This window comes from Geofilum rhodophaeum (genome assembly GCF_002210225.1).
Classification (GTDB): Bacteria; Bacteroidota; Bacteroidia; order Bacteroidales; family Marinilabiliaceae; genus Geofilum; species Geofilum rhodophaeum.
Genome location: NZ_MWUJ01000010.1, coordinates 1 through 57,671, shown reverse-complemented (window position 1 = coordinate 57,671; position 57,671 = coordinate 1). Strand labels below are relative to the sequence as shown.

Annotated in this window: 37 protein-coding genes (1 of these 37 running past the window's edge); 12 read left to right on the top strand and 25 right to left on the bottom strand. The window is 50.7% G+C overall.

Going from position 1 to position 57,671, the window contains the following annotated elements; all coding sequences use genetic code 11:
• Nucleotides 1-1,092, top strand: the 3' portion of a protein-coding gene (locus B4W65_RS10515; protein ID WP_088655116.1) for an ATP-dependent DNA helicase. It extends 912 nt beyond the left edge of the window; only the last 1,092 of its 2,004 coding nucleotides appear in the window; the start codon falls outside the window, past its left edge; the stop codon is at nt 1,090-1,092.
• Here B4W65_RS10515 and B4W65_RS10510 read toward each other — a convergent pair.
• Nucleotides 1,089-1,706, bottom strand: coding sequence for a trimeric intracellular cation channel family protein (locus B4W65_RS10510; protein WP_088655115.1), 618 nt, complete (start codon nt 1,704-1,706; stop codon nt 1,089-1,091). The genes B4W65_RS10515 and B4W65_RS10510 overlap by 4 nt on opposite strands.
• Before the next feature lie 231 nt (nt 1,707-1,937).
• Here B4W65_RS10510 and B4W65_RS10505 point away from each other — a divergent pair, with 231 nt between their 5' ends.
• The gene (locus tag B4W65_RS10505; RefSeq protein ID WP_088655114.1) at nt 1,938-2,684 is read left to right on the top strand and encodes a hypothetical protein; all 747 of its coding nucleotides are present in this window, start codon (nt 1,938-1,940) and stop codon (nt 2,682-2,684) included.
• A gap of 125 nt (nt 2,685-2,809) precedes the next feature.
• Here the strand turns inward: B4W65_RS10505 and B4W65_RS10500 are convergent, their stop codons facing one another.
• Both B4W65_RS10500 and dinB read right to left on the bottom strand, forming a co-directional pair.
• On the bottom strand, nt 2,810-5,743 hold the full coding sequence (locus tag B4W65_RS10500; RefSeq protein ID WP_088655113.1) for a DNA polymerase III subunit alpha: 2,934 nt from the start codon (nt 5,741-5,743) through the stop codon (nt 2,810-2,812).
• 53 nt (nt 5,744-5,796) lie between these two features.
• Entirely contained in the window at nt 5,797-6,966 is a 1,170-nt protein-coding gene (dinB, locus tag B4W65_RS10495; RefSeq protein WP_088655112.1) for a DNA polymerase IV, read from the bottom strand.
• A 286-nt stretch (nt 6,967-7,252) separates the two neighbouring features.
• Between dinB and B4W65_RS10490 the strand changes: the two genes are divergently transcribed.
• Together B4W65_RS10490 and trhA are read left to right on the top strand one after the other, a co-directional pair.
• On the top strand, nt 7,253-8,827 hold the full coding sequence (locus tag B4W65_RS10490) for a SulP family inorganic anion transporter (RefSeq protein ID WP_088655111.1): 1,575 nt from the start codon (nt 7,253-7,255) through the stop codon (nt 8,825-8,827).
• Between the two features lie 136 nt (nt 8,828-8,963).
• A complete protein-coding gene (gene trhA, locus B4W65_RS10485) occupies nt 8,964-9,599 on the top strand; it encodes a PAQR family membrane homeostasis protein TrhA (protein WP_088655110.1) in 636 nt (211 codons plus the stop codon).
• Here trhA and B4W65_RS10480 read toward each other — a convergent pair.
• From B4W65_RS10480 to B4W65_RS10410, 15 genes are all read right to left on the bottom strand, one after another.
• Entirely contained in the window at nt 9,596-10,897 is a 1,302-nt protein-coding gene (locus B4W65_RS10480; RefSeq protein ID WP_088655109.1) for an O-acetylhomoserine aminocarboxypropyltransferase/cysteine synthase family protein, read from the bottom strand. The two genes, trhA and B4W65_RS10480, sit on opposite strands and share 4 nt — an antisense overlap.
• Before the next feature lie 25 nt (nt 10,898-10,922).
• Complete coding sequence (locus B4W65_RS10475; protein ID WP_088655108.1) at nt 10,923-11,378, bottom strand: OsmC family protein; 456 nt, start codon at nt 11,376-11,378, stop codon at nt 10,923-10,925.
• A gap of 182 nt (nt 11,379-11,560) precedes the next feature.
• On the bottom strand, nt 11,561-15,427 hold the full coding sequence (locus B4W65_RS10470; protein ID WP_088655107.1) for a thioredoxin-like domain-containing protein: 3,867 nt from the start codon (nt 15,425-15,427) through the stop codon (nt 11,561-11,563).
• Nucleotides 15,428-15,544: 117 nt separating this feature from the next.
• On the bottom strand, nt 15,545-17,197 hold the full coding sequence (locus B4W65_RS17450; protein ID WP_088655106.1) for a family 43 glycosylhydrolase: 1,653 nt from the start codon (nt 17,195-17,197) through the stop codon (nt 15,545-15,547).
• Nucleotides 17,198-17,207: 10 nt separating this feature from the next.
• Nucleotides 17,208-17,870 (bottom strand): LuxR C-terminal-related transcriptional regulator, encoded by a 663-nt coding sequence (locus tag B4W65_RS10460; protein WP_088655105.1) that lies wholly within the window; start codon nt 17,868-17,870, stop codon nt 17,208-17,210.
• Nucleotides 17,871-17,962: 92 nt separating this feature from the next.
• The gene (locus B4W65_RS10455; protein ID WP_088655173.1) at nt 17,963-18,421 is read right to left on the bottom strand and encodes an OsmC family protein; all 459 of its coding nucleotides are present in this window, start codon (nt 18,419-18,421) and stop codon (nt 17,963-17,965) included.
• A gap of 207 nt (nt 18,422-18,628) precedes the next feature.
• The gene (locus B4W65_RS10450) at nt 18,629-20,638 is read right to left on the bottom strand and encodes a glycoside hydrolase family 127 protein (RefSeq protein ID WP_205741256.1); all 2,010 of its coding nucleotides are present in this window, start codon (nt 20,636-20,638) and stop codon (nt 18,629-18,631) included.
• 35 nt (nt 20,639-20,673) lie between these two features.
• The gene (locus B4W65_RS10445; protein WP_088655104.1) at nt 20,674-22,293 is read right to left on the bottom strand and encodes a RagB/SusD family nutrient uptake outer membrane protein; all 1,620 of its coding nucleotides are present in this window, start codon (nt 22,291-22,293) and stop codon (nt 20,674-20,676) included.
• Between the two features lie 20 nt (nt 22,294-22,313).
• The gene (locus tag B4W65_RS10440; protein ID WP_088655103.1) at nt 22,314-25,610 is read right to left on the bottom strand and encodes a SusC/RagA family TonB-linked outer membrane protein; all 3,297 of its coding nucleotides are present in this window, start codon (nt 25,608-25,610) and stop codon (nt 22,314-22,316) included.
• A 94-nt stretch (nt 25,611-25,704) separates the two neighbouring features.
• A complete protein-coding gene (locus tag B4W65_RS10435; protein ID WP_088655102.1) occupies nt 25,705-26,676 on the bottom strand; it encodes a FecR family protein in 972 nt (323 codons plus the stop codon).
• Nucleotides 26,677-26,860: 184 nt separating this feature from the next.
• Nucleotides 26,861-27,469 carry an RNA polymerase sigma-70 factor gene (locus B4W65_RS10430; RefSeq protein ID WP_240509544.1) on the bottom strand — a complete coding sequence of 203 codons (609 nt, stop codon included), beginning with the start codon at nt 27,467-27,469 and terminating at the stop codon, nt 26,861-26,863.
• A 606-nt stretch (nt 27,470-28,075) separates the two neighbouring features.
• Nucleotides 28,076-34,756: an aminotransferase class I/II-fold pyridoxal phosphate-dependent enzyme gene (locus B4W65_RS10425; protein WP_088655101.1), complete on the bottom strand. Its 6,681-nt coding sequence runs from the start codon at nt 34,754-34,756 to the stop codon at nt 28,076-28,078.
• Nucleotides 34,757-34,940: 184 nt separating this feature from the next.
• Nucleotides 34,941-35,879, bottom strand: coding sequence for a protease modulator HflC (gene hflC / locus B4W65_RS10420; protein WP_088655170.1), 939 nt, complete (start codon nt 35,877-35,879; stop codon nt 34,941-34,943).
• A 25-nt stretch (nt 35,880-35,904) separates the two neighbouring features.
• Nucleotides 35,905-36,879, bottom strand: a complete 975-nt coding sequence (hflK, locus tag B4W65_RS10415) for an FtsH protease activity modulator HflK (protein WP_088655100.1) — start codon at nt 36,877-36,879, stop codon at nt 35,905-35,907.
• Nucleotides 36,880-36,915: 36 nt separating this feature from the next.
• Complete coding sequence (locus B4W65_RS10410; RefSeq protein ID WP_088655099.1) at nt 36,916-39,120, bottom strand: bifunctional alpha,alpha-trehalose-phosphate synthase (UDP-forming)/trehalose-phosphatase; 2,205 nt, start codon at nt 39,118-39,120, stop codon at nt 36,916-36,918.
• A gap of 175 nt (nt 39,121-39,295) precedes the next feature.
• On the opposite strand from B4W65_RS10410, the gene B4W65_RS10405 reads away from it, so the two are divergent.
• From B4W65_RS10405 to B4W65_RS10390, 4 genes are all read left to right on the top strand, one after another.
• Complete coding sequence (locus B4W65_RS10405) at nt 39,296-41,116, top strand: glycoside hydrolase family 15 protein (protein WP_088655098.1); 1,821 nt, start codon at nt 39,296-39,298, stop codon at nt 41,114-41,116.
• A gap of 274 nt (nt 41,117-41,390) precedes the next feature.
• Nucleotides 41,391-41,612, top strand: coding sequence for a helix-turn-helix transcriptional regulator (locus tag B4W65_RS10400; protein WP_088655097.1), 222 nt, complete (start codon nt 41,391-41,393; stop codon nt 41,610-41,612).
• A 32-nt stretch (nt 41,613-41,644) separates the two neighbouring features.
• Complete coding sequence (locus B4W65_RS10395; RefSeq protein WP_088655096.1) at nt 41,645-42,748, top strand: AAA family ATPase; 1,104 nt, start codon at nt 41,645-41,647, stop codon at nt 42,746-42,748.
• On the top strand, nt 42,745-42,885 hold the full coding sequence (locus B4W65_RS10390; RefSeq protein ID WP_088655095.1) for a DUF4276 family protein: 141 nt from the start codon (nt 42,745-42,747) through the stop codon (nt 42,883-42,885). Before B4W65_RS10395 ends, B4W65_RS10390 begins: the two co-directional genes overlap by 4 nt.
• A gap of 32 nt (nt 42,886-42,917) precedes the next feature.
• On the opposite strand, the gene B4W65_RS10385 is transcribed toward B4W65_RS10390, so the two are convergent.
• Both B4W65_RS10385 and B4W65_RS17705 read right to left on the bottom strand, forming a co-directional pair.
• Nucleotides 42,918-43,895 carry a tetratricopeptide repeat protein gene (locus B4W65_RS10385; RefSeq protein WP_146697773.1) on the bottom strand — a complete coding sequence of 326 codons (978 nt, stop codon included), beginning with the start codon at nt 43,893-43,895 and terminating at the stop codon, nt 42,918-42,920.
• 85 nt (nt 43,896-43,980) lie between these two features.
• On the bottom strand, nt 43,981-49,896 hold the full coding sequence (locus tag B4W65_RS17705; protein ID WP_088655093.1) for an alpha-2-macroglobulin family protein: 5,916 nt from the start codon (nt 49,894-49,896) through the stop codon (nt 43,981-43,983).
• A 268-nt stretch (nt 49,897-50,164) separates the two neighbouring features.
• Here B4W65_RS17705 and B4W65_RS10375 point away from each other — a divergent pair, with 268 nt between their 5' ends.
• From B4W65_RS10375 to B4W65_RS10365, 3 genes are read left to right on the top strand one after another with little or no spacing between them, the layout of a single operon-like run.
• Entirely contained in the window at nt 50,165-51,268 is a 1,104-nt protein-coding gene (locus B4W65_RS10375; protein WP_158522832.1) for an ABC transporter substrate-binding protein, read from the top strand.
• Nucleotides 51,268-52,311 (top strand): FecCD family ABC transporter permease, encoded by a 1,044-nt coding sequence (locus B4W65_RS10370; protein ID WP_088655091.1) that lies wholly within the window; start codon nt 51,268-51,270, stop codon nt 52,309-52,311. Before B4W65_RS10375 ends, B4W65_RS10370 begins: the two co-directional genes overlap by 1 nt.
• Before the next feature lies 1 nt (nt 52,312).
• Nucleotides 52,313-53,080, top strand: a complete 768-nt coding sequence (locus B4W65_RS10365; RefSeq protein ID WP_088655090.1) for an ABC transporter ATP-binding protein — start codon at nt 52,313-52,315, stop codon at nt 53,078-53,080.
• On the opposite strand, the gene B4W65_RS10360 is transcribed toward B4W65_RS10365, so the two are convergent.
• Nucleotides 53,059-53,436 (bottom strand): hypothetical protein, encoded by a 378-nt coding sequence (locus tag B4W65_RS10360; protein WP_088655089.1) that lies wholly within the window; start codon nt 53,434-53,436, stop codon nt 53,059-53,061. The two genes, B4W65_RS10365 and B4W65_RS10360, sit on opposite strands and share 22 nt — an antisense overlap.
• Before the next feature lie 53 nt (nt 53,437-53,489).
• Between B4W65_RS10360 and tsaA the strand changes: the two genes are divergently transcribed.
• Nucleotides 53,490-54,434, top strand: coding sequence for a tRNA (N6-threonylcarbamoyladenosine(37)-N6)-methyltransferase TrmO (tsaA, locus tag B4W65_RS10355; protein ID WP_088655088.1), 945 nt, complete (start codon nt 53,490-53,492; stop codon nt 54,432-54,434).
• Here tsaA and folK read toward each other — a convergent pair.
• From folK to B4W65_RS10335, 4 genes are read right to left on the bottom strand one after another with little or no spacing between them, the layout of a single operon-like run.
• Nucleotides 54,409-56,016, bottom strand: coding sequence for a 2-amino-4-hydroxy-6-hydroxymethyldihydropteridine diphosphokinase (folK, locus tag B4W65_RS10350; RefSeq protein WP_088655087.1), 1,608 nt, complete (start codon nt 56,014-56,016; stop codon nt 54,409-54,411). The two genes, tsaA and folK, sit on opposite strands and share 26 nt — an antisense overlap.
• Nucleotides 56,003-56,368 (bottom strand): dihydroneopterin aldolase, encoded by a 366-nt coding sequence (locus tag B4W65_RS10345; RefSeq protein ID WP_088655086.1) that lies wholly within the window; start codon nt 56,366-56,368, stop codon nt 56,003-56,005. Before B4W65_RS10345 ends, folK begins: the two co-directional genes overlap by 14 nt.
• Nucleotide 56,369: 1 nt before the next feature.
• Nucleotides 56,370-57,089 carry an SDR family oxidoreductase gene (locus B4W65_RS10340; protein ID WP_158522831.1) on the bottom strand — a complete coding sequence of 240 codons (720 nt, stop codon included), beginning with the start codon at nt 57,087-57,089 and terminating at the stop codon, nt 56,370-56,372.
• Nucleotides 57,090-57,108: 19 nt separating this feature from the next.
• Nucleotides 57,109-57,570, bottom strand: a complete 462-nt coding sequence (locus B4W65_RS10335; RefSeq protein WP_088655084.1) for a GAF domain-containing protein — start codon at nt 57,568-57,570, stop codon at nt 57,109-57,111.
• Nucleotides 57,571-57,671: the final 101 nt, after the last annotated feature.

The following is a 57,671-nucleotide window of genomic DNA, read 5'->3' as shown; positions in this document are numbered from 1 at the left end:
AAAAACGACCCCGAACGACGCTGGTACAACGGCTCCCTGGGTCGGGTCGACGAGATTGGGGAAGACGGCATTTGGGTACGTCTCGAAAACGACCAGACCTACCTGGTAACCCGCGAAAAATGGGAGAACCTGCGCTATAAATACGACGAAGCCAACAACAAAATCATTGCCGAAGAACTCGGCTCCTTTACCCAGTACCCCTTAAAACTCTCCTGGGCCATTACCGTGCACAAGAGCCAGGGACTCACCTTCGACAAGGTGCTGATCGACTTCAGCGGAGGCGCTTTTGCGGGGGGACAGCTCTACGTGGCCCTGAGTCGCTGCCGCTCGCTCGAAGGCATGGTGCTCAAAACCCCCGTACGCCCCTCCGACATCATAGTAAAACGTGAGGTAGAACAATTCTCCAGAGCCGCCAACAACAAACAGCTGATTGAGGCTGAAATTAAAAAAGCCCGGGCAGATGGAGCCTATGCCGAAGCCTTGCAGGCCTTTCGTGAGCAGGACTGGAAAAAGGCTGTAAGTCGTTTTGCCGAAGCTGTAGATGCGCGCAACGATCTTAACAACAAAGCCATTCAACGCTTTCTGGTGAGGGAAATGCGCTTTGCCGACCATTACCGCCACCAGTTGCTGCAACTGGAGGACCAGTTGCAGCAGCAACGCAAAAACACCCTCGAGTTTGCCAAAGAATACTACCTCATGGCCAACGAATGCGCCCTCAAATTCAACGACAAGGGCGCAGCAGTAGCCAACCTGAACAAGGCACTGCGACTGAACCCCGACTATCCGGAAGCCCTCCTGCGCCGGGCCGAACTGCACGAATCCGAAGGCGACCTTAAAAAAGCGGAAAAGGACTGCACCGCCCTCCTTAAAATTAAGCAACGCAATTTTGAGGCACTTTTGCTGCGGGGACGGGTACGCCTGGCCCTGCGCCACTACGAAGCGGCCCACCACGATCTGCTGGAAGCCAAAAACATCCGCAAGAAAAATGCCGACGTGTACTACCTTTTAAGTAAGGTCTGCAAAAAGCTGGGGGAGGACGAACAGGCCCACACCTATCGAAACATAGCCCGGGCGCTGGACGAGGAGGACTAGTCCTCGCGCGGCATCGACAAAATGGGCATCGACCAGTTGAAACGAATCGACAGCAACCGTATGGCTATAATGACCCCTGCCGTAAGCAACTGATTCATGGCCGGATCCAAGCCGATGTACCGCAGCAACAAATACACCAGAGCGCCGGCAATACAAGCCGTAGCATAAATCTCCCGCTGAAAAATAAGCGGCACCTCATTGGTCAGCGTATCCCTAATCACACCGCCCACCACAGCCGAAGTCACCCCCATCAGTACCGCCACACCCGGATTCACCCCAATGGCCAAGGCCTTTTCGAGTCCGATAATCGTAAACACCCCAATGCCAATGGTATCAAAAATAAAAAGGGTACGGCGCCATTTGGCCAGCACCTTCCTAAAAAGCATGGCCAGCAAAATAGCGCCCAAAATCAAATAAAGATAAATGGGCATACTCAGCCAGGTAACCGGCGTAACCCCTATGAGCAAATCGCGCGTGGTTCCCCCTCCAATGGCGGTAACCACCCCAATAAACATGGCCCCGAACAAATCGAGTCGCTTTTCGGCTGCCGTAAGCACCCCACTCATGGCAAAAACCATGGTCCCAATATAGTCGAGTAAAATCAATATGCTCATAGTCCGATTTTGTGGCCGCAAAGAAACAAGGCGCAAACGACATTTACAAGCACAAAATGCTAAAAACCTGATTTAAAACAAGGTATTACCTGGGTGGACCATTCACCTTTTATCCATTTTGACAATTCACCCACCTTTTTTAAGCATTTCACCCACCTCCACAGGGCCGCCTTCTCCCTATATTTACACTTGTTAATCATTTTTAATCAAACACAACTAAAATCTTAAATTATGAAGAAAATTTACATGCTCTTATTCGCAGTCCTGGCTTTTGCTGCAACTTCAAGTGCCCAGCTCCCCGCATGGAACATCAGTGATGCTTCTTTTCTGGAAGCAGTTGGCATAACAGGAGAGGTAACTTCGGCCAGCATCATTGAAGTCAAAGTAGTAGACGGACTGACCATCTATGGGGCAGACGGAAAAAAAGTGGACATTGACACGAACGGAAAAACCGTCACCTATAAGGACGTAGAGTATACCTACACCCACCGACTGAAATTTGGTGGTTCCGGTGCCTTTGATTCTGAAACTGGTGCGCCCCTCAATAGGGTGATTGGCTTTGACGTTGAAGGCCCTTGTGACATCACCATTATGTGTATGTCTTCCTCTGGCGATACAGACCGGCATTTAAATGTTGCTGCCGGCAGCGATGATAACCTTTTGGCTCAAGTCGATGCTCTTGGAGCAAGCCTTACTGCCACCACCGTCACCTACACCGGTGAGGAAGCCACCACCATCTATATGTGGTCGCCCAGCAGCGGAGTTAACCTTTACCACATCATTATTGAAGAGCCCTCTCCGACCGCCATCAACGCACCCAAAGCTGAAGGTCAGGTAGTTACTACCGAATATTTCAACATCAGTGGGGTAAGAATGGGCAACAATTTTGATGTATTGCCCGCCGGCATTTATCTGCAGGTTAAGCAATATGCCAATGGCGCAGTGGTTACCGACAAGATTGTTAAGAACATCCGCTAACCAGCACGTTTCATTTTTTATACCAATTACAAGGGGGTGTCTCTGATTTTAGAGACACCCCCTTTACATGCCTACTCCGCCAAAACATTCCTTTTCAAACGCGCCAATCTCCTCTGTCCCCTCACCTATCCCGCCCGCGGGTCGGGTTTCAGCGGCAGCGGCGCCATCTTTTCCACCTCCAGGGAGCAAAAGCCGAAATCGCTGACCACCTTGCCCTGCAACAGGTAGGCGCCATTGCCCTTAAAGGGCCAGGCTTTGAGCACTGGCGGAAAGTGCACCGTATCCAAAAACTGTCCCTCGGCATCGATAAAAGTGCCAAAGTGCATCAAGTCCTTACGTACCGTGCGCACATATTTTAGGGTGACCAGCTGGCCCACCATCTTTACCCGCTGTCCCACCCGCTGCGGCAAGTCCCGCGCCATTACCTCACCCCTGTAGCCGGTCTGCAACAAATCGAACCAGGTACCGCTGACCGGAAAACCCAACAACTCCAACTCATCGTAAAGATCTTCGAGCGGCTGTTGCAGCAATTGGGGCAGTCGGTACTTCTTGCCTTGTAAGGGAAACAGGCGGGGCGGCTTGACCTTCACCTGGTGGCGACTCAGATAAAGGTGGGCCTCCCACAGCAATTCGGGCTTGCTCTTAGCGGTAAAGCGGAGGGCCCCGAGCCGAATGAGCAGCACCAACTGTTCCCGGCCCACCTGGGTACGTTCTATAAAGTCGGGCAAATCGCGAAACAAACCACCCCGCTCCCGCTCGGCCACCAGGCGCTGTGCCAGGGCCTGCTCCAACGACTGCACATGTACCAGACCCAGATACAAGTCCTTCCCCTTTATGGAAGTGGCGTAAGTACTGTGGTTGACACAGGGCAGGTGCAACACGGCACCCCAGCGGCGGGCCTCGTGCACATACACCCAGGTGGCGTAAAAACCGCCAAAGTTATTGATCACCGCCACCATAAACTCCAGCGGAAAATAAGCCTTTAAATAAAGACTCTGAAAGCTTTCCACGGCGTAGGAGGCCGAGTGGGCCTTCGAAAAAGAATAACCGGCAAAGGATTCTATTTGCCGCCACACCTCCGCAGTCAGCGCCTCGGAGTAGCCTTTTTGGCGACAATTATCAAAAAAGCGCCGGGTCAGCTCCTGAAAAGCCTCCTTCGAGCGGTACTTTCCACTCATGGCCCGGCGCAACACATCGGCATCGGCCAAATCGAGTCCCGCAAAATGATGCCCCACCTTAATCACATCCTCCTGGTACACCATCACCCCGTAAGTCTCCCTCAACTGCTCCTCCATCACCGGATGCAGGTAAGTAAAACCAGTGGGATTGTGGAAGCGCTCGATGTAGGCCTTCATCATGCCCGATTTGGCTACGCCGGGCCGAATGATGGAACTGGCCGCCACCAGCGTCAGGTAGTCGCTGCAGTGCAGCTTGCGCAGCAAGCCGCGCATAGCGGGACTCTCAATGTAGAAACAGCCGTTGGTCTCCCCGCTGGCCAACAGGGCCTTGACCTTCGGGTCCTCCTTAAAGCACTTAACGGCATGCACATCAATGCGCTTTCCCTGATTTTCCAAGACCAGCCGGGCGCTGTCCTGAATGTGGCCGATGCCGCGCTGCGACAGCACGTCGAGCTTTTCAAAACCAATATCCTCCGCCACATACATATCAAACTGCGTGGTGGGCAATCCCTTCGGCGGCAAATCCAGTGCCGTATAGGCCGTTATCGGCAACTCACTCACCAAAATACCGCCGGCGTGAATGGTCCGCAGGTTGGGAAAATCTTCCAAGCGTCCCGCCAGCTCTGCAATTTTCTGGTTCAGGGCTTCATCGGGGGCACGTCCCTGCACCAGCAACTCCAGTTCGTCGGTGGGGAGACCATACACCTTGCCGAGTTCGCGGAGACCGGCTTTGCGCTGGAAGGTGGACATGGCGCCCAACAGGGCCACGTGCTCCTGACCGTAACGTTTAAACAGATAGTGCTGCACGGCATCCCGGTCGCGCCACGAATAATCGATGTCGAAATCGGGCGGGGAAGTCCGCTTGGGATTCAAGAAGCGTTCGAAGTACAAGTTGAGCTCTATGGGATCGACATCGGTAATGCGCAGACAGTAGGCCACCACGCTATTGGCCCCGCTGCCCCGCCCTACATGGTAAAAGCCGCGCGAGAGGGAGTAGCGCACCATGTCCCAGGCAATCAAAAAATAGGCGGCAAAGCCCAGCTGATTGATGATGCCCAACTCCTTGCTCACCCGCTCCCGTGCCTCCACATGCCCCTTACCGTAACGCTGCTCGAGTCCGTCCACCGCCAACTGCTCCAACAAACGGGCATCCGCGGCACGACTGCCCGTATAACTTTGTTTGTTTTTAATGCCGGAAAAATCAAAATCGAAGGAACAGCTCTTGAGCAGGGCCTCGCTGTTGGCCAGCAGAAAGGGATAGGCCGAAAAAGCAGCCTGCAGGCGCTCCGGAGGCACCAGCCAATCGTACTCCGAAGCCAGATCTTTTGCCCGCAAATGATTCAGCAAAGCATTCTTATCCACCGCCCGCAAATGCCGGTGCAAGTCCCAGTCGCCCCGCCCCCCGAAAGTCACCGGCTGCCACAAAAGGAGGCGCGACTGCCAGACCTGCAGGGGCATCCGCAGCAAACGGTTCAGCTGACGGTGACGCACACCTATGAATTCATGCTCGGCGAGCTGCTCAGGCAAGTGCCCCTCAAAGGGATAAATCACCCAAGCCTGAGCAAAGGCCGGGGCCCGCTCCGGCAGCGGACTTCCGCTCATGAGGTGCTGCGATAAAAAGCGGTTCAGCTCACCAAAGCCCTCAAAACTACGGGCAATGCCGGTATATAAGTGCCGGTTACCGTTGCGAAACTCGATGCCCACAAGGGGCGTGATGCCGGCTGCGCGACAGGCTTTCACAAAATCGTACACCCCCGAAGTGGTATTGATGTCGGTCAACACCAGCACATCAATGCCCAAGGCCCGGGCGCGGCGCACCAGCACTTCGGGCGAAAGCACACCGTAGCGGAGACTGTGGTAAGAGTGACAATTCAAGTACATGGCTTCCCTCCTCGACTTCGGACAACAAACAACAACACGACCAACACCCTGTTTTAGAAACAAGCCCGTCCCACGGCATCGCCGCCAAAGCGCTTGCGTATGCGGTCCATCGCCTGGTACAACTGCACCTGCTCGGGGCGGTCCTCAAACAAAGAAAGTTGTTGACTGCCCGATACCAGATGGGTAAAACGCACCCCCAGCAAGCGCACCAGTACCCGCCGGGTATAAAGGCGTTGCAGCAGGTCTTTGGCCTCCTGTATGAGTACGTGATCAAAAGCGGTATAGGCAATGCGCTTTTGTATGGTATGCGTATCAAAGTCCGAATACCGGATTTTAACCACCACACAGGCGGTCAACTTGTTGCGCGTACGCAATTCAAAGGCCAGCTTCTCGGTCATCCGCACCAACCACTCGTTGAGCTGGCGCAAATCGGTGGTATCGCTCTCAAAGGTCTGCTCCGAGCCGATGGACTTGCGTTCGTAGTAGCGCTCAACGGGCGAAGGGTCGATGCCGTTGGCCTTACGCCACAAGTCGATGCCGTTTTTACCCAGTACTCGCTCCATAATATCGGGAGGCAACTGACTCAGGGTTTCAATTTTGGCCACGCCCATATTCCGCAACAAATTAAAGGTCTTGGGTCCCAGCATGGGAATTTTGCGAATCGACAGCGGATTGAGAAAGGGCTTTACCTGCTCACGCTGTACGTACAGTTCCCGCTCGGGGCCCGACTTGGCTTCACCCGTGGCAATTTTCGATACGGTTTTGTTGACCGACAGACCAAAGGAAATGGGCAGACCGCTTTCCCGCATGATTTTCTGCCGCAGCTCCCGCGTAAATTGATAGGTGCCAAAGTAGCGGTCCATTCCGGTCAAATCCAGATAGTGCTCATCGATGGAAGCCTTTTCGTACACCGGCACGGCTTCGGCAATGATGTCGGTAACCACATTGGAGTAGCGACTGTAGGTATCCATATCGCCACGAATAAAAACGGCATGCGGACACAGCTGCCGCGCCATGCGTATGGGCATGGCCGAATGCACCCCAAAGTGCCGCGCCTCATAGCTGCAGGCCGACACCACCCCACGATCGGACAAGCCGCCAACAATCACCGGCTTGCCCAGCAGACTGCTGTTCTGCAAACGCTCTACCGACACAAAAAAGGTGTCCAGATCGATGTGCACAATCTGTCGCTTGTCTGCTTCCAATTCTTCCTCTGTACGCATTTTGATTACAATTTAATCTTTGCTCCGATTTCAATATAATCATTCCAAAACAATGCAGCAAGTCCCCCCGGTAAGTTTTCTGCACCCGACGAAGCGACTCCCGCCAGGCAGTCCAACAACCAGCCCACCGACTAAAACCCACAAAACATGTTAAAAAACATATAAAACAAGCAAAACCAGCGCATAAGGAGGATAAAGACCGTATTTTTGCGCCGATTTTAAGACATTAACATTCTCCTACAATCTTTTAGCCTGCAATAAAGCAGCTTGGTACAACAAGCGTTTCATGAAAGAACTCCTGAACCTTTTCGATTTCAAGCAGAAAATAAACTACAAAACAGAAATCCTGTCGGGACTCACCGTGGCCCTGGCCCTGGTACCCGAAGCGGTGGCCTTTTCACTGATTGCGGGCCTCTCGCCCCTCACGGGCCTCTATGCCGCCTTTACCATTGGTCTGATCACCTCCATTTTTGGCGGTCGCCCGGGGATGATTTCCGGTGCCACCGGCGCGGTAGCCGTGGTTATTGTGGCCCTGGCCAAATCGCACGGCGTAGAATATGTCTTCGCAGCCGTGGTGCTGGCGGGCGTGATCCAAATGCTGGCCGGGCTGCTCAAACTGGGGAAACTGATTCGCCTGGTGCCCCACCCGGTAATGTTTGGTTTTGTAAACGGACTGGCCATCATCATTTTTCTCTCGCAGCTCGATCAGTTTAAGTTTAAGACGGCCGACGGCTCGCTGGAATGGATGACCGGCACCCCCTTGTTGATTATGGTGGGACTGGTGGCACTGACGATGCTGATCATTTGGGGACTGCCCAAACTGACCAAAGCGGTACCGGCTTCGCTGGTGGCCATCCTGACTGTTTTTGCGGTGGTGGCGGGACTCAATATCGATACCACTACCGTGGGCGACATTGCTTCCATTCAGGGGGGCTTTCCGCCTTTCAACATCCCCAAAGTGCCCTTTACGCTGGAAACCCTGAAAATTATTTTCCCTTACGCAGCCATTGTGGCGGGGGTGGGACTCATCGAGAGTCTGCTTACCCTCAATCTGGTGGATGAAATTACCGGTACCCGGGGCTGGGGCAACAAAGAGGCTTTTGCCCAGGGAGCGGCCAACTTTACAACCGGGTTATTCTCGGGGATGGGCGGTTGTGCCATGATTGGCCAGAGTCTGATCAACACCTCCAACGGTGCCCGCGCCCGCCTCTCGGGCATTGTAGCAGCCATTATGCTGCTGGTCTTTATTATGTTTGGCTCCAGTCTCATCGAGAAAGTGCCCATGGCAGCACTCACGGGCCTCATGATCATGGTCTCCATAGGCACCTTTGAGTGGGCCAGTCTCAAGGTCTTTGGGCGTATGCCCAAGACCGATGTACTGGTCATGCTGGTGGTGATGGTCATCACCATCTTCCTGCACAACCTGGCGCTGGCCGTACTGGCAGGGGTGGTTATTGCAGCCCTGGTCTTTGCCTGGGAAAACGCCCTGCGCATCCGTGCCCGCAAGCATACCGACGAGCACGGCATCAAGCATTACGAAATTTACGGTCCCCTCTTCTTTGGCTCGGTTATGGCCTTTAACGAGAAATTTGAGGTAGCCGACGACCCCGAAGAAGTGATCATCGATTTTAAGGAGAGCCGCATCACCGATATGAGTGCCATTGAGGCGGTTAACAAGCTCACCGAACGCTATGCCGCCCTGGGCAAGAGGGTGCACCTGCGCCACCTGAGTCGCGATTGCCAACAGCTGCTCAAAGATGCCGACAGCATCATTGAGGTCAACATTATGGAAGACCCCACCTACAAAGTACTGGTAAACAAGAAAGATGTGAAACGCAAACAGCAGCAGGAAAAACAGTAAGGACGAAACGCGCCACCAAAAAGAGGCTGTCCCAAAAATCGGAACAGCCTCTTTTTTATTCTTACTAGATTTTAATCAGTCTGTCCTTAGAGCGAAAAAACGTTCCATACAGCCTCTTTTTTCTTAGCTTTGCCTTATGAACACCACCACGCAAACCTACTCCCCGGCCGAAGAACGACTCAATGTATGGAGTCACGCCGTCGGTATATTACTGGCTCTCATCGCCCTTGTGGCGCTGTTGCACAAAGCCTGGGAACAGGGCAGCATGTGGGACTGGATCGCTTACCCCGTTTACGGCATAAGCGTACTGGCCATTTTTACCGCCTCGACCCTCTACCACAACGCCAGGGCACCGCAGTTGCGCCGTCGACTTAAAATTTTTGACCACGCCGCCATCTACCTGGGCATTGCAGGCACCTACACCCCTTTTTGTCTGCTCACCATCCGCGGCCCCTGGGGCTGGGGCGTATTGGTGGCCGTATGGAGCATCGCGCTGGCGGGCATTATCCTGAAACTGTTCTTCACGGGTCGCTTCAAACTGGCCTCCACCATCGGCTATGTGGCCATGGGTTGGATCATCGTGTTTGCCCTCAAACCGCTGATGGAGCACCTCCCGCTGCCCAACCTGCTTTGGTTGGCAGCGGGTGGTGCCTTGTACTCCATCGGGGCCGTTCTATATCAAATCAAGCGCATCCCCTTTAACCACGCCCTTTTTCACTTCTTTGTACTCGCAGCCGCCATCTGTCATTTCATCGCGGTCTACCGGCTTTAAATCTGAGCCAGGGCCTGCTCCAAATCGAGCTTAATGTCGCTGATGTGCTCAATTCCCGCGGAAATCCGAAGTACACCGGGAGCTACGCCGGCCTTCACCTGCTCCTCCGCACTCAGCTGCTCGTGGGTGGTAGATGCCGGGTGAATAATCAGCGTTTTGGCATCGCCCACATTGGCCAGGTGACTGATTAGTTGCAGTTGATCAATAACCTTATCGGCGGCCTCTTTACCCGCTTTTACCTTAAAGGAAAGCACACCCCCAAAACCATTTTTCAGATACTTTTTAGCCAGCTGGTGGTAGGGACTCGAAGCGAGACCGGGATAGGATACGGACTCTACCTTGGGATGCTGCTCCAGCCATTTGGCCAGATCCAGGGCGTTGTCAACTGTCCGCTGCACCCGGAGCGACAGGGTTTCCAGTCCTTGAATCAACTGAAAGGCATTGAAGGGACTCAGTGCGGCACCATAGTCGCGCAAACCTTCTACCCGGGCCCGAATGGCAAAGGCAATGTTGCCAAAGGGACCGCCCTCGCCAAACACCTCCCAGAATTTGAGGCCGTGGTACCCTTCCGACGGCTCGGTAAACAGGGGAAACTTGCCGTTGCCCCAGTTGAAGTTGCCGGCATCCACAATGACCCCGCCAATGCTGGTACCGTGACCGCCAATCCACTTGGTGGCGGATTCCACAACGATGTTGGCCCCGTGCTCAATGGGCCGAAACAAGTAGCCGCCGGCGCCAAAGGTATTGTCGACAATCAAAGGAATGTTGTTGCGCCGCGCCACTTCGGCAAGGGCCTCAAAATCCGGAATGTTAAACCGGGGGTTCCCGATGGTCTCTACATACAGGGCCTTGGTATTCTCGTCGATGGCCGCCTCATAATCGGCCGGATCGTCGGTGCTGACAAACTTAACGCCGATACCCAATCGTTTAAACTGCACCTTAAACTGATTGTAGGTGCCCCCGTACAAAAAGGAGGTAGAAACAATGTTGTCGCCGGCCTGCGCCAGATTGGTAATGGCAATAAACTGCGCCGATTGTCCCGATGCGGTAGCCACCGCAGCCACCCCGCCTTCGAGGGCGGCAATGCGTTTTTCAAACACATCGGTAGTGGGATTCATAATGCGGGTATAGATGTTGCCGAATTCCTTCAGTCCAAAGAGACTGGCGGCGTGTTCGGCCGACTTAAAAACATAGGAAGTGGTTTGATGAATGGGCACCGCCCGCGATAGGGAGTGGGGATCAACTTCCTGTCCCGCATGTACCTGCAGGGTATCAAAATGTAATGATGCTTGTGACATGGTATTTTCAAGTTTAATGGTTACACTAGTAATAGACAGAAGCCAGCTTGTTTACCGCCAGCTTAACGGGGGTGGTATTGGCGAGGTTGTCGTACACGGGACAGCGGGTTTCTACCACCTCGAGCCAGCGATTGAGGGTGGCCTCATCGGAGTCGCTGTACACCTGCAGGTCCACCCGTATCTCCTGAAAACCGGAGCGCTCTTCAAAGCTCTGCCCCAAAAAGCGGGCGGGATTCAAATCGCCCGACACCTCAACCGACAGCTTGTGAATAGACATGCCCATTTCCTTTGCCACGAGGTGTCCCACCACATTCAAACAACCGGCATAACCGGCCAAAATATATTCTACGGGATTGGGTCCTGCATCGCTGCCGCCCAACTGAACCGGCTCGTCCACTACTACGCGGAACTGCCGTGCATCCACATCCAAACGTGTGGCATTTCGGTTTTCACCATTGATTGCAAAAGTCAGTTTTGTCATGGCACGTCGTTTTTTTAGTACAACAAATAATCCTTGCTTATTGTACTTACAAAGATGCACGATGCCGCACTTTCTCAAAATCCCGCATCCGCGGCATTTTGCCTACCATAAATAGGGTATAAAGCAGTTAACCCTGCTCCGGGGGAGCAGGGTTAGACCTCTAAAAATCAAACAACAAATCCTTATTCAGCCATCAGTTTTTCAAAAACAGGCAGCAATACACTTGGATCGCGCGATGCATCGTGATCCACCACATCGCCGGCTTTATTCACAATAAGGTAATGCGGAATCCCGTTCACCCCAAAACGGGATGAAAGCACACGCCACTGATCGTCCGACAAACGGTAATGTTCTCCACCTATGTCCGGTATCATATTGTTGTACGTCTGCTCAGGAGAGCTCTGATTGGTTAAGTAAACAAAAACAATATCACGATCCTTCAGCGAAGTCTTCATCGCCTTTTGTTGTTCCATAGCCGAACGACAAGGGCCGCACCAGGTGGCCCAAAAATCAACATAAACCACCTTTCCCTTATACTTATCCATCAGGGCAGCAAACAGGCGCCCGGAATCGAGACCGGCAGCCTCCAGGGTTTCAGGCACCTCGTGCAACACAAAACTGCCTTTCTCCTTATTGGCCGCAATCTTAGCTATGGTGGCTTCATTGGCTGTAGCCAGGTAGTCGCGGACAAAAGGATGTTGCAACTTTGCCTGGCAATGAGCCAATCGGGCAGGTGATAAGGGCGTAAAGTTCTCGACCACTCCTGAAAGCAGGTCCTGAGACAACAGCAAATCACCCAACAAACCGGCTTCAAAGCCCAGACTGTCCGTTAAGACCTGCATTCTTTTAGTGTGCAGAAAATCTATGCGGTAAGCACTGTAACGCCCCCAAAAATCATTGATGGCTTGCTTGTTCTCCTCATGATACCTGCTGACTGCAACAACCAATGGATGAGAAAAATAATCAACTGCATACTTACAAAAGGCAAGGTCAGCAGCAGAGAGAACATCGGGGGCGGCCATACTATCTCCCGCTGCAAGACGCTCAAAAAAGGACTGCAGTACATGTTGATCAGAGTCGGGATCACGGTTCGTAACCACATCCTCAATCAAGCGCTGATTAGCCTGAATCAAACGTAGTTCTACATTATCATTTTCCTTAACAGCCTCCTCCAGGTAAGCCTTATGCAAAGCCTTGTACTCACCGGTGTACAAAGCCGACAGCTCCTGAACCAACGGCCGGTCTTCCGCCTGCACCAGGGCGGTATCCGACAAACTCACCAGTAAATCACCAAGATCATAACGGTTTAAACGGGAATTATGCATCAAATTGCAATACTTAAAGGCATTGACAAAATTCTCAAAAGAACTGCCCAAAAGCCATTGCTCCTCATTGGCCATTTCCGCAGGGATAAAATCGTACCAGCCCGCATGGATGGGCAACTCATAAGACACAGGGAGGTTACGCTGCGTCCGGGGGACTTTGTGCACATTCCGGTAAGCGCCCTCGGATATATGGCGGTAATGCAAAATGTTGCGCAAGTAATAGCTATGTATTTGAAACTGCATCACCTGCAGGTACCGGTCCGACCTGTTACCCTGCGCGCTCATCGCCTCCAATTTCTTCAAATCCGCTGCCATTTTTTTGAGACAAAAAGCCTTGTAGCCATCAGGATCCATATCCAGGATGTACTCATCAATTTCCCTGTAAAAGCGACTCATATAAAAAGGAGACGACATCCACATTTCTTCGTTGACACGAGCATTAGCACCCATAACCATTGGAGTCTGCCCCTTTGTTAAATCAAGGAAAAGCATGGTCTCTGTGCCCGGCTCCACAAAAAAAGACCGGTTAAAAAACCGCGACCTAACGAAAACCTCCCCGGGAGAAAGCACAGGAAGTTGCACCCGAAAGAAACCCTTGTCGTTTATTTCAATCAAAACACCCACCTGATTACCCGACAAAATATTGTCTACATAAACCATTCCGGTTTTCTCGCCCAAATCCGGAGAATAGCCCAACAGGTAGCCCGAAAACCAAGCACTATCGGAACTCAGCACCGTCTCAAAAGAGGGCGGATTAATGGGATTAGGTACCTTGTCGTACGTTGCTTCACGAGAAAGTTGCAAAACCGTATCACTCCCTTCACTCAAAGACAAGACCCCCTCTTCCAAGCGGTAAATTAATAACAGATTTTGCTCAGAATCTTCCAGAGCCTGCAACTGCAAGCTGCCTTCAGTCCCCTCCGGATAGGCACCCTTCAAGAGCCAGGCCTTTTGCCTATAAAGCACCACCGAGTTGCTCAACAAAGAAAACAACCAGTTGCCATTGTCTACATCGCGCCAATGGCCATACAAGATTCCATCTTCCAACTCATCGCGTGAAACAAAACGAATGTTACTCACCAGCCAGTTGCCGTTGTCCTCTCCATAATCAAAACTTTCGCAATCTGCCGGGAGTCCAGGAAAAATGAGCTTAAAGTCAGAATAACCATCCGCCTCAGGATAAACATTTAAACCAATGGGAATACCTTCGGTATCGGTCAAATAAATCTTTTCCCCGGTTTTGCGGTCCTTCAAATAAGAATCCTGGGGAATGTTTATCCAATTGCGCAAGGGATGACGGGCCCGCAGATACAAAGCCGTTTCCTTGCTGCTTCGATCTATGCGTCGCAGCTCTAAATCGGCACTACAGAATCCATGCAGTGGAATTTCGACCACTTCTGCGCCCTGCGCTGCAACGAACTCTAAAACAGAAGCTTTAGCCCTTGAAGAGGAAGCCTCATAAGCCTGAGGATAAACACCTACTGCCCTCACCTGCGAAAAAGCTTTAACCTCCAGAGGGTCTGCCTGTATGCTGGAATTATGAATGGCACTCCAGGTGGTCAGTTTCTTCACCTCCTTTCTAAAGCGTGCGTCTTCAGCCACCAACACCGGAGCATCGGCCTCGGGCGTTTGCACATAAACGCTGTAGGTGTTTTTCTTAACATCCACACTCAACCAGCAACGATATACTTGTCCCACCTTCACCGGAATCGGAGCCGCTTCGTTTCGGCGGTGCGCCTTCCCGTCCCATACATCCACGTAACCGTGATAAAGACTAAAGCGGATACTGGGCGAGTAGTCGGACCAGTTGTGCAACGGGCCGTCGGACAAACACAAATAGGCATCAATTAAATTATTCTGATCCAACTCGGTGGGAATAACCTCTGCAAAAAACACCCCCTTGCCCTTTACGCCCTTCGCCAGCTCGCCGCTGGCATCCACCACCAAATCCGAAGGAGTACTTTTCAGGAAGGCGGCCCTTTGCTTCAAATCAAGATGAGGAATATACTTTTGGGCTGAGGCTGATATAGTGGCAGCATCCAATACGCCCTCATAAATATTGAACTCATACACCTGCCCCTGCCAGGCAGGGTCAACATTGTAGCCCCCCTTACATAAAAAAGCCAACTCGTTGCTCAGGTTGGCAATTTTATTGTCCGGTTGAAACTCCACACTCTTCGAACCAACCAAAACTCCATCAATATAAAAGCGCAATTCCTTATCGTCAAATGTTGTTACCAAATGATGCTTTTCTCCGTCCTCCAGGGTACGACTCATCAAGGAAGTTTCCGTGTCCCAGGGATTTTGCAAATTTTTTCCCACCAGGGACGTTTTACTGCCGCCCCCGTTTTTAAGGGACTGATAAATGTAGTTCACCCCATTGCCATTCTGCGAACCACCGAAATAAGACAACATGGTATGAACCGCATTGCCCTTTTGAGCGGTAACATAAGCCTCCAGACTTAAGGCTTTATAAGTATTTATTTTGATTTGTCCGGCCGGCAACTCCAGATATTGCACCGCACTGGAAGTAACCAGCGCACCATTTTCAATAACTGCGCCGCCTTGAAGCACACCATGTGCCCCGCCAATCCGGTCGTTGGCAGTACCGTCCTTAAAATTGTAAGCATGTTTCAACTGGGGGATCTGTGCAGCCGTAGGCTTCACAGCAAAAAACAGCAAGCCCGTAAGCAAGAGCATTGCTTTAACTGGAAAATTCATCATCTTGGGTTAAATTAAGTAAGTAAATCTATCCCAAGTTAATAAAAAAACTGTTGCTCCCAAGCAAAAAACACTCACTTGAGAACAACAGTTGAATCCGCATTGGCCGCAACCAAACCCTTATCTAATCGGCGCTACCCCTTTAGTTGTCATATCAATCGGCTTATAGAAACCATCTTCATCAAACTCCAACTTGTCGATACAAACACTCCTGCTGTGACCACTACCGTCGGTCTGTATGCCACCATTGTGGTAAATAAAATACCACTGCCCTTTAAATTCGATTATGGCCTGATGGTTCGTATTGCTGTTCCCGGCAATTTCATTTATAATACCCTTATAAGTATAAGGTCCTTCAGGCTGGTCGCTCACCGCATAAGCAATACGCTCCGGAAAACCAATGGCGTAAGACAGAAAGTAAAGGCCGTCCTTTTTATGCACCCAGGGCGCCTCGGTAAAGGGAAATTCCATCTCCCCTTCAATATCAACCATCTTCACCCCATACGCCTTATCGTAAGAAATCATGTCCTCATTGAGTTTAACTACCCAGCATGCTCCATTTCCCCAGTAGAGCCAGGCCTGGCCATCGTCGTCAATAAACACCGAAGGATCGATGGTCCGCCAACTGTGCTCCCTGCCAAAGCTGTCGTCGTTCGTCAATAAAGGCCGGCCCAGAGCATCCTTAAAAGGACCTTCAGGCCGATCAGAAACGGCTACGCCTATACCAGTGGTTTGCGAACTCGTATACCAATAGAACTTTCCATTCCTTTCAATCACCTGGCTGGCCCAGGCTGCATTGCTTTCGCCCCATGAAAAATCTGTAGCACGCAAGGGCACCTTGTACTCCCAAAAATTAAGCATATCGGTGGTAGCAAAAACCGTCCAGTTTTTAATATTGTATCCTCGCTGTCCTCCCTCATAATCTTCTCCGGCGTAAATAAACAAGGTGTCGTTGTACACCAATGCAGCCGGGTCGGCCGTGTACTTATGCGTTACAATCGGATTCCCTGTAGCCTGCCAACGATGCATAATGGCCGGCTCTAAGTCCACCTCCGTCGTGCTGGCCAGCTTGCGCGTGTACTTATTCAGCGTCTTGAGCTGGGCTTTTGTCAAGGCGGCGTCATAAATCTGGAAATTATCCACCAGCACATTTCGCATATTGTGGTCGGCCGCATAAGGCGAACGTCCTATATAGGCCGCCCAGGTATGCTGCAAAACCTCATCGGCCTGTCCCTCCATCTCCTTGGCACCCGCCGCTTTTCCATCAATAAAAAAAGTGATGGTCCGGCCCTGCTTAACCACGCTAAGGTTGTACCACTTATCGGCCTGTAAGCCCTGACTGGAATTCACCCTTTCAGCCTCCTTGTCTTTCACTTCAAAAAGCCAATCCTTGTTTCCCGCTGAATTTATCAAGCCCAGATACTTATCGGTACCAGAGACAAAGGCCACCAACCATTTGTATTGGTCCAAACCATTTTCGGGCCGCACTAAAAGGTCTATCGAAAGGGTGTAATCGCCCTTAAAATACTCCGCGACCTGGCGACCTCTGATGCCCAGATCCATGTACCCCTCATGGGTATGCAAAACCTTATTCCCATCGGTCATTTCAACAATGCGGGCATTGCCCACCAGACGACCTCTAAATTGACCGGCATCGTCAGCGGCCTCCTTTTTATCAAACGAATAGGACAAAACCGGAGAAAGCTCCTGCGCCCCCAACAACATTCCCTGCCAGCAAAGAATGCCTGCCATCATCATCTTTCCAATCTTCATAATTGTTGTATTAAATGTAGTACTCAATATTATCAATCCACCCGGCCTTAATGGCAAACATGATCAGCTCCGAACTGCTGTTTACCCCCAGCTTTCGAAATATGTTTTTCCGATGCGTCATCACGGTATGAAAACTGATGCTTTTTGATGCAGCAATCTGCTTGGTGGTCATTCCCTCCGCAATCATCTTCACAATCTCCGTTTCCGTCTGTGTTAACTGCGTTTGCTCGCCGGGCAGCACCCGGCGTTTCTGCTCATCCATCAACACCTCCAGCACCTCCTCCGAAAAAAACTTACGTCCCTTAAGTGCAAAACGCAAAGCCATTACCAGCTCATCCCGATCAATGGTCTTACAAAGCATGTGCTTAATACCCATCTTACTCAACTCCAACAAGTCGGCCTTAATCACCTGATTGGTCAACACCACAATGGTCATACCCGGAAAACGCTGCATCAGCAACCGGAAAGCATCCAGTCCCTCATAATCCACCGTAGCGTAGTCGGTCAGCAACAAATTGGGCACCTCCTTCCGCAACAACTCCTCCAATTCGTACACATACCGTGCCACACCACCCAGCTCAAACCCTTCCTGTTCGAGAAGGATTCGGAGCGAATCGGTCACCAAAAACTGTGCATCGGCAACAATAACCCGGGGCCTGTTTTCTAAATTCATGCTTCTAAAATACAACAAAGTCTCCTTTCAGCAAAGAAGCCGCCCCATATGGGGCGGCCTCATCATTCCTTACAAAACAAGCAGCCAACAAATCAATGCTTCACAATGGGCGGCAGGTCATTTACCCCCACAGAAATTGGCGTGGCATGCGACAGGTTGTCCGAAACGGGGCACCGTCCCTCCACGGCCTCCAACCACTTGGCCAGTGTAGCATCGTCGGCACTGGTATCTGCTGATATTTTTACCCGGATTTGTTGAAAGCCTGCACGCTCGGGCGTATCCTGCCCCATGAACCGCGCGGGATTCAAATCACCGGCCACCTCAACAGCAAACTTCTTAAGCTCCATACCCATCTCCTTGGCCACCAGATGTCCCACCACATTCAAACAGCCGGCATATCCAGCCAAAACATACTCCACCGGATTGGGGCCCGCATCGGTTCCACCCAAATCTGCCGGTTCATCCACCACCACCGAAAAACTGCGTGCTTTCACATCCAGCCGGGTAGCATTGGCATTCTTTCCATTAATCGAGAAGGTCAATTTAGCCATAAGTTCAAATTTTAAGTTTTCAAAAAGCACTCACTTTCCTTAAAGATACCACAACACCACCTCAAATCAAACAGCACCAAACCTGCTCTACAACAGTACTTCCGCCCTATTCTTCAACCAGGAAAGATCCCATAAAATAGTACTCCTTTTCATCCTCCGGATGAACTGGGACAAGTCATTAATCAGATCTGCGCATTGCCTAAAAGGTTATTTATCAATCCACACCTTCATTTTGGACAGCCCTCGGTTGTTCCAGGTATAATAAGGAATGGCAGTAAAGAGCTGCTCTTCACTTTCGCCTTTTGCATAAACCACCTTTGTGTCTTCCAGAACTCCTGAACCAGAAACCACTTCATAACGAGAACAATCTGCGGCACTTACAGTATCAAAATCTGAATTATCAACTCCCTCCACACAATAGACCAGGGGGCCACGCTCCAAGGCAATCTTCCCTTCATTTTCTGCCACCAAAGAATTGGTCACCACCTCTTTGACTTCCATAGCCATAGCAAATTGCATTTCATCTCCAGGCTCCCAAAGCCTATCAATAATGGCATAGCCGTCTCCCTCCGTATAAGCAAGCTCTTGTCCATTAAGCATCAGAGAAAACGGTGCTTTAGAGACAGCAGAAGCATACTGGTACAAATCGCCAGGCAAAGGGCTATTCCTTAACCAACCGGGGATTCGAACCATCACCTTAAATCGGGTAGCCGCTTTAGGACTAATCCCTATGAGAACTTCCCCTTCCCAGGGATAACGAGTTTTCTGTTGAACTTCAATGGCAGCATTCTTCAATACCACCTCCGTTTTACTTTCCACAAACAAGTTAATAAAAACAGCCTCATCTGAGGTCGCATAAACATAACCGGGCACCGATGGCATAAAACGGCAAAGATTTGTAGGACAACAAGAACAATCGAACCAGGGTTTCCGAGTCATGGCCCCCTGATTAAAAGGATAGGCCAAATCACAACTCAAGGGATTAGGGTAGAAAAATGTTTTGCCATCCATTCCCACGCCGGAAATAACTCCATTATAAAGACTTCGTTCCAAAACATCAATATACTTGGCGTGACCGTGCAAAAGAAACATACGGTAGTTCCAGTAAACATTGCCAATAGCAGCACAGGTTTCATTATATGCAGTAAGGTTGGGAAGCTCGTAATTGGCTCCGAAGGCCTCCCCATCGTGTCGGGATCCAATACCACCCGTAATATAAGTCTTTTTATGAACCACATTCTGCCACAACTCATCCACGGCCCTTTCATATGCCTTATCCTGAAACAGAACAGCCATATCGGTCATTCCGGCATACATATAAACTGCTCTTACGGCATGTCCTACGGCTTCAGACTGCTCCACAACAGGCAAATGATCCTGATTATAAGAACCCCAGAGTTCACGTAAGCGATGATCGCCACGCACATCTAAAAAGTGTTTTGCAAGATCCAAATAGGCTTCCTTTCGGGTAATGTTATAAAGCTTCACCAAACCAGTTTCAACAATCTGGTGACCAGGCACCTGAACATTCGCTCCATCTCCAAACACCCGAACCAGCAAATCCGCGTTTTTCAAGGCAATATCCAAGAAAGTTTTTTTACCGGTGGCCTGGTAATGTGCGGCTGCCGCTTCAAAAAGATGACCACTGTTATACAATTCGTGACTCCATGCCAAACCTTCCCAACGTTCCCCAGGAGGACACCATTCTGCCGGAGAATGGGTAGGATCAATGGTTTTCCATGTAGTCAAATAACCATCCTCCTCCTGCCCCAAAGCAATTATTTGAATCAAAGAGTCAACATATGCCTCCAGCAATGAATCAGGTGTCGTGGTCAAGGAGTAACTGGCCCCTTCAATAATCTTATAAACATCCGTATCATCAAAAGGCATGACCCCTCTCACCTGTCCTTCCATCTGTCCCCCTGCAATCAAAAAATTCTCCAACCGACCCTCCTCCTCACATTTTTGAAAAGAAACCGGAATGGTGACCGTTCGATTCAGCTCTATCTTTGGGTGCCAGAATTGGTCGCTAAGTTGAACTTTATTAAATGGTACACCTACAATTGCGTACTCTGGATTGGGCACGTCTGTTCCAGCGGAATGGCAGCCAGTTAACAAACTGCAAAGACACATCGAAATAAAGAAAAGAGCTTTTTTCATCATTTTTTTATTAAAGAAATAAAGAGGGCAAATCCCCAAAAAGCTGTCGTTTTGCAAGACAATCTTTTTGGGGAGCCCAGCTACGCTAATTATTAGTAACCGGGATTTTGAGTTAAATTGGAGTTGGTCTCCATGGCACTCAGAGGAATGGGAAACAAGGTGCGATAGTTTCCATTAGGTACGTGAGACAACCACGATTTGGAGCTAAACACACCAAACCTAATTAAATCCTGCCGGCGACGCCCCTCTTGATCGAACTCCCAACCAAGCTCATCTAAAAATCGCCCAAACTCCACATCGGAACCACCCTCAAAGGTCTGAGCATTACTGTCTCTTAATCCATAATCATAAACACTGCCTTCCAATAATTCAGCACCGGTCACTACCGCCTTTTCCGAATCAGCTAAAAAAGCCCTTTCCCGAATACTTGTTACAATTTCCGCAGCGTTGTCTTCATTGCCGGTCCTTAATAAACACTCGGCCTTCATCATCAGAACATCGGCATACCGAAACAACGGAAAATCATTGTTCAGAATATTCGATGCACCCATGGCTATCTCAAATTTACCAAATCGATAACCATGAATTTCTTCAGTGAAATCAATACTAGGCACTTCATTAACATACGCCAGGGGTTTACCAGCGAGCCCACCCATTGTACAATACAAGACTTCGCCAGTTGCCGCAAACTGCTGCCCATAGATATAATTATTGCTCAACCTTTTGTCTTCAGGATCAAAAGTATTTATAAACTGAGGAACAGCACACATTCCTCCCCACGGAGTGTGGGTCATATTATAGGAAGCCTGGTTCGATGGCTGAAGCGTTTGCATGTGAACATCAAAAGCGTTCCAGTCGGTAGTATAATTCTCATCAATCGAAATACCATAAACTATCTCCTTAGAATTCTGGTTTTCAGTTATAAAAACACTCTTTTGATCGGCCTCTAAGGCAAATCTCTCAGAAACAATAATGGAATCACATTGCGCTAAGCAAGCTTCCCATTGAGCAAAACCGGAAAAGACCTCTGCATTTAGATACATCTTTGCCAAAAGAGTTCTTGCCGCCCATTTGTTAAATCGGCCATAAGTATTCGCATCGTTATCCTCGGTTAAAAACGGAATGCTTTCTTCCAGTTCTTGCACAACAAAATCGTAAACTTCTTTCCGGGAACTCTGTTCAGGTAGAAATCCATCAGGAACATCAAAATCTGTAACAATGGGTACGTTTCCGTACACATCACAAAGCACATAGTAATAACTTGCCCGAAGCGCACGCAATTCGGCAAGTGCAGGAGCGACCTCCTCCTCATCCAAAAGACTCTCTAACTGATACATCACACGATTACAGTTATTTATCCCTGCATAGCATCTGTACCAGGTCTCATTAACAATGGGGTCGCTGGGCAACCAGGTGTGCATAAAAATTCTTTTATGTACCCCTCCATCAACCCAGCCATTTGGACGGGCCGGAATAACAACTCCATCAGCACTTACTTCCTGAACTCTCCAATAACCATCCCACAGCAACAGGACCTTTCGCCAGTCGCCGTAAGCAGCTCTGGTAATACGCGGCAAGTCCGACTCAGAGGGAGTGAATTCATCTGCAATAAACTCACTAAAGTTCTCGTTTTCAAGCTCGGTACATGATGAAAATGTTAAAGACAAAACCATCAGAACCAATAGACTATTTAAAATATAATTGCTTTTCATAACTTCTTAAACTTTTCCAATTAGAAACCAACATTAACTCCAAAGGTAAAAGTTCGCGCAGTAGGGTATTTGTCCCTATTGTCGTTTCCGGGCGCGAGACCATTAAAACTCACTTCCGGGTCAATCCCCTTGTAAGCAGTCAACGTAAAGCTGTTTAAAGACGAAACATATACCCGGAGAGATTTAATGGACCCTACACTTACCGGCACGTTGTAACCTAAAGTGATGTTATCAATCTTCCAAAAATCACCATCCTCAATGTAGTAGCTGTTGTACTCCAAATCAACCTCCTGGCTCAAAACAGCTTTGTCAAACACTTTATCATAAGCAGATCGCAAGCGGTTGTATTGAACTGTTTTGGTATTTTCAAGATACATTCTTTCAAAATTAAGTATCTGAAAATCAAACGCCCCTCGCATAGTCACACTTAGGTCAAAATTGCGATATTTGAAGAAATGATTCCAGGAAGCATAGTAGTTTGGCAAACCATTACCCAAAACCTGTTTGTTTTCCTCAGAACGCTCAAACCCTGAATAGTTTACAAGGTTGCCTTCTGCATCCTTGTATACCCACTTGCCTTCATCGTCAACATCCACTACCTTGAATCCATAAAAGTTGCCTACCGGTCCACCGATATCTACACGGTGCGTGTACGTTTGAATGGGTTCCCCGGTATTTCCTGTTGTAAAATACTCTTTTTCCGACTGGTAAAGCTCATTACTTAGACTTTTCAGTATATTGCTGTTGGTTGAGAAGCCCAGGGTAGTCCGCCACTCAAAATCATCAGTTGTGATCGGAATAAAATTCAACAAAGCCTCAAATCCCTCATTGGACATAACACCCACATTGGCAGTGGTTGTTCCCACCATGTTGGGAGGAACAGGTACAGCATAATTCCATAAAAGCCCGTCTATTTCCCGAAAATAATAATCGGCACTTCCTGAAATGCGGCCATCAAACAAAGCAAAGTCAAGACCCAAATTGGTTTCTTTCTTTTCTTCCCATCTCAAATAGGGATTCTCATTTCGGGTGGGGCCTATGGTCTGTACCCATTTTCCATTGATGTTTACCTGTCCGGTATAACCCATAGTAGAAACCCCCAGAAAAGATGCAGAGGGCTGCGTCCCTGTCACGCCATAACCTGCGCGAAGCTTAAGATCATTTACAAAATCCAATCCAGCCATAAACGGTTCGTTAGAAATACGCCAACCTACAGAAGCAGATGGAAAAAGGCCCCAGGGATCCTTGGTTCCCCATAATTGACTGGCAGCTTCGTACCGCAAGCTCCCCATAAACAAATACTTATTATCAAAACTATAAGTTGTCCGTCCAAAAAAACCTATAAGATTGGTTTTGCTCCTGCCGCTACCAATACCGGAGGAAGTTCCCTGTTCTTCAATACCCTGTCCCAACTCAATATTATTATATCCAAAAGCATCCGTTGGAAATTCCTGATTGGTCATAAAAAAATCACGCCAATCATTATCTGAATAACTGTAACCACCCAGTACTGAAAAATGGTGACGAATCATGGTTTTTTGATATTCACCTGTGAGTTCCGCTAAGCGATCAATAGATTCAACTGCCCCATTGGAGGCATAACCATTAAGCCCGCTCCTCTTGGTAGAGATGTGACTGCGTGTTTCGTAATACCCTCTGGTTTGGTTGTATTTAGAATAACTCAACAAGGCCTTAAGCTTCAACCCTTCAAAAGGATTTAGAACAATATTCCCGTTGATCCGGGACCACTGATCCTTGTTTTCACCATCCGCTTCTTTTATTCGGGCCACCGGATTGTCATAATTAAACGCCCCAGTATTCTCATACCAATCTCCATCTGCAGTTCTGATCGGTGCAGTGGGATTATAAATAACTGCCTGACGGTAGGTATAACCATTAAACCCAAAACCGTCGCCAGTAGTTCCATAATTTATATTTCTGGAAATCAGTCCAAGATTCACCTGAATTAAACCATCAAACAAACTATGATTGACATCCGTCCGGGCTGTAAAAGTTTCCTTATTGGACTTCTCAAAAATTCCTTCTGTACTGTTATAGGTAACCGAGGCCAGATAATTGGTTTTGGAATCACCGCCTCTAAAAGTAAGATTATGAACATGACTCAGAGGCGTTCTTGTTATTTCATCCAGCCAATTGGTGTCTGCACCCAGGTCATCGCTCGCCAGGCGAACCCCTTCCGATATCTGTCTGCGATAATCAGCGGCAGTCAAAACATCCAGCTTATTAACTATTTGTTGCGAACTCACATAACCAGAATACTCCAGGGTTGCGTCAAAACTCCCACTGGCACGTTTAGTGGTTATAAGAATCACGCCATTTGTTCCTCTGGTGCCATAAATGGCAGCTGCCGACCCATCTTTTAACACATCAATGGACTCAATATCCACTGGTGCAACTGAATTAAAATCACCCGGAACCCCATCGATCAAAATCAATGGAGCCGTACTGGTCCCATAAAGGGTGGTGTTCCCACGCAGGCGAATTTCCGAATTAGCAGTGGGATCTCCATTTGAAGTAGTAATGGTAAGGCCGGCAACTTTGCCCTGGATCAATTGCCCCACATCTTTCACCCCTCCTTTTACAAAATCATCGGCCTTAACGGTAGCAACCGAACTGGTAACATCTGCCTTACGCATGCTCCCGTAACCAATGGCAACCACCTCGTCCAGTCCGATGACAGCTATCGTTAGGGAAACATTAACGACCTCCGAAACTACGGTAACCTCTTTGGTCTCCATACCAATAAATGAAAAGACCAGCACCGAGTTTAAAGAGACCTGATCCAACTTATAGCGCCCATTTACATCAGTAATCACGCCATTTGTCGATCCTTTTACCACTACGGTGATTCCAGGAAGAGGATCTCCCAACTCATCCGTCACAACTCCGCGCACTGTGATTTGGTTTTGTTGAAATTCGGATTCGTCGCTGGTGCGCCGGGTAACTACAACATTTTCACCCACAATCTCAAAAGCATAAATCGCATTATCGAGCACCCTCTGCAAAACTGCTTCGACAGGCACATCAGTCAAGGAGAACGTAAACCGCTGATCGAGATCCAATTGGTCGCTCTTAAAAAAGAAACCATAACCACTGGCTTCCTCAACTTTCCGAAAAACCTCCAAAATGGTTGCGTTTTCCACCTTGAGGGTTACTGCTTTGTTTTCTAAATTATTCCCCAAAACTATACCATGGGAACCAATTAGCAATGCGACAACAAAAGCAAACCTAAGAATCCTCAGACCAGTACTTCCATTAGGCCGAAACCGACTAAATAACATCCATTTTTTTTTCATAAATTTGTATTGAATTAAGTTAGACTTACGAAACTGTTGGCGCAGTTTCGTTTGATTTTTTTTACAGGCACTCCGTTGGCGCGGGGTGCCTGTATTATTTTAAAACGACCAACAAGCTGCCATCCTCCTGCTGTTGCATAGAATAATCAATTTCTGCGGAAAGCTTCAGCACGCTTAAAATGTGCTCCAGGCTGGTCCTGCGTTTAATCACCCCAAAAAACTCATCCTCCTTGATGGACTCGTTCTCGAAGACAAACCTGACATCATACCAGTTCTCCAACTCCCTGACAATATTTTCCATCTTTTCATTCATAAAAATGAATTTCCCATCTTTCCAGGCAGTAATCAAACCCTTATCTGCACTCTTCTCCTTAAAAGACTGATTATTCATATCAAAGCAAAACATCCGACCGGGTTGCAAACCCGGATAAAGACGCTTTATGCCTTCCTTGAATTCAACAAGGCCATCAAACAAGGCCACCTCAACATACCCTGCCTGCTCATCATAAGCGACGTTAAACTGTGTCCCAAGGTCATGAATGGCATAATCGCCAACTTTCACAATAAACTCACGTGTGGAATCATGAATCACATCAAAGTAGGCTTCGCCGGTCAGGTTTACCACTACTTTTGAACTTCGATACCTTTTCATTTCTATTCGCGATTCTGAATTCAACCAAACACTGCTGCCATCCCCGAGTTCAATGTTCGAAACATTCCCCTTGGGAGCCACCAGAACCAGAGTTTCTATCGATCTGTTTCCCAGTGCAAAAAAAATGGCCCCGGACACCAAGACCACTGCCATAACGGCGGCTGCAGCCTGGTAATAACTGAACTTTTTTCTTATGGCCCCAGCCAAGCTGCGCTTTCTCCAAAAGGAATCAAAAGCCCTACGTTTCTCCCCCAAATTATGAAGCTTAAACCCCATTTGATTTATAACCCATAAACGTTCAAATTCGGCATAGCCCTTCCTTACTTCAGGATCGTCCTGAAGCGATTTGAAAAAAGCAGCTCGTTCCTCACCCCGGATTCGGCCTTTAAGTATGTTCAAAAATTGTTCTTCCACAAATTCTCGTTTTAATATTAAACAAGCTCAGATACAAATACCCTATTAAAAAAATGATATTTTTTCACTTTGCTGCACATTTTTATACACAACACTGGCCAACAACCATATGGCCGGCCCTACAACAAAACAGGCCAAAGCCAGAAAATAAGGACGCAAGTAAACAAGGATTGTTAAAAGAAAATCAATAGGGAACCAGCCAAAGCAAATGAATAAGCGGAAAATAATCTTTAAGATCTCCCCTGAGCAACTTAAGACCTTTTGAGATCCTGGCTTCTACAGTTTTGGGACTAATTCCAAGTTGCTTTGAAATTTGAGAATAGGTTAACCCGTCAAACCTATGCAAGATAAAAGTCTTCTTTACATCAGGGGGCAATTGTTCAATCGCAGCCTCAAGCCGAAGCATAAGCTCTTCTATATCGGAAAATTGATCTGGAAAATCATTTAAAGACTCCTGCGCATAAAGCAACTCAGGCAACAGATACTCCTTCGTATTTCTGGCTATAACTTCTTGTTGTTTTAAAAAATTGAGGCAACGATTTTTCGTGAGTGTATACAGGAAGTTAGATATATTAGATTGATGCTGAAGACTTTCACGAACTTCCCAAAGCTTTAGAAAAGAATCCTGAACCAATTCCCGCGAAACTTCATGATCTCGAACATAACTGTTCGCCAAATGAAACAGCATATCAAACAAATCCAAATACACCACCTCAAACGCCTTCCGATCCCCTCTAATCAGACCTGGCACGTCAAACTGCCGAATGCCAATCGTTTTCTTGCAATGCATCATAAAGTCCACTCTCTTAACAGCCACACAACCAATATGCAGTCTGCGGGGTACATTTAAACGCAGCTTGTAGGAGCCTTCAATGCGTATAACTTTGCAAATATAAACAAAAATATGTTACAATTCGATTCGTAATGCCGCACAACTGCCTTCAGAAAGCAGCTCAACTGAGCCTACTCGTCCCAGCGAAGCAGTAATATATTAAGCCTCGGCATTTTTTCGTAAAGAAGGGGAATAAGTACAGCGTAAAATTTCTTGCTTCCCTCTGGAAGGGAAGTGGTGCAAGATTGCGACCTACAGAAAACAACTCGTCCAAGCGAAGATGTATCCCATCAAGCCCAGCTCTGGAGGGGAAGTAGTGTAGAACAACTGCCTTCAGAAAATTTCGTCAAAGCGCAGATGCAGTAATTCAAGCCTCTGAATGTTTCCGTAAGAGAACAAAGTCACGCAGCGTAACAAGCACGGCTGTTTGAGCCACAGGCGAGTTCCGTGCTTGTAGCAAAGTGACTGCAGTGAATAGGAAACAGGCAGTAGCGCAGAATTACTGCATCAAGCGTAACTGAATAGAAATTTTCTGTCAGCAGCAACTCTACACCACGACCACCATAATTATTTACTGCCCTTCTTCCCCTCCCCTTTCTTCGGTTCCGTTTTCTTCGTCGCCACCTTCACACGCCGACCCAGCTCCTTCAACACCGCCGATTTCGCCGCCGCAATCGTTTCCCGGTTCACCTGCTCCGTAATCCGGCCCTTGGTTAAGTCGTCAAACTCAATGTAACCATCCATCAGCAGCAACTGCGTAATCATATTGTTCACCTTCGTTTCCTCAGAGTAGCCCTCCGCCACATACAAGCGCTCGGCCCCCACCAAAAACTCCTCAGCAAACTCAGGGTAGTTGGGCAGACTCATCAACTCCTCGTAAGTCTCCCCAAAACTGGTCAGCTCAATATTCAAATTCGGCGTCACCAACAAAGGATGGAAAGGCTCCGAAGGATGCTTCGGCTGAAAACGGTTGACCCCGCTCAAATCGATGGCCTTCTCCGGATCGTCCATACGCACAAACTGCGCCTTCATCGTTTTATCCAACTGATACAGGTAGAAATTGTAACGCATGATTTCGCGACTGTTGCCCCCCTTATCGAACACATGCGAATACTTTTCACGCACAATGGCATTCACCTCATTGCGGGCCGCATTGATTTCTCCGTTGCCCGCACGCATCTCCTGAATCATGTTGATGAGACCAACAGCAGCCTTGGGGGGACCGGACAACTCCTTGCCCTTCTTGCCGATTTCGGTGGACATGATGCCGCACTGGATTTTCTTGCCGGCACCCAGGCCGTCCACACCACCCTTCAAGACTTCCACCATCAGGTAGCGGTTCTCGATTTCGCCCTCCTGGGCAATGAAGGGCTGGCCACCCGGGGTACTGGCCAGACCGTCGAACATCTGTATAAAGATGTCGCGCGACAAGGGCAGGACAATGCGCTCCTCCCCGGCCTCGGCCTCGGCCATAAAGCGGTTCTTTACCAAATCGAACTGCACCGAATCAATGGCAAACACCTGTCCTTTGTGACTGAAGCGCTTGCCACAGAAGATCTGATTCACCACCTTCTCGATATCGATTTTGTCCATCATTTTGTACGAGGAGCACAGGTAGAACTTCTTCTCAGACGGCACAAAATCCCAGTCGAGCAAATCGTCCAGATAATTGCCGTGCTGCGCCAGCACCTCCACAATGTTTTTATCGCCGGTAACGCGATTCAGCGAACGCTGGAAGTTGGGGCCATCCTGACTGGTGGCCTTCTCCATCCTCTCGCCGTGCGAGTCGATGTACAACAAATAATTCTCCGGATTATTCACCCGGGTAATGCCGCCCTCCTCCTTCGAGTAATTGCTGGCGGTAAGCATAATATCGATCTTATAAGGCAAATGAATCTCACAGAAGCCCGTAATGGTACTGCGCGAGTTCAGATCGTCCACATTGCTGTCGGCGCTCGTCTCGAACAAATACTTATAGTACTTAATAAAGTCCGGATCAAAGTCGGTCACCCGTGAGAAGTCGCCCTCCTCGGTACCAAAGCCATAAATATTGCCCGCCTTATCGCGGAACACATGGAACATATCGCCCGCGATCAGCTTCACCGAACGCACACCCGGCAAGTCCCTACGCAACCAACGCAACACCAGCGCCGCAATCATTTCAGATTTACCGGCCCCGCTGTCGCCATCCACCTCTATGGTGAAGATGGAACCATCTTCCATTTCGATGGAAAAGAGCGAGCCGTGCTTAGGCACGCCACCCATCTCCTTCACCTTCTCATTGAGCATGGTCAGCCAGGGCTTCTTCACATTTCCAAAGTAATCGCCCTCCTTACGCAAGGGCGTAACGATGCTCTTGATGCTGCCGTTGGGCCCCTTCAAGTCGAAGAATCCCACCTGGGGGAAGGAAATCACCTTTTCGGGTGCGCCCAAAAGCAGGAAGACATCGGGCACAAAGTTTTGGGCGTCTTTCAGACTCACATCGTTGTATTGCACCAAACGGAAGAAGTCGGTCAGGTACTTGATGTAACCTTTTTGGAAGACAATCAACTGCTTCACCACCCCGTGCTGCATAATTTTACAGCGGTAATCGTCCGGATCCAGGTTGGCCACAAAGCGGGCCAGGCGCCGTTCAAAGAACTTCGACGAAGGCTTAATGCTTAAAGTCTTGATGTAATCGTTCTTAGAAGCCCCGCGGTTCATGTCCAGCAGGTACATCGGCTCGTTTTCATCGCGATCGACCCGATAAAAGGGGAACTCCCGTTTCTTGGCATCCGTGGCTATTCGCGTGTGCAACTGTACCGGCTGCTCTACCGAAATTACGCCGCACTTCATCATCAAATCGTTGATCCACGACAAGGCGCCACTGTTGTAATCCTTCAGCGTCTTGTTTTTCATATCGAAATTACGGTACAGGGTAATTCCGTGCTGAATCATCTCATTCTTATTGCTGTTCTGCCTGCGGAACTGCGTATCCACCACCCGAATGAGGGTGTGCAAATAACGGTAGTAATAGTCGGTCCCCTTAGTCAGGTTTTGTATGTGCACAATAAAGCTGACCACCCTATGCGTAACATCATCCAGGAGCTGTTCCCCTACTTTGATGTCCTTCTTACGGAAGATGTAATTCATGATGTCGTTCACCTCCCTCGGCAGGATGTCGGTCAACAAATTCTCCGTAATGATTTTCAAATCGGCATCGTCGGTCGCCGCAATACGCTCCTGCAAAAACGACAACTTTTCGATGACCTGCTTGTAAAAGGAATCGTCGTTGCGCAACAAAAAGACGTTGAGTATGCGTTCGGGGGTAGAGAGACTGCTGTCGAGCACCCTTTGCTTCACCACGTTGACGATGAAACCAAAGCCGCGCGACGACAAACCAAGGCGACTGAAATCGGCATGGTGTCGCAAACCTTCCAGAAACTGATTCAGGTATTTCTCCAGATCCAGTCCGTCCACCTTCAAGCCGGTTACCTCCTCATAATGGGCACAGGCGGTCTCAATAATCTCCTTGCGATTGGGCTCAATGGTCGGCTGCTCAAAGGGCAGGTTAAAGTGCAGCAGAATTTCCTGAATGTGCTTTTTCAGTATGACATTCACCCCTTCCAAACGCGCCACATCGCGATGCGAGTCGCCACTGGCTTCGAGGGTTAGAATTTTCATCTTGGCATCGGAGAACAGAATGCGCTCCATTTCAATGAGGATTTCGCGCATGATGTTGCGCTCTTCCGGATCGTCGAGCACGTAATTGTTCGGATGGAAAGTCTTCTTGTTATGAATGTACTTCAATATGGTGGCCTTACTGAAACGCGAAGCCACAATGTTGAAATTAAGGTTTTTAATCTGAGGGATTTTGCGGTAAATCTGCGGCAGCAGATTTTCGTAAATTTTGGTAAAGGCGGTGCTGCGAATGAACTCTTCCACATCCCTGCAGTTGCCCACATCGCCCTGAAACTCAATAACCGAATTGCTGGAATCGCCAATGGTGGTAATGGCTACCCCGCTGAGCTGGGGCGAAGCGTGGTAGAGCGACCTGTTGTCGTTGATCTTTAAGGATTTGTTCGACTGCTTCTTCAAATCCCGAATGGCTTTAAAATCCTCCAGCACGGCATCCATCCAGGCATTCTGCCTGAGCGCCGGAAAAACCTCTTTGATCAAGACCTCGCTGTCGCCCCCATTTCCGGCCGAGCGTACCACGGTCCGGAATTGCTTCCAATACCCCAGGAAGAGGGTCAGTGCCGTGCGGATCTCCTTCTCAAAAATCTCGTAACTGCGGGCGCTGCCGTCGAGATAGCCCCCCAGAGAAAAACGAACTACGCCGGTTTTGTAGGGCAGCGCACAAAGGCCGCGCTGTTCACCCAGGGCCTTGCAGAAAATCTCCAGATCGTTGTAGGAGCCAAAATCATGGAAGAGCAGGTTGAAAAGGTAGGAGCCGTCCGACTCAATAACGTCCACATCGGTAGTCTCCGTAGCCTCCAGCACTTCTGCAGCCACCCTTTTGGCCATAGAAAGTCGTCGGTTCGATTCGGTACGGAAGTTTTTGTTTACCCTAAAAGTGTTCAGTCCCTTCACCAATTGCTCAAAATAATAAACGAAGAAGGGCACCTCGCGGTACTTAAAGTCATCGGGCAAATTCAAAATGTCGAGTTTGGACAGACTCACCAGCTCTTCGAGCAGGAAGAGGTGGAGGGGACTGCCCTCAAACATACTTACCGGCGTCTCGGCACCGGTCTTACCTCCCGGCATGGCTTTGGTTTGTTCCACCAAAAAGTTTTCGATCACCCGCTGAATTTTACTGCGACTGGCATTCTTGGGCAATTCCACCTCCAGCTTATCCTTAATGGCTTTGGCCCGAATGGCCACGCCCAACACCTCGTTCAAAAAGTACAGGGAGGTGCTGTTGCCGCGTACCGCAGTATTGCGGGCATCGGCGTACTCCACCACAGCATTCATAGCCGGTGTGGCCACTATGGCCCCGAGCCGATCGCCCGAGCCGGCCAGATTCTTGGTGGTGGACAAAGACGATACCACCCGAATCTTGGACAGGAGGTTCTCGTTGTTGAATACATAACGCGAGATGGATCGCCACTTGGGCAGCAGCTCGTCGTCAATTTTTACACTGTCGGTATAGGCCTCATCCAACAGCAGGGTTATCCGGCTGTTGTTTACAAACTTCAGGAATTCAATCAGGTTCTCGCGGTTGAAATCGGAGTAGCCCGTAGGATTCGAGGGATCGTTGATGATGATGGTAAGGTTCTCGCAAAAACGATCCCACAAGTTGCCACTGCTGTCGAAAAGCTGCAGGGTATTTTTAATGCGGGCCAGCTTGCGATGAATGCGCTCGTAATCGATGCGCTGATCGTCGAGGTTCTCAATTTCTATGTCGAAGGGGTTGATGTTGAAACGCTCCTCCGAAAACAAATCGGTGTACTCCCAGGCCAAGACCTTATTGTACACGATGTAGGGCTTGGGTTGGGCATCCTTATTAAACAGGATGTCGCGAATGATCATCTGCACATCGTCGGCGATGGAGGTCTTGTCGAGGTTCCCTAAATCGCTGATGAAACCACGGATGATCTTTTGCTCCTCCTCCGACTTGTGCTCATAATCCTTATACACCCCCAGGTCGATCAACACATTGCGAAAGCGTCCCTTGTTGTCGGCCTCATTATCGACCTTGGTGATGAACTTTTGGTAACGCTCCAAAAACAGATTGATGCCGAAGTTCTTGTGAAAGTGGTTGTGCAGCGTACGCTTGTAGTTGTCGGGAATAAAATCGAGAATCACTCTGCAGCGCTTAACGGCAGCGGGATCCAGCGCCTTAATTTCTCTTTGCAGCAGGTAATCGCCATAGGTACGGATTTGATTGCGCCCTCCCCCTTCCAGGATGGTGGCTATGCGGACCGCCGGAGTATTGCTGTAGAAGTACTTGCGGATTTTGGCCTCAAAATCCGCAATCAGCGCGGTGTTTTGCGCCTTTCGCTTTTTATCGTCAACCGTATTCTGAATAAACTGGATGAAATCTCGCAGGCGAGCCAAAGAGTAGCGGTCTACCAATATCTGGCGGGTAAAGCCGTCGAATTTATACAGATTGATGCTTTTCACCAGGTCCGAAGCGTCGCCCAGCTGCTCCTGCTTCAGGTCCTGCAACTCCTGATTGTACTCCTCAATCTTAGCGTCGACCAAATCCTTAAATTCAACCAAATTGGAGCGGTTCACATTCTCCAGAATCAAACGCAGGTTCAACTGGGTATTGGCAGGTGCACCCAGCTTTTTGGTGTGCACCTTGTTGAGGGTATTGATGATGCCGTTGTGAAAACTAAAAACCAGCGAAGTGTTGGATGCCACCGATTCGGGCGAATCGTCAATAACCACAATGCGGGAGATGTAAGGAAACCAGCGCGAGCCCGAAAACATATTCTTACGCATGTGCTTCACCTTCACCACAAAAACACTGGAGGTATCGGCTTGCATTTGGGCAAACAGTTCGTCGCCCTTCACATTCTCCACCACCTTTACGCAATCCCTGCCGAGCACCTCTCCGCGCAGCAACTCCACCGCCATATCCGAATTGCCCGACACCACGGTGCGGATAAAGCCGTTGAGTCCCTTAAAGTTGACCGCCCACTCGGTCCGGTGCAAAAAGTTGCTTTTCTCGGCCTTGGTGGTGTAATGGGTGCTCTGGTTGATCATTTGATCGAGGGTATCCATCAGGTAATTCCAGTGGGCCTCATCAATATCGCCAATCACGCCTATTACATCCCTAAAGCGCCGCAATTCCCGGGCAGGATTACCTATTATAACCTTGGCCAGATAATCAATGGTCGCCTCGGTAACCGGCGGAGTGCCTACCGACAAATCGTGCCCGGCAAGTATGTTTTCAATCCAGGCCTTCTTTTCCTTGCCCACCACATCGTTATCGGCAAAATAACCCAGTTTTTGATTGAATTTCTGTTTAAGTGAAGTGTATAAAAATGCCTTGGAATCCTCGTGCGGGTAAAGCATTAACGCCACATCGGAGTATCCCGGAAGTTCTTCCTGAAATTTCAAGAGGTATTTCTGAATTTCGGCCTGTTGGCGGGCAGGGTCTATAGGCTCTTCGTAACACAGTCGCACAAACGCCTGAAGGTTATCGAAAACGTAATTGGGCAAAAAAACCTCGGCCCTTTCGCCCAGCGACCGGTACAGGTCGATGTACTCACGTGCCTCTTTCCGCAAAAAAGCCTTTGGAAGTCCCTCAATTTGCATGATGGTGTCGGATTTAAAGTTTAAAACAAGCTCAAATAAACCAATTTTTTATTACAAATTAACAGTTTTTGTTGGAATATTTCGAGTAAAGCGTCAGCGGAAAATCCGCCACACTGTCAAACTGTAATCTATTACAAAAAAAACCAACAAGCGCCCGAAGGCACCTGTTGGCCCGCCGAAAAAATCAGCGCATATCTTTCAAATACTTATAGAGTTCACTCTTGGTCGATAAAATAACCTGAGTCTCCCCGTCAAAGGTCTTCTCAAAAGTCTCCATCGCCTTCATAAAAGCATACAACTCACGCGAAGCTGCCGACCGGTCGTACACCCCAGCATATATTGATGCCGCCTCGGCATCGGCCTTACCCATAATTTCCTCCGCCTCCTTAAAGGCTGTCGATTGTATCACCTGCAAGTCCCGCTCCTTTTCACCGTTGATGGAAGAAGCCTCCCCCTGTCCTTCCGAACGAAACTCATCGGCAATACGCATGCGCTCACTGCGCATCCGGTTGTACACCTGTTCGCGCACCTCCTCCTCATAATTAATGCGCTTGATTTTGAAATCGAGGATGGCAATTCCCAAATCTGCGGCCTGGCGATTGGCCGACTCCTGAATCATTTCCTGAATGCGCTGGCGCCCCACCTCAATTTGCACCAGCGAATCGGACAGCATTTCAGAAATAACATCGGTAGCCACAGGAGTACGGTTGCTGGTACGCACCACCTCTTCCAAATTATGATTGGCCACATGGTCGCGCGTTTCGCCATCTAAAATATCGGCAATCCGCGACATGGCTCCCCTTTCATTCGTGAGACGAATGAAAAATTTCAAAGGATCGGTAATTTGCCAACGGGCATAAGAATCCACAAAAATAAACTTCTTGTCGCGGGTCGGAATTTGGTTGGCATCGCCATCCCACTCCAAATATCGCTTATCAAAATAATTCACCTTCTGAATAAAGGGCAGCTTAAAATTAAGGCCTGGTGTGGTAACCGCTTCTCCAACGGGACGACCAAACTGGGTAATAACCACCTGCTGCGTTTCATTAACCACGTAAACACTGCCAAATCCAACAATCAGCAGAATAATTAATACGGGTATCAATACTATTGTTTTCTTCATTTTGTACATTTTTTTGGGTTGGTGACTACTGCTTGTTGGCCGGACTCAAAGGCATTTGCAACAGAGGCAGCACATTGTTGCCCTCCTGGTCGGTAATGATTTTGTTGCCCAACTCAGGCAGCACCCGCTGCATGGTTTCCATATACAAACGACGGCGCGTCACCTCCGGCGCCTTCACATACTCCTGATAAAGCAGTTCAAAACGCGTAGCCTCCCCTTGCGCATTATTCACCCTGGCCGAAGCATACCCCTCAGCCTTTTGAATGGTTTCACGGGCCTGCCCACGGGCATGCGGAATCACCTTATTGTACTCACTCTTGGCCTGATTAATCAGGGTTTCCTTTTCCTGTTGCGCCTCATTCACGGCATTAAAGGCACTTTTCACAGGATCCGGGGGCGTAACATCCTGCAACACCACCTGCTCAACCCGAATACCCAACTCGTATTCATCGCTCAAACGCTGAATCAATTCCTCCACCGCCAGCGCCACTTCCGAACGCCCCACGGTCAGCACCTCATTTACGGTACGATCACCCACCACTTGACGCATTGAAGATTCCGAAATATCACGTAAAGTATTCTCAGGATGGCGCACCTTAAACAAATAACTGTAGGCATCGCTGATGCGGTACTGCACCACCCACTCCACATCGGCCAGATTCAAATCGCCGGTTAACATCAGCGACTCATCTGCAGTACCCCGCTTGGTATACTCCGAGCGCACGTTGGCCTCTACCGTGCGAAAACCAAACTCCTGCTTTTCCTGGCGCTCTACCGCAACCTTAATCACCCGCTCCACCAAAGGAATCTTAAAATTCAGTCCGGGATTCACCTCCCTGGTATATTTGCCAAAGCGGGTAATAACACCCACCTCTTCAGGTCCCACCTGAAAAAACCCGGTCCACACCAGCAAAAGCACCAGGGCCCCCAGGATTATTTGACGTGCATTCTTAATTAAGGCAGCCACCTGAGGTGGCACCTGAAAATGTTGATTGCTCATAAATCTGTATTAGATATAAAAATAAAAGCAATAGGCCTAGGCCAATTGCTTCAGAAACTTACGCACCGCTTCAACGGTCTCCAACTTGTACGAAGCACTCGTGTGCTTAATGCCAACCTTTATGGTAACGGCCGTATCGGGCAATTCACGGAACAAAAACTCATCGGTCCAGTCGTCGCCCATCGCCATTATAAAGTCGGCATCCATATTCATCAAAAAATTATTGGCCGCAGCCCCCTTATTGATGCCGCCGGTCTTCACTTCCACCACCTTGTTGCCCTCCATAATCTCCAGATTGTGGTTGGCCACCAAACCAGTCAGCTCATCGCGCAATTCCTTGGCACGCAACTCACCCAGCTCAGCTTCAGCACCTCTAAAATGCCACACCAACGAATAATTCTTCTCCTCCAAAAAGGAACCCGGTGTACGGTCCACATAACTGTCGAGCACCGGCCTAATCATCGGCATCCAAGAGTTGGAGGCATTGGCCAGCATTTCCCAGTCACCGCCCAAACGCTTCAACCAAACCCCGTGCTCACATATCAGATTCACCTGTTTGCCCTCGAACCAACGCCCCAGCGTTTCCTTATCGCGCCCACTGATGATGGTCACCACATTCTGCTCAATGCTGGTCAACTCCTCAATCAAATGCTCCAGCTCAGCATCGGGCTGCACCTCCTGCGGATTGTCCTTAAAACCCTTAAGGGTGCCATCGTAGTCCAAAAAGATGGCCCGCTTCTTCGCCTTCTTATATCGGCCAACCAGCTCCTCGCTGATTTTATCGGTGATTTTCTTCGCCAAAAAGTCCTTCTGCAAACGATTTACCCGCTGCAAGGCCCCTACAAAATCCTTGGCCCATTTGAACACATCGTAGCGCTTCAGACGCTTTTGCATGGCAGTCATCCGCTTCACCTGTTCCTCGCCCGGCATTTCAAGCGCCTGCAGAATGGCCCGCTCCGTTTCGTTCTCATCGTTGGGATTAATCACCACAGCTTCTCCCATCTCCTTAACCACACCCGCCATTTCGCTCAACACCATAACACCCGTCTGATTAATGCGCGAGGCCACATATTCCTTCGCCACCAGATTCATTCCATCTCTAACCGGTGTAATCAAAGCCACGTCGGACATGCTGTACATCTCCACCAAGTTTTGGAAAGGCATGGAGCGGTAAAAATACCATACCGGGGTATAATTGATGTTGCCGTACAAACCATTGATGCTGCCCACGAGCTCATCCACCTCACTCTTCAGCCGCTGATAGTGAATCACATTATTGCGCGAAGGTACAGCCAACATAATCAAACTCACCTTGCCATGGTACTCGGGGTGTCGCTCCAAAAACTTATTAAAAGCCCGCAAGCGATGCGGAATGCCCTTAGAATAATCCAGACGATCGATCGAAAGAATCAGCTTCCGGTCCGGATCCATTAAAAAGTACTTTTCCAACTCACGATGCACCTCCGAACGGTCCTTCAAAGGCGTTTGATGAATACGACTGGCCGCCTCGGCAAACTTATCGTAATCAATCCCCATCGGGAAAGCATCCGCCAGAATAATCCGGTCGTCGATATGAATTTGATTGAAATTGATCTCATAACCAAAAAGACGGCGCACACTGCTCAAAAAGTGTCGCTCGTAATCGTAAGTATGGAAACCAATCAAGTCGGCACCCAACAAGCCCTTCAGCAGCTCCTTACGCCAGGGCAGAATGCGAAAGACCTCATAAGACGGAAAAGGAATGTGCAAAAAGTAGCCGATGGTGATGTCGGGCCGTTCCCGCTTAATCATCTCGGGGACGAGCATCAACTGATAATCGTGCACCCAAACATAATCGCCCTCACCCAGCACCTCCAGGGTTTTATCGGCAAATTTCCGGTTCACAGCCACATAGGCCTCCCAAAACTCGGAATGAAAATCAACATATTGTGGGAAATAATGAAAAAGCGGCCAAATGGTGTTGTTGCAAAACCCCTCGTAAAATTCCTCCACCTCATGCGCCGTTAGGTGCACCGACTCACAACCTTCCTTAGCCAGCAAAGCCTCCACCTGCTTAAGCTCAATGGGCGATTTGGTGTCCGAAGCAATGCCCGGCCAACCAATCCACTTTCCGTTAAAATCCTTATAAACCGAATTCATCCCCGTAGCCAATCCACCCACACTGGGTTCCAGCCCGGGTTTATCTTCGTCATAAGTAATACTAAAAGGCAGTCGGTTGGATACAATATGTAGTTTCTTCATAAAACAGTAGAATTTTTGGGTTGGCAAAAAATCAAGAACGATTCTAAACAAATATAGGCAAAAGAAAGAACTTTTCCCAGCAGGACGAGCGAAATCGGAAGGCCTCCGGCTTTCTTTTCTGAATCCTTTTTAGCTTCTTTACGTTACCTTTTAAAGCAAAAATCATAAACAGCGTATGAAGAAACAATGTGAACGCAGTCTGAACTACGGCATCATCGGGAATTGTCGCAGCGGTGCCCTGGTGTCGGACAAAGGAGCCATCGAGTGGTTGTGCCTGCCCAAATTCGATTCATCTTCAGTATTTGGCAAACTGCTCGACGAAGAGAAGGGAGGCAGTTTTGAAATTCTGCCGGAGACGGAGGCTCAAATATCCCAGAAATACGATTGGAACACCAACATACTCATCACCCGCTTTACCTGTACCGACGGCATCTTTGAAGTACACGACTTTATGCCGCGCTACAAACTCGACAACGGCAATTACTACATGCCCCCCGATGTCATTCGTTACTTCAAGCACATTGAGGGAGCCCCTACTTTTCGCATAACCTACGATCCCAGACTCGAATACAGCAAACACCCCACACAAATAGACATATACAAAAGTTTTGTAAAAGCCCAAACCGCCAAGGGCAATTACGACTCCATGTACCTGTATTCGAGCATGAACATCTCCAACGTAGTTTGCCGGCAACTGCTCACCCTCACCAAAGACGAGTTTGTACTTCTGAGTTACAACCAAAAACTGCTGAAACAAACTGTCGAACGCTCGTACACCAAACTCTCACGCACCAAAGCCTACTGGCTCACCTGGGCCGAGCGCACCACCCGTTTTGGAAAATACAACGACGCCATTGCACGCAGCGCCCTGGTATTAAAGCTCCTCAGCTACCAAAAAAGCGGCGCCATACTGGCTGCCCTCACCACCTCCCTGCCCGAGACGGTAGGAGAAGTGCGCAACTGGGACTACCGTTTCTGCTGGATACGCGATGCCTCCATGGTCATCAAAGTCATGACCAGTCTCGACCACTACAACCTGGCCAACGACTACCTGCGCTTCATCACCGATTTATTGCCAGAGAAAGACGAGCGCATCCAAATCATGTACGGCATCAACGGGGAGAAAAAACTGACCGAAGAAACACTCGACCACCTGTCGGGCTACTGCCATTCAGCCCCTGTACGCACCGGCAACGCCGCCTACAAACAAAAACAGAACGACATCTACGGCATCCTGATGGATGTCATTTACCAACACTTCCAGCTGTTCTCGGTCACCCTCGAACACAGTGAGGAACTTTGGACCATTACCCGCAACATGGTAAGGGCCGTAGAACGCAACTGGAAGCGGCCCGATAAAGGCATCTGGGAAATGCGGCAAAACGACCGTCACTTCACCTTCAGCAAAGTGCTTTGCTGGGTAGCCGTAGATCGTGCCATAAAAATTGCGTCCCTTCTGCAACAACGCGACCAGGCCGAAGCATGGATGCCGCTGCGGGAGAAAATAAAACAAGACATCCTCACCAAGGCCTGGAACGAAGAAAAACAAGCCTTTACCCAGGCCTACGGAGTAGCTGACCTGGATGCTTCGGTACTGCAAATGGAATTTTACGGCTTCATTGCCGGCAAGGATCCCCAATTTGTCAGCACCGTAAAAGCCATACAAAAGGAGCTCGGCCATAAAGACCTCATGTTCCGCTACCGCAACAAGGACGACTTTGGCGAACCCTCTTCGGCCTTCACCATCTGCTCCTTTTGGCTCGTCAGAGCCCTCTACATGATTGGAGAGGAAGAAGAAGCCCGGAAAAAATTCGACCAGCTTCTGAGCTATTCCAACCACCTGGGACTATTCAGTGAGGACCTCGATTTTGAGACGAAACGCCTCTTGGGGAATTTCCCACAGGCCTACTCCCACCTGGCCCTCATCGACACCGCCATGCTTCTGGCCGGCGGCAAACTCAGCAAGGAAGAACTCCTGCTCCAAATCATTCACTAAAGGGCTGTGCAATAGACAATGTTTTACAAACAAAACCCCGGATTTACCGGGGTTTTGTTTGTAACGATCTTTTTCAAAAGTGCCTTCCTCCAAACAACTGATCATAAACCTTGAACCCTTAACATCGCTATGGGATTTGGCAGGCATATTGGTCTCCAACTATAAAGCAGGACTCAAGTAGATCAAGCACCATTTCAATTACATAATTTAGAAATTTCATTTTAGTTTACTAAATTAGCTTCACAGTTAAAAAAAGATACGTAATTTGCATATTATGAATGAAAGAAAGCAAATTAACAGGTTGAAAATTGTTCTTGCTGAGCAGAATAAAACCAATAAATGGTTGGCTGAACAGTTAGGGAAAAGTTTAACCACAGTTTCAAGATGGTGTACCAATGAATCGCAACCCGGTATTGAAACCATGATTGAAATAGCAGCGCAACTTAATGTTGATGTCAGGGAGCTCATTGTATCAACCAAACTTGAAAAATCCTAAGGAATATATCCCGGTTTTAAACCTGAACAATTATGATTGAATATATAGAAATAAAAGGTTTTAAATCAATAAAGCACTTAGAGTTGGAACTTAAACCAATCAATGTGTTTATTGGAAGCAATGGTGCTGGAAAAAGTAATTTTATTTCGTTTTTCAAGTTACTCCACGCCATTTTTAATCAACAATTGCAACGATATGTGATTGAAGAAAAAGCAGACAACATCCTCCACTTTGGCCGGAAAATAACGGAAACCGTGTTTGGCGAAATGATTTTTTCCGAAGATGCGCAAAACAATAATGCCTATCGATTTAACCTGGCTCAAACTAAAGATGGTGGCTTATTTATTGCACAGGAAGCATCTGGTTATAATGTAATAAGGAATGATAATACAAAAGGATATTATGGAACTTCAAATATTCAAGAATCGAATATTCCAAGTTCGGATTCTTTTCGAAACAACTATCTGAAGAAGTATTTATCCAATATTCAAATTTATCATTTCCATGACACTTCAGCAACTTCAATGCTTCGGCGTGAATGTGATATCAATGACAACGATTCTCTTAAAACCGATGGACGAAATCTTCCGGCATTTCTATACTACTTGCAAGAAGAGCATCCCAAATCATTTTCTCGACTTGAGAAAACGATAAAATCAATTGCGCCCTATATCGACAAATTGATTCTGCAACCTAAAAAACTGAATAAAACCGAAATAGAATTGCGTTGGATTGAGAAGGGCGACCCTAACTCAAATTTCAATGCCTATCAGTTTTCTGATGGCACATTGCGTTTTATTGCTCTAGCTACGGTATTAATGCAACCAAAGCCTCCTGCCGTAATAGTTATTGATGAACCGGAATTAGGGCTTCACCCACAAGCAATACAAAAATTGGCAGGTTTAATAAAACTGGCGTCAAATAAAACACAACTAATTATTTCAACCCAGTCGGTTAACCTTGTTGATTGTTTTGAAACAAATGACATTGTTACCGTTGACCGCAGCACCATAGAAAACCAATCCATATTCAAACGCTTAGATGAAGGCAAGTTAAAAGGTTGGCTCGAAGAACACACCCTTGGCGAATTATGGGAACGAAATATTATTAACTCGGCTCAACCTTTTTCAAAATGAAGAGAATTATAATTATTGGTGATTACAGCAAGGTGGTATATGGGTCGCTATTGGCACAGGAAATCGGTCTGGATAAAATTCGGGAAAGGTGTCCACGCTTTAACAATTGGATTGAACGGTTGTTAGCCATTGAATAACAATGACAAACGCACAGAAAAAGAATTAATCTTTACTGCAGCAACATCCAGTCGCCAAGCATTTCGTATTCCCGCGGATTGTCGTTGATCCACAGCATACTCAGATCGGGGTAACGACTGTAGGCAATGTGGTGGGCCAGAGCCTCGGCAAATTCGAGATGATGAATCTGCTTAAAAAAGTCGCTGTAAAACACCCAGAGGGCATCCTCGGAGTTCACTTCGACCTGCGACATGTGTGCCATCAAAGCCATGGTTTGTGCCACAAACCAATCGCCTTTCTCATCCCGTGTGCCCGAAAAAGCTTGGGGCAGAAAGTCCGACTTAAAACCACTGCTGGCTCGTGAGAACTTAGAAATGCTTTCCTGGTTGGCCGACCAGCTGTCGTACAGCCTTTCCAGGGCGGCTACCAAATCGGCACTGTGCGCCTCATCATGAAACATGGTCAGGTAATACAACATGGGCAAGGCTGCCTTCAGATTCTCGCCCCTGCGGTACATCTGCTCACCCAGCAAAAGATGGGCTTCACCAAAAGCCGGATAAGCATAGATGGCCCGTAAGAGATAGCGCTGCCCGTTTTCGGGATCAAAAGGTATGGCAAAACGACCGGCATGGTACAAGAGTCGGTAATCACCCGGAAAGGCTTCCAGGCCCTGCTCCAGCCAACGGTCGCGTTGACTCACATTGCCCAACTCAGCGTGGGCCAGCGTACCCGCCACCCAGGCATCGGGCGAAGGACGCTGTTGGTCCTTGCGCGCATCCACCGCCTTCTCCAGGGCCCGCTGGGCATCGCCCTGCTCCAGATACAACAAGGCCTGGGCACCCAGAACCTCGCCATCGCTTACGCCCAGCAAGACCGCCTGATCGAGCAATACCATCGCCGAATCCATCACCCCGCGACCCATTAAGCGAAGGCCCTCGTCCTTCATCTCCTGACCTTTCGACTGGCCCCAAAGTGCGGGAAGCGCCAGCAGCGCCAACATAACAACCGTCCAAAACCTTAAATTCCTCATTGCTTAATTGTATTTCCCTATTATTCAACCGGAAGGCAGACAACCTGTCGCAGCCTCCATTCAAAACCTCTTTTGCAGGACTGTCCTACCGGTCTCCTTTCTTTACATTTATTGTGCCACCCTTGCTGAACCCGGCAAATTCAGGTGCATAAAAACACTGCACACGTGCCGGTCCCTCACTGGCCCGCCCCTGCATGGCGGCATTCAGCTCAAAGGTGAGACTGAAACGGCCGCGGGGCAAATGGTCAATAAAGACATCGGCTCCGGCATCGGTCAGCGACAAATAATAACCCAGACCCTGCGCATAACGGTAACCCGAAAGAGGATTGGCCGGCTCCAGCAGACTGGCCCGGGGCAGGTGCAAGTGCACAAATTCAAGGGCTTGGGGACTTTCCACCACGACCCGAACCATGAGCCGATCGCCCGGTGTTATCTCAAGACTGTCGCCTACCGGCAGCCACTGCTCCCGGGTGCCGACCAGTACCCGCCTAAGGACTTGGCGCTCAACGGTCAAAAAGCCACCGGCTTCCACGAGGGAATCGGCCGCAAAACGACTTACCATCAGGGATGCGTAAGAGGGGGAGTCGGAGGTTTTGTCGAGACGGATGCGACCGTATTCGGGTGTTACGGCAGGGCCATGAAGGGAGAGACTGCGAAAGCCGCTGCCCGGTGCCTCGGTCCCGAAGCGCAAGTCCTGCTCCCCCACCCGCAACACATCTTTGTTGTGGGAGGTAAAAAGCGGTCGTTCAGAACTGGCCAGGGCATACACGGCCGCTACGGTGGCCCGCGTACTGCCCCAATGTTGCGTACGTTTTTGCTGAATCAGCCAATTTTCCATACCGGCCAGGACTTCGGCGGGAGCCCTTACTTCACGCAGGGCTTCGAGCGCCGCCACCTGGGTCTCCACCGGTGCCTGATACCAATAGGGCCCTGCTGGAAATTTGTAGTAGTAGGTGCCCTCACCCACCAACAAATGCTCCTGTAGTGCTGCCTGCTGGCGTTCGACTGCTGCACTGCGCCCAAAACGGTGCATGACTTGCAAGGAGCGGGCCAGGAGCGCCATGTTCTCCCTGGGCGGATACGCTTCCAGGCGATCGACCCAGTACAAGAGGGTACTGTCGCCACGCAGCTCCTCCACCCCACTCAAAGCGTGGACTTGTCGAACCACCTGGGGAGCAAGAAAGAAGTCCCCCTCCTCGTCCCAATCAGCACCCTGCTTCAGGGCCGCCTCCGCCCTTCGTTTATGATCGGCCAATTCGCTCAGCAACCATTGCCGGGCCCGGTCGACCAGCTCCCGGGCCTCCCCTGCATCTGCACCCATGCGCTCTAAGTAAGCAAAGCCCTCCACTATTTGTGAGGTAATTCCGGCAGAGGCCGACATCCCCTGAAACCAGGGCCAGGCCCCACTCGAAAGTTGCAAGGTCTCCAGGCGCTGAAGCGCCTCGTAGCGCTCCCTGTCGAGCGCCCCTTCGCTTACCAAAGCCGCCAGACGACGACGCCTTTCCGCATCACTTTCCGCCTCCCGCAACCAGGGCGTGGCCGTCAGCAAGGCCATTTTGAGCTCCGGCTGTCGCTCCAAAGCAGTCTCCCACACCGAATGCTCTTCGGGGGGGAGACTCGCCCAGGCCTTGAGCACGCGCTCAATTTGGGGATGCTGCTTAAAAATCTGACGGGCCACGCTTGCAGCAAAAAAGCGGTTAAAAGCCTGATCGGCATTGTCATAAGCCTGCTCCTGCAACCAGGGCAGGGCACCCAACACCTCCCAGGCCGCATTCTCGGTATAGGTCAGCGTAAAGCGTTCAAAGCGCTGGCCGGCTCCCTCCAGCAAGATCGGCAATTCCAAATCGTAATGACCCGCCTTATTGAAAAAGAAGGGACGGGTATCCGTAAGGAGTGTGCGGGCGGGGAGGACCGCCACCACTTGCTGTTCGCCATCGTGCAACTGTCCCGAAGTCGCCGACAACACCAGCTCCAGTCCCCTTAGTCCCTCAGGCACCTTCACACGCCAATCTACCAAAACCGCCTCTCCCGCTTCGGCCTCCCAGCTCAGGGCATCCAGTCCGGGCATGGGAAGGGTCTGACCACTCAGGGCATCGCGGACCGTGATATGTGCCATGCCGCCCAATTGGTGACGGCTGTTGTTGAGAATTCGGGCAGTAAAATAAAGCTCATCGCCCTCTCGCAAGATTCGGGGCCATTGCGGCAGCACCATCAAATCCTTACGCGTTACCCGCAGGGCCTCCATTCCGACCGAGCGACCGTCCCTGGTATGGGCCAAGGCCAGGAAGCGCCAGCCGGTGAGCGCTTCGGGAAGGGTAAAATCAAAAACAGCCTCCCCCTTTTCATCGGTTTCGAGGTGCGGAAGAAAAAAGGCGGTCTCCCTCAGATTGCTGCGAATGGGAGTTGCTGTTCCGGGGGGCGGAGGGGGCGCTTGAGGCGCCACCTCTTCTTGTCGCGTTATGGGAATCATTTCTTCTTCCACAGCGCCCGACATCGCCCTGTCTTCTGCAAAAGCGACCTCATCATCTGCCATGTTTAGTACAGCAGCGCTGCGGGCCGACTTCAACAGGGGACCGCGACCAAAGGTGAAATCCTTGGTGTGGGTCCACATAAAGGCCGGATAGGGCTGCTCAAAAGCCAGCTGCCTGTAGGGCAAGGAGCGACCGCCGGAATAAGCAAAGAACCCGGCATGGCTGTCCCAGCGCAAAAAGGGCTGATAAGGCGGCGGAAAATTGAGGACGGGCAGGCTGTGCCCGCGATAAGCGTCCAGGGCAATATCGTACAGCAGAGCGGTGACTTCGGCCGATACGGGCTGCCCCTGGGCATCGCGCAATTTTACTTGCCAGGTTTGGGGACTTCCCGGCAAGAGGGGGTCTTCCGGGGCTGTGAGACTCAACTCGAGCTGTTCGGAGACCGCCTCGACCTCCAGGGAAAGCTGCTGGGAGGCGATGCGATTGTGGTGGGGCAAAAGGACCTGTACGCTGAGGCTGCCGGTGCGACCGGCAGGGAGGGGAAGACGAAGGTTTTCCCACTTTCCGTTTAAGGCCAGCGGCTTGTTGTAGAGTATTTCCCCAGCGAGCTGCACCAGCACCTGGGCCTGAACGCCGGGATAAACCGAAGCAAGGCGTAAGTGCAGCTCTTGACCCGGTAAAAGTTGGTCGTCGCCCACATGCACCAGTGAGAGGACTTCAGATAATTTATAGCGGTTCGACTTGGGATGCAGCACCGTAAAGCGGTCTTCGACCCGCAAGGTATCGCCCCAGGCATCCACCCAGCTGGCCGTAAAACGATAATAACCCTCTCCGAGTGCTTTGTCCAGGTTCAACTCTTGCATCCACCGCCCCTTCACCTCCATACTGCCCCGACTTACCCTGTCCAGCACCACTTCGCGCGGCAGCGGCTCAGGCAAGTCGTACAAAAAGGTATCGGCTTCGACCCGATAATCCGGTGCAGCCACCTTCAAGGCCTCAATACTGTAAGCCACACGCCCCTCCAGGTCCTGCCCCGACAGGTTCTGTAAGTCCACCCGCAGCGGCAACTTTTTCAGGTCCTCCGCCACAAAGCGGTCCTGCAGTTGCAGAGAGAGACGGCCGCCCTTTTGGCCCAACTCAAAAGAACCGCTGCTGCTGTGGGTTTCTCCGCCGGGTGCCGTAACATCGGCTTCTACAAGAAAAACGCTTCCGAAGCCAAAGGACTGAGTCGCCTCCTCTGCAGAAGTCTCCACACTTATTTCCAGCTGTCCCTCGGCATCGGTAAGTCCTTTACCGGCAGCAAGCGGCTGCTGCGCCCGCGGCAGCCGCCAATAGTGTTGTCCCCTTTGTACCCGCCAGGCCACCTCAGCCCCGGCCAGGGGCAAGCCATTCAAGAGCTCGGCACGCAGGGTCAGGCGAACGCGCTGACCCAATCGCGCCTGGCCCTCCAAAGGCAAAACTTTTACCTGAAAGCGGGGACGCTTAACGGCCTCCACCAAAACGGAAGTCGCGCCCCTGCTTGTCCGCAACATAAAATCTCCATTCAGCTCGCCCTGCGGGAGGACAAAGCTCCCGGAAGCGGAGCCGTAGGTGTTGGTGCTAAGACTGTGGCGACTCAGTTCGCGGTGGTTTACATCGTAGAGCACAACTTCCCGACGCTCATCCGCAAGGACCCGGGAAAGACCCAGGGTATCCCGCTCCATGGCAATGATTTTGTAATGCACCCTTTGCCCGGGACGGTACACCGCCCGGTCGGTCAGCACAAAATCGCGCTGCGCCACCCTTAATGGCTGTTTATAGGACCCGGAAATCCACAATGGACGGGTAAAAAAGCGGTCCGCCCCCTTCTCTAAAAAGAAACGCATTTGTCGGCCTCCAGTACCCTTCAAAGGCAGCACCACATCTCCGGCGGAAGAAGTCTCCACGACCAAAGGCCCGGCGCCCATCTTTGTCTCGTAGGCGCCCACCTTTACGGGACCCAGGCCAGCACCTGAAAGGCGATCGCGCAACGCCAGCAATAGACTGTCGCCATAAGTCATCTGCAACACCGTCATGTCGCTCACCTGAATCAGGGCATAACGAAAAAGCTCAGACGCCCCGGGGCCCTGTGCAGAAAAAAGACTGTCGGACACCACCAGGGCATAAAGGCCATAAGGCAAAGTCTCCCCCAGGCGCAAGGCTGCCTTGTGCTGCTTAAAATCATCGTAATGCGGCAAGTCTATGGTTTGTTTCAGCTTCGGAGTCCCGCCTTCCAACTGCCGCAGCAGCCAGGCCTCGCCAGGCTCCCGAAAATCCGCTATATCGGGCTGCTCCAGCGCGTAAAGCGCCACATGGAGACTGTCCACATTCACATAAGATACCTGGTAGTCCAAGGGCTGTCCCCAAGGCAGCACTCCCGGTGTTTCCAACTCCAGTCCCCCTTGCTCCAACACGGTTTGGAGACTGTGCGCCAAACGCGCCGCCTCGGTTTCGGGGAAATCCTCCTGAATTTGGAGTGCCAGAGCAAGGGCCTCGCCCAACCAGTTGCGTTGGTCCTCCTCGCTTTGATAGGCACGCGTCTGATAAAACAAGGCCCGATGAAAAAGCACCCGGGCCTGGGCGGGACTCCCAGCCACTTCGTCGCCCAGTTGAAGGAGACCTTGCTCATAAAGCGCCTCCCCCTTGTCCCCCTGGTACAAGGGATACAACAATTCCAAACGCAGCAGGTCCACATCGCACCACAACTCGGTGCTCGCCTCGTGCTGCCTGTACTGCAACCACTCCTGCAACAAAGTCAGGGCCTCTGCCTGCAGACTCAGCGAATCGCCCTCCGCCAAGTCCATGGCCAGGAAACGCTCCCGGTCTTGCAACAAGGCCTCCTGGGTCCAGTCCACCCCCTCCGCGCCGGGCAGCTCATACAGCTGCTCGCCCAAAAAGACCCTCAGCGTGCGTTCCACCAACAGGTCGTAGAGACTGGGCCGCAAGTACAGCTTTTCCTCTCCCTCCAACAACAGCGGCCGGTAGTTCTCAGAAGGCTCTGAAGCCAGCACCGCCTTATCGCTTAGCGACAAGCGGTAATGCTGCCGGGCCTTTCCAGCCAGTTCCTGCGCCGTCCAATCGCTCCATCGCGAGCTGCCGCTCACAGCCGCCCCTTCTTCCAACAAGCGCCACCTGTTTTGCTGATAATACGTCCGGTACAAATCGCCCAGAATGCTGTGCGTCAACTGTCGTGCCGGCACCCAAAGCGCTTCCAACTCCGCTTCCAGCTCCCTGATGTTGCGTTCTGTGGCATCGTCGAACAGCTGCTCGTTCATTCGAATGCGGTACAAAAGACCCTTGATGTAGTCGTTGGTGCTTTGCGCTTGGCGACTTTGTAAAAGAATGGTGTCGGCCACAGCAAGGCCGGAACGGGGCAAGGCCAGTTGCTCCAGCGAATCGGCCCGCTGCCAAAGCACTTCAAAATCGGTAAAGGCAGGGCTGGTCATGCGTTGACTCTGACAGCCGGCCAACAAAACCAACCAAAGGATAAGGATGTAAATATTGCGAGGCATAGCAAAAAGTATGACGTAAATAAAGCAGGCATCAAATTACAAACAATCCCCAACAATTGTACCGCAAATCGTCTTAAGAGATTGGTGGGGCAACAAAAATCCCTTATTTTTGACCAGATAACACGAATTACTAAAAAAGTATTACTATGAGTGTGGTCCGCTTTGGCGTTTCGCTGGAAAAAGAAAGGGCGTGCAACACGGCAAGCTGACCATGAGCAGACCCCTTCCCCATGAAACAACAAAGCCCTGAGCCATGAAAAGCTGCACCATGCCAACAAAACGTACCCACTTGCTCCCCCTGCTTATACTGCTTCTGCTGAGCCTTGGCTTCGCCTGCACAAGCCGCCCTTCCGCCGGAGCGGAACAAGGCGACTACCGGGTGGTGCGCGACATGCTCGACCGGGAGGTGAAAGTACCCCAGCACAGCGCGCGCATTGTGGGATTGGGTGCCGGAGCGGTACGCCTGCTGGTGTACCTGGAGGCGAGCGAGCGACTGAGCGGGGTGGAAGAAATGGAACGACGACCCGGACGTCCCTACTGGCATGCGCAAGAGCACTTGCGGGCACTCCCGCAAGTGGGACCCTCCCACGGCGGTGATCCCGAGCTTTTGGCACACAACGCCCCCGATCTGCTGGTCTTCAGCAACGCTTCCCGACAGGAGGCCGAGCGCTTGCAAGCACTCACCAAAATCCCCGTCCTGGCCCTTACACCCGGCAATCTGTTGCAAGGCCGAGAGCAGTTTAACCAAGCTGTCACGCTCTTGGCCGATGTACTGGGCAAACAGGAACGGGGCGACCGACTCCTGAGCTTCATCGACCAACAAATCGGGGAACTGCAAGCACTGGTCGACAAGCAGACTCCCACACAAGGCCCCTCGGTCTACCTCGGTGGCGTCAGCTTCAGCGGGGCAAGAGGTCTCTCCTCCACCCTGCCGGAGTACGAGGCTTTCACCTGGCTGGGACTGCAACAACCGGCGACCGCGCTGGTACAAAACAAAGCAACTCGCAGCAACCGTGCCCTAAGCATCGATCCGGAGCAGCTCCTGGTCTGGCAACCCGACTACCTTTTTATAGATGCAGCGGGGCTGCATCTTTCGCAGGAGGACCTGCGTCCGGAGGCCCCGCTGCCACAACTGCTATCGGCCTTTGCTAAAGACCGCGTACATACCTTCATGCCCCATAATTTTTACGCCACCAATTACGAAAACCTGCTGATCAACGCCTGGTTTACCGCCTCGGTGGTTTTTCCTGAAAGACTTTCGCAGGGCGACTTTGAACAGCGCAGGGCAGAAATCTATCGTTTCTTTTTGGGTACGGATGTTTCGGAGGACCTCCTGCAAATTTATCCCGCCTGGCAAAAACTGAAGCACTGATGCAAAAACCCCGGCAACAAAAACGAAAACAGCACCTGCTGTTGCTCCTTATGCTGGTCCTCCTCCTGCTGCTGATACTACCGGCTCTGGCGCTGGGCAGCTCGGATTTGGGACTGCGTGAAATTGCGGACGCCCTTATTAAAGGAGACGACGCCGGGGTGCAACAAATTGTGCTGGGCATTCGCCTGCCCCGGGTACTGGCTGCCCTCATGGCCGGGGCAGCACTCTCCATTTCCGGGGCTGTTATACAAACGGTCATCCGCAATCCTTTGGGTTCGCCCTATACTTTGGGACTGAGTGCGGCTTCGATGTTTGGTGCGGCCTTGGCCATTGTAATGCTGGGGCATTGGGCCCGACAAGCGCAATTGGGCATGCTGGCCAACAATCCCTGGCTCATCAGCGCCTCGGCCTTTCTCTTTGGCCTGCTCTGCGCCCTTTTTATTACAGGCATCGCCCGCTGGCGGGGCGCTTCACCCGAAACACTGATTATGGCCGGCATCATCATCTCCGCCCTTTTCGGCTCAGCCACCTCCCTGCTCCAATACCTGTCCGACGATGTAGAACTGGCGGCCATCGTCTCCTGGATGTTTGGCGACCTGGGAAAAGCCACGCCCCAAAATGTTCGCATTATGGCCCTGGCCCTGCTGCCCGCCCTCCTGTGGTTTCTGGCCAACACCTTTTCCCTATCCACCCTGCATGCCGGCGACGAGGTTGCCGCCAGTCTGGGTATCCGTGTCAACCGCCTGCGCATGCTCAGCGTCGTGGTGGCCTCCCTCATTACCGCGGTCACCGTAGCCTTCTTTGGGGTAATTGCCTTTGTGGGACTCATTATTCCGCACATCACAAGGCGCTTGCTGGGTTTTGGCGAAGGGGTGGTACTGACCGGCTCGGCCCTTCTGGGCGCATTGTTTCTTCTGGCCAGCGACTTGCTGGCCCGTACCCTGGTGGCACCGGTGGTGCTGCCCGTAGGCATCATCACCTCCTTTGTGGGCGCCCCCTTCTTTCTCTACCTTTTATTTCACCGTCTTCCCAAACGTCCCTGATATGTCCGCCATCACCTTCCAAAATCTCTCCTTTGGCTATCGCCGTCACCACAAAGTGCTCCGCCAGCTCAATGGCGAAGTGCCTGCGCAAAAACTCACCGCCATTCTGGGTCCCAATGGTTGCGGCAAAAGTACCCTGGTCAAATGTCTGATGCGCCTGCACCAGCCGCAGCAGGGGGAAATAAAGTTGATGGACCGGGCGCTGGGGGACTATGCGCACAAGGAACTGGCGCGCACCCTGGCCTATGTGGCCCAATCGTCGCAAGCCATCTTTCCCATGGATGTGTATAGCACGGTAATGCTCGGACGCAAACCCCATGTGAGTTGGCGGCCGGGAAGGGCGGACCATCAAAAGGTGCGTGCTGCCATAGCGGATATGGGACTGACGGACAAAATGCTGACGCTGCTGGAAGAGTTGAGTGGCGGTGAGCAGCAAAGAGTACAAGTGGCCCGGGCCCTGGCGCAGGAACCCGCCGTATTGCTGCTCGACGAGCCCACCGCCAATCTCGATTTAAAATACCAAAAGGAAGTCATGCAACTGCTGCGCCGGGTAGTAGAACAGGGCATCACCGTGGCTGCAGTGCTGCACGATGTAAACCTGGCCCTGCGCTATGCCGATCATTTTATACTGATGAAGCAAGGAGAGATTTTGGCCCAGGGCGGCCCGGCTGTTTTAACAGAAAAAAATCTGGCCCTGCTCTACGAAACGCCCTTAACCTGCCTCACCAAAGACGGAAACACCTGGTTTCAAGCCTGGGGAACGGGCTGACCCGTAGCGGCGGAGAAATCAAGCAGGAGCTTACGCAGGCGTCGGTTCCGCTGCAAAAGCCCGGTAATTTTCCCGACCACTCCCGCCACAATCACCCCGCCTGCAAAGAGGCCCAGCGACCAGTAACGACCCAAATCCGTAAAATTAGCAAGATAAATGAAAGCCAGAATGAGCCCGGGAAGGGCATACAGAATAAAGGAGCGACCCGAAGCGCAACCGCATTCGTTCAACAAATCATTGAAACGGGTTTCCCATTGCCGGTTGACCTCATCACGCAATTCAGGGATGTTGAAAACGACCGAGTCTGGCCGTTTTTCAACGACCAAAGGCAAATCCTCTACAGAAGTAACCTCCATAATCACAGCACTTAAGAAATAACAACAGTCGAAGATAATAAAAACAATTGAATATGAACCCTTCTTTTACACCCATTGGTCACGTCAGAAATTCCATTCGCGAGCCCCGCGAGGGTTTCAGCAAAAAAAACGAAACCAGCATTTTAGACTTGCTGCCACAATTCGCTGAAGGCCTGTATCGTCTCGACGATTCGAGCTACATCGATGTGCTGTTTTACTTCGACCGGTCGGACAGCTACCAACTGCAGGGTCCCATCTTCACCGGAGAGGTAAAGGGCGTATTTGCCTCACGCAGTCCCCGTCGCCCCAACGGCATTGGGGTGACCACTGTAAGACTGCAGAAAGTAGAAAGAAATAAGGTTTGGGTAAGCGGACTGGATGCGATGGACGGCACTCCAATTTTGGACATCAAACCAGGAAGTATGCCCCCTACAACGGAAACAGCAGAGGCCGAGACTTTGCGCCGCGAACGGCTGCGCAACAACCCCCGCTTTGATGTAATCCGGGCCATAAAGAGCGAAGACCTCGAGGAACTCCTGCTGGGGGCGGGACAAATGCACGGACATTTTTGTCCCGGTTTGGCCCTTGGGGTAAAAGCAACTGCCTACGCCATGAATGCCCTCAGCGGCATGAGCGACAACATGGAAGATTTGCGCGCCATTTTAGAAACAAAATCCTGCTTTGCAGATGGACTACAGTATGTAAGCGGCTGCACCCTGGGCAACCAGGCCCTGCGCTTGAAGGACCTGGAGCAAACCGCTTTTACCCTGACCCGGAAGAATGGGAAGGGGCTGAGGGTGGCCGCCCGGCAGGAAGCCAGGCAGCTTATCCAGGAGAGCTTCCCGCAATTCAACGCGCTTTTTCAACAGGTGGTGATTCAGCAAAGCCAGTCGCCCCAACTGAAGGAAGATTTTAGAAAAGCGACGCGCGACAGGGCCTTTGCTGTGCTGCAGCTGCCCTTCGATCAGCTCTTTACGATGGAGGAAGTGGCAGACTAAAGCTGAAGGTGCTGCCCTTCCCCTCCTCACTTTCGACCCAAATCCGGCCGCCATGCTTCTCCACCAATTCCTTGCACAGGGGGAGTCCCAGGCCGGTGCCCTTTTCATTATCGGTGCCGAGTGTGGAAGTCTTTTCCCCGGTTTCGAACAATTGCAAACGCCGGTCCTCCTCAATCCCCACCCCATTGTCCGACACCGCCACCACCACCTCCTGCTCCTGCGAAAAGGCCTCGATCTGAACAAAACCATCGCGACGGGTAAATTTGATGGCGTTGGAAATAAGGTTACGCAAAATCGTCGCCAACATGTCCTGATCGGCCCAAACACGGAATTGTCCCACCTGAACACGAATGCGGATGCCCTTCACAACGGCCTGAGCCTCCAATGGACTCAGCACCTCCTGAATCACAGCCTCCAAGACCTGGGGCCCGGGCCGATGGGGCAGACGCCCGGTCTGCATGCGCGACCATTCCAACAAATTCAAAAGCAGGGCGTAGGCGCTCTCTGCACCCTCGTTGATCATTTTGGCATAGCGGGCCACCTTTTCAGGGTCCCGCTGCTTTTCTTCATCCAATAAGAGTTCGCTCAAACCAATTAGGGCATTAAAAGGAGCCTTTAAATCGTGGGCCACAATCGACATCAACTTGTCCCGTTCGGCCAAAGCCAGCTTCAATTGCTGGCCCTGTTCATAAAGGGCTGCTTCCTGCTCCTTTTGGCGGGTCACATCGAATACAATGCCTGCCAAAAAAAGCGGCTTACCGTCAGCTGCACGCCGGGTCACCTTCCCCCGGTCGTAGAACCACTTCCATCTACCCTCCTTCGTGCGAATTCGGTACTCCACTTCATAGACCCCGGTCAGTCCCATCATATGATCACGCATATTCTGCATCACCCCCTCATAATCATCGGGATGCAACTTATCGGTAAAAAACTGGTAATCGATCTTCTCTGGCAACTCCTCCTTCGTATAGCCCAGGGCCAGTGCCTTCAGCTTATTGAAGCGCACCTCATTGTTCTTTACGTCCCAATACCAGTGTCCCAAATTGCCCGTCCACGAAAAGTTGATCTGCTCCTCATTCTCCAGAAAAAAATGCTCCAGCATCGACCGCGTATGCTGCAACTCCTCCAACAACTCCTCCCGGGTGCGAACGGCATCTTCGGGACGCGCAAGTCCCCCGGGTAGGGCCGCGACTGCAGAAAACTGTTCGCCCAGCAGCTGGGCAACCGCCCGTTGTAAAAAGTCGCGCTTAAAAAAGTCCGGATCCACCACCCTTCCGTTCCACACTACCACATCCAAATCGATTACACGCGGCCCGAAACGCGCCACCGTACGATCGCGCCCCATCTCGTCCTCCAGCTGCTTCAGCCAGGGCTCCAGCTCGCTTAAATTCATGTCGGTCCTCAGCAGCACCGCCCCATTCAGAAAATCAGCCTGCTCCTTAATACCGATGGGCGCCGTACGCTCCAGGGCAGAGACCGCCAACACCTCAAACTGCTTTCGCAGAAACACCAAGGCCTGTTCCACATTCTGCTCGGGCGCTATGTTCGACCCCATCCCAACCACGACCTCATTCCATGCCATAGCTTTTCTTTTTAGTCATGTAAAACGACACACTACGAGCAAAGCGTAAGGCGTGGGGCTTGTCCACCTCCACCTCTACCTCTTCCACCCGTTCCTTAGTCAGCAGAAAATCGGCCACATCGGCTGCAAGCTTTTCCAAAAGTTGAAAACGCCTCCCCTCCACCAGGGCAATCACCTCCTTGCATAAAGACCGGTAATCGAGCGCCTCTGCGGGTGCATCGCTCCGTTCCTCTCCCTGCAGGCGATAATGAATGTGCAAATTCAAAAGCACATCCTGTTTCTTACCCACTTCATGGGGATTAAAGCCCACCTCGGTGCGCAAAAGCAAATCTTTAATGCAAATACGAGCCATATTATCCTATTAAATGTGCGCCCGAATCACAGAACACAATCTGACCGGTTACCGCACGGTTAGTCACCAAAAACCAAACTGCATCCAGCAGTTCATCCAGCGCCACGGGGCGCTGCAAAGGCGCAGCCTCCGCCACTTTCTGCAAATAAGCTGCATCCTTGCCCGGAGGCGGCAGTACCGGTCCCGGGGCCACCCCATTCACCCGCCAGGCGGGTGCCCATTCCAATGCGGCCATCCGGGTCAGTTCGGCCAGGGCCTTCTTCGACAGCGAATAGGCGGCATGCGAGCTTTGTGCATTGGTGATGCGCGTATCCAGAATATTCAGCATACTGCCCCCGCTGCCCCGCTTATGCAATTCCTGCATCAGGACAAAAGGCGCCTCAAAGTTCACCTGAAACTGCCTGCGCCACAAGTCCTGGTCCGTTTCTGCCAGCGAAGCGGGTTCAAAGACCGAAGCCGAATTCACCAGCACCTCAGGAAAAGGCAGCTCTCCGGGCCATTGGTCCCAAAACCGGGCCACCGCTTCGGGGTCGGACAAATCGCAAGCAAGAAGCGGAAAATGCCGATGGGGAAAACGCTGCTGCAGTCTTCGGGCCAAATCCTCAGCCTCTTTTACACTGCGGTTATAGTGCAGACCCACCTCCCAGTCCCTGTCGGCAAAAAATTCGGCCAGGGCCTTGCCCACGCGCTTTGCGGCTCCTGTAATAACGATTGCTTGCATAGGTCCCTTCTTAAAATTTTCAGGAATAAATAAGTTCCACCATTTTCTCCAGTCCCTTGCGGTCCTCCTCATCGAAGCGATCAAAGTCGCGACTGTCCACATCCAACACCGCCACAATTTCCCCGGCACCATTACGTACGGGCACCACAATCTCTGAATTGCTTTGCGAAGAACAGGCAATGTGTCCCGGAAACTGATGCACATCGGCCACGACGACACTTTCGCCACGATTCACCGCTGCCCAACATACACCAACATCCTTTTTTAAATTTAAACAGGCCACCGGTCCCTGGTAAGGACCCACCACCAAAGCGCCCTGCTCCAACAAATAAAAGCCGGTCCAAAAGAACCCGCTTTGTTTGTGGTGCAACAAGGCAGTCAGGGTAGCCATACGCGATACCGGATGTGTCGTTGCCTTTATCAAGGTTTCGGCCTGGGCGTAGATACGCGCATAACGGCCGGCTTTCTTCTCCTTTGTCATAATAGGTAAGATACAATTTTTATAAATGCGAGCACAAATATAAACACAAAAAAGAAGGGGCCTCGCGGCCCCTCCTCACTCATCTACTAAGCCAGCGTGCA

Coding starts and splice junctions, on each gene's coding strand:
- B4W65_RS10390 (WP_088655095.1), top strand. CDS start 42,745: ATGAAGAGAATTATAATTATTGGTGATTACAGCAAGGTGGTATATGGG.
- B4W65_RS10345 (WP_088655086.1), bottom strand. CDS start 56,368: ATGGCTCGTATTTGCATTAAAGATTTGCTTTTGCGCACCGAGGTGGGC.
- B4W65_RS10455 (WP_088655173.1), bottom strand. CDS start 18,421: ATGGCTAAATTGACCTTCTCGATTAATGGAAAGAATGCCAATGCTACC.
- B4W65_RS17450 (WP_088655106.1), bottom strand. CDS start 17,197: ATGAAGATTGGAAAGATGATGATGGCAGGCATTCTTTGCTGGCAGGGA.
- B4W65_RS10375 (WP_158522832.1), top strand. CDS start 50,165: ATGCCAACAAAACGTACCCACTTGCTCCCCCTGCTTATACTGCTTCTG.
- B4W65_RS10370 (WP_088655091.1), top strand. CDS start 51,268: ATGCAAAAACCCCGGCAACAAAAACGAAAACAGCACCTGCTGTTGCTC.
- B4W65_RS10400 (WP_088655097.1), top strand. CDS start 41,391: ATGAATGAAAGAAAGCAAATTAACAGGTTGAAAATTGTTCTTGCTGAG.
- B4W65_RS10335 (WP_088655084.1), bottom strand. CDS start 57,570: ATGACAAAGGAGAAGAAAGCCGGCCGTTATGCGCGTATCTACGCCCAG.
- B4W65_RS10405 (WP_088655098.1), top strand. CDS start 39,296: ATGAAGAAACAATGTGAACGCAGTCTGAACTACGGCATCATCGGGAAT.
- folK (WP_088655087.1), bottom strand. CDS start 56,016: ATGGCATGGAATGAGGTCGTGGTTGGGATGGGGTCGAACATAGCGCCC.
- B4W65_RS10500 (WP_088655113.1), bottom strand. CDS start 5,743: ATGTACTTGAATTGTCACTCTTACCACAGTCTCCGCTACGGTGTGCTT.
- B4W65_RS10425 (WP_088655101.1), bottom strand. CDS start 34,756: ATGCAAATTGAGGGACTTCCAAAGGCTTTTTTGCGGAAAGAGGCACGT.
- B4W65_RS10430 (WP_240509544.1), bottom strand. CDS start 27,469: ATGATGCATTGCAAGAAAACGATTGGCATTCGGCAGTTTGACGTGCCA.
- hflK (WP_088655100.1), bottom strand. CDS start 36,879: ATGAGCAATCAACATTTTCAGGTGCCACCTCAGGTGGCTGCCTTAATT.
- B4W65_RS10340 (WP_158522831.1), bottom strand. CDS start 57,089: ATGCAAGCAATCGTTATTACAGGAGCCGCAAAGCGCGTGGGCAAGGCC.
- B4W65_RS10410 (WP_088655099.1), bottom strand. CDS start 39,120: ATGAAGAAACTACATATTGTATCCAACCGACTGCCTTTTAGTATTACT.
- B4W65_RS10460 (WP_088655105.1), bottom strand. CDS start 17,870: ATGAATTTAGAAAACAGGCCCCGGGTTATTGTTGCCGATGCACAGTTT.
- B4W65_RS10490 (WP_088655111.1), top strand. CDS start 7,253: ATGAAAGAACTCCTGAACCTTTTCGATTTCAAGCAGAAAATAAACTAC.
- tsaA (WP_088655088.1), top strand. CDS start 53,490: ATGAACCCTTCTTTTACACCCATTGGTCACGTCAGAAATTCCATTCGC.
- dinB (WP_088655112.1), bottom strand. CDS start 6,966: ATGCGTACAGAGGAAGAATTGGAAGCAGACAAGCGACAGATTGTGCAC.
- B4W65_RS10385 (WP_146697773.1), bottom strand. CDS start 43,895: ATGAGGAATTTAAGGTTTTGGACGGTTGTTATGTTGGCGCTGCTGGCG.
- B4W65_RS10505 (WP_088655114.1), top strand. CDS start 1,938: ATGAAGAAAATTTACATGCTCTTATTCGCAGTCCTGGCTTTTGCTGCA.
- B4W65_RS10440 (WP_088655103.1), bottom strand. CDS start 25,610: ATGAAAAAAAAATGGATGTTATTTAGTCGGTTTCGGCCTAATGGAAGT.
- B4W65_RS10360 (WP_088655089.1), bottom strand. CDS start 53,436: ATGGAGGTTACTTCTGTAGAGGATTTGCCTTTGGTCGTTGAAAAACGG.
- hflC (WP_088655170.1), bottom strand. CDS start 35,879: ATGAAGAAAACAATAGTATTGATACCCGTATTAATTATTCTGCTGATT.
- B4W65_RS10510 (WP_088655115.1), bottom strand. CDS start 1,706: ATGAGCATATTGATTTTACTCGACTATATTGGGACCATGGTTTTTGCC.
- B4W65_RS10475 (WP_088655108.1), bottom strand. CDS start 11,378: ATGACAAAACTGACTTTTGCAATCAATGGTGAAAACCGAAATGCCACA.
- B4W65_RS10470 (WP_088655107.1), bottom strand. CDS start 15,427: ATGATGAATTTTCCAGTTAAAGCAATGCTCTTGCTTACGGGCTTGCTG.
- B4W65_RS17705 (WP_088655093.1), bottom strand. CDS start 49,896: ATGCCTCGCAATATTTACATCCTTATCCTTTGGTTGGTTTTGTTGGCC.
- trhA (WP_088655110.1), top strand. CDS start 8,964: ATGAACACCACCACGCAAACCTACTCCCCGGCCGAAGAACGACTCAAT.
- B4W65_RS10445 (WP_088655104.1), bottom strand. CDS start 22,293: ATGAAAAGCAATTATATTTTAAATAGTCTATTGGTTCTGATGGTTTTG.
- B4W65_RS10480 (WP_088655109.1), bottom strand. CDS start 10,897: ATGTCACAAGCATCATTACATTTTGATACCCTGCAGGTACATGCGGGA.
- B4W65_RS10365 (WP_088655090.1), top strand. CDS start 52,313: ATGTCCGCCATCACCTTCCAAAATCTCTCCTTTGGCTATCGCCGTCAC.
- B4W65_RS10395 (WP_088655096.1), top strand. CDS start 41,645: ATGATTGAATATATAGAAATAAAAGGTTTTAAATCAATAAAGCACTTA.